The following is a 57671-nucleotide window of genomic DNA, read 5'->3' on the forward strand; positions in this document are numbered from 1 at the left end:
CGACAGCGTCCCCGCCGCCTCGCTCGCCGAGGTCACCGCCGCCGCCCGCAGCGCCTTCGTGCACGCGCTCGGCGACGTCATGGTGTGGTGCGCGGTCTTCGCGGCCGTCGGCGCGGCGATCGGCTTCGTCTTCATCCACCGGCGCGACCTGCACGAGAGCGCCCGCAGCGACGCCGCCGACACGACGGCGCCCGTGGCGGCCTGACCCGGCCGCACCCCACCGGCCCACCCCGGGCCGAACCCCCCGTGACGGCCTGATCGGGCCGTACCCGTGACGGCCTGACCTGGCGTCAGCCGAAACGGCCCGATCGGGCCGTACGTGTTGCGGCCCGACGGGCCGTCGGAAGGAGCGACGATGGAACAGCCGCTGCGACTGGTCGGCATCGGCGGCTCGACCCGGTTCGGCTCCACCGCCGAACGGGCGGTGCGCGCCGTCCTCACCGAGGCCGAACGGCTCGGCGCCCGCACCACCCTGCTGGCCGGCGACGACCTGCTGCTGCCGATGTACGACCCGCGCGGCCCGGTCCGCGGCCCGCGGGCCGAACGGCTGGTCGCCGAAGTCGCCGCCGCCGACGGCCTGGTGGTGGCCAGCCCCGCCTACCACGGCGGCATCTCCGGCCTGGTGAAGAACGCCCTCGACCACGTCGAGGAACTGCGCGGCGACGCCCGCCCCTACTTCACCGGCCGGGCCGTCGGCTGCCTGGCGGTCGGCGCCGGCTGGCCCGGCGCGGTCGCCACCGTGGCCGCACTGCGCGACGTGGTCTGCGCACTGCGCGGCTGGCCGGTCCCGCTCGGCGTGGCCATCAACACCGCCGAGGCCGGCTTCGGCCCCGACGGGCGCTGCACGGACGCCCGGCTCCAATCCCAACTGGAGACCGTCGCCGCACAGGTGGTCGAGTTCGCCGCGCTCCGACGGGCGGGCGCGGCCACGGCCGCGGGCGAGCTGATAGCGGCGGCCGGCGCATGAGCACGCTCCCCGGCGCGGGGCCGGCGACGGGTTCCGGTGCGGCGAGCGGTTCCACTGCGGCGAGCCGGGCCGGGGCCGTTCCCGGTGCGGCGAGCGGAGTAGGGTTGGTTGTTGGGTCGGCGACTGCTTCCGGTGCGGCTTTCGGAGTTGGGGCTGCTTCCGGTGCGGTGAGCGGACTCGGAATGGTTGCCGGGTCGGCGACCGGCTCCGGTTCGGCAAACGGGGCCGGGGCTGTTCCCGGCACGGTGAGCGGAGCCGGGTTGGCTGCCGGGCATGCGGGTGTTCCCGGCGCGGCCTGTGGTGCGGGTGGCGGGTCACGGCCGTTGTTGCGGGGCGCGCTGACGTGCCCCCGGCCGCGGCCGGACGCCACGCTGCGGCTGTTCCTGTTCCACCACGCCGGCGGCTCCCACCTGCTGTACCGGGGCTGGGAACAACTCTTTCCTGCCGACTGGGAGTTGTGCCTGGTCGACGCCCCCGGTCGGGGCCGGCTCTCGGACCGCCCGGCGCTCGCCCGGGCCGACCGGCTCGCCGACTACCTGGCCGGCGAGCTCGCCGACCGGCTCGACCGGCCGTACGCCTTCTTCGGCCACAGCATGGGCGCGCTGGTCGCCTGGGAGGTGGCCGCCCGGCTGACCGCCTCCGCGCACCGCCCGCCGCTCTGGCTCGGCCTGTCCGCCTGCGGGGCGCCGTCCACCGGCCACGGCTCGGGCCCGCCGGCCCGGCACCGGCTGAGCGACGAGGAACTGCGCGGCTGGCTGCGGGAGATGGGCGCCACCCCGCCCGCCGTGCTGGACGACGACCTGCTGTGGAAGGTGTTCGCGCCGACCTTCCGCAGCGACTTCGCGCTCGTCGACACCTGGCGGCCCGACCCGGACGCCGCGCCACTGCCCGTGGCGCTGTCCGCGTTCGGCGGCACCGCGGACCCGCTGGTCGACCGGCGGCGGCTGGCCGGCTGGGAGCAGCACACCCGGGACTTCCGGGGCCTGCACGTCTACAGCGGCGGGCACTTCTACCTGATGGACCACCGCAGGCTGATCAGCCGTCAGATCGTGGCGGCCGTTTCCGCCGTACGGCGTGCGGCGGCGGCCCCCGTCCGGTGACAATGGGCCGAAGCGGAACGACAGATGGGACAGCAATGAAGTTCGTGGCGATCGTCGGAAGCCTGCGTGCGGGCTCGCTCAACCGCGCGGTGGCGCTCAGTGCCGCCGACCTGTGCGACCCCGGCGTCGAACTGACGGTCTTCGAGGGCCTGGCCGGCCTGCCGTTCTTCGAGCACGACGTGGAGGTGGTCGCCCCGCCCGCGCCCGTGCTCGCCTTCCGGGCCCAACTGGCGGCGGCCGACGCGGTGCTGATCACCTGTCCCGAGTACGCGGCGGGCATGTCCGGCGTGCTGAAGAACGGTCTGGAGTGGATCGTCGGCGGCGGCGAGTTGGTCGACAAGCCGGTGGCCGTGGTCACCGCCTCGCCCGCCACCACCGGCGGCGAACGCGCCCGCGCCTGGACCACCGAGACGCTCCGGATGATGGGCGCGGACGTGCTCCCCGAGTCGATGTCCATCCCGGTCGCCGGCAGCAAGATCAAGGGCGGCCGGGTGGCGGACGAGGGCCTGCGCGCCCAACTCCGCGGCGTGCTCGCGGCGATGGCCCGCTCGGCGAAGGAGAAGGCCGAACTGGCCGCGGCCGAAGGCTGATCGGGCCGCGACTGAAGCGGACTGCGGCGGTGCACGAGGAGCCCCCGGGAGACATCCCCCGGGGGCTCCCGGCGCGTGGCGCTTCGCGCGTCTCGCTGTGGCGTGGCGCTTCGCGCGTCTCGCTGTGGCGTGGCGCTTCGCGCGTCTCGCTGTGGCGTGGCGCTTCGCGCGTCTCGCTGTGGCGTGGCGCTTCGCGCGTGTCGTTATCGTTTGCCGATCTGCGCCAGTGGCATGCCGTTCCGGGCCAGCAGGGTCCGGGACAGGGCTCCGGTCAGTTCGGTCAGCCGGCGGGTGCCCTCGGTGCCCAGGTGTCGGTAGGGGGCGGCGTCGAGGCGGTCCGTCTCGGCCTCCAGGGTGCGGCGCAACTGCTGGCCGTCGGGCGTCAGTTCGCCGTCCTGGTCGAGCAGGCCGCGCTCGCGCAGGCGGTCCTGGGCGGCGGCCCAGTCGCGTACCGACCAGCCGCGCTGCGGCTGAAGGAAGGACGGCTTCCAGTGCGCGCCGGTCGCACTGTGCGTCACCAGTGCCTCCAGGCCGTCGAGTTCGGCCTGCACCAGCAGGCCCACGTGGCCGTCGCCCCGGTACTCGCGCAGCAGCGTGAGGGCGTGCCACAGTCGCAGGTGCGGCGGCGCGGGGAGCGTCAGTTCGGCGTTCGCGGCGAACATCGGCCGCCCCGCCGGGGCGCAGCCCTCGGTGGCCCGCAACGCCAGCTCCGCTGCCTCCGCCAGTTCTGGCGAGGCCACCCCGTCCGCGCCCAGCAGGCGGGTCAGGCAGGCGTCCACGATCCGCCACCGGGTCTCCAGCACCCGCTCCGGCGACGCCGCGTCCCAGGCCCGCGGCAGGCAGCCCGCAATCAGTCGGGGGGAGAAGTTGTAGAACACCGCCCCCACCACGCCTGCCCCCACCCGGCCGAGCGGGGCGGCCCGTCCGGCCAGGTATGCCGTCGGCCCGCGGTCCAGCCCCAACAGCCCGTACCAGTCGTCGTGTTCGGGTGCGAAGTAGTACGCGGCATGCACCGGATGGTGGGCCGTGTAGCACCGACGCACGTCACGCGCAGCAATCTGCTCCATGCCCCCAACCTAGGGCCGCCGGCCCGCCCCCGTCCCGGGGAGCCCGAAACAGCCCCGGACACCCCGGACTCGGCCCGTCGGCCCGTCGGCCCGTCGGCCCGTCGGCCCGTCAGTTTCGGCGGCCCGGGCCGGACTTGGTACCGTGGCACCCCTCGCGTGCGCGAGTGTCGGGCCGGTCGGGTGGCGGGAGCGGGCAGTGACAGGGGAACGGGTCAGACCGCAGCTGGTGTTCGTGCACGGGATCGGCAGACCGCGCGACCCGCAGCAGGAACTCGCCGAGTGGACGCGCGCGTTGGCGGACGGCGCCCGCGCCGCCGGCTTCGCCGACGAGATCTCCGCGCTGACCATGGGCTGGTCCGCCGACGCCGCGTTCGCCCACTACGGCGACCTGTTCTACGACGCCGACGCCCAGGGCACGGGCGGACCGGGCGCGGGCGGACCGGGGGAGACCGACGAGGAGGAGGCCGCCGTCATGCTCGGCCTGCTCGCCGAACTCGTCGACGAGCTCCTCGAACGGGCCGAGGACGAGGACAGCCGCGACCTGCGCCGGATCCGTGCCCAACTCGCCCCGGACGACCAGGCGCAGGGCGTCGGGAACCTCGCCCGGACGCTGGCCGCCGGCCTCGCCGCGCTCGCCGCCGTCCCGGGGCTGAACGCGGGTGCGCGCGTCCTCAGCCGGCAGAAGATCCTCAGCATCGTCTCCCAGCCCGGCCGCTACCTCGCCCGGCGGGAACCCGACGCCGCCGGACGGACCTTGGACCGGCGGATCCGCGACCGGGTGCTCGGCTGTCTGGACCCGGCCCGCCCGGCGATCGTGGTCGCGCACTCGCTCGGCACCGTGGTCGCCCTCGAAGCGCTCGCCGAACACCCGGGCCCCGTCCCGCTGTTCGTCACCCTCGGCTCCCCGATCACCACCCGCGGCGTGGTCTGGCCGCTGCTCCGCCCCAGCCCGCCGGCCACCCCCGCGACCGTCGACGCCTGGGCCGACTTCCGGGACGGCGACGACCTGGTGGTCCCCAAGCGCCGCCTCGCCAAGGCCGTCGTCCCGAACGCCCGCGGCGTGCGGCCGCTCTCCGAGCGGATGGAGTCGGCCACCCTGTGGCCGCACGACGCCACCAGCTACCTGCGGCGCGCCGAGGTCGCCGACCCGGTGATGCGCGCCCTGGCGGCCCCGGCCGCCGTCAGGTGAACGCACGTCAGCCGCCGCCCAGGCACCTGCTGCTGATCGCCACCCAGTCGGACGGCGCGGAGAACGAGCTGAACGGTCTGGAGGCGGCGGCCGACGGGCTGCACGCCGTGCTCACCGACCCGGCGATCGGCGGCTGCACCGACAGCCCGGGCCTGGACGCGGCGCAACTGCGCTCCGGGCGGGTGCTGCGCGCCGAGGTCGACAGCGCCGTGCGTTCCGCCGTCGCCGCCGCCGGGCGCGCCCGGGCCACGCTGGTGCTGGCCTTCCTCGGCCACGGCCAGGTCTCCGCCGGCAGCAGGCTCTGGTACCTGGCCGCCGACAGCAAGGACGGGCAGAGCCTGGACTGCGTCGACCTCGCCCAGCTGGTCGCGCTGGCCGCGGGCCATCCGGGCCTGGCCGGGGTCGTGGTGCTGATCGACACCTGCCACGCGGCGGCCGGCATCCCGGACACCGGCAGCCTGATCGGCGGCTTCCGCGTGGGCGCGAGCAAGGTCGCCGTGCTGGCCGCCTGCGCCGCCCACGAACGGGCCTTCGGCCTGTCGCTGAGCCGCCGTCTCGCCGCCCTGCTGGCCGAAGGACTGCCCGGGGAGGGCGAGTTCCTGCCGGTCGGCACACTGGCCCCGCTGGTGCGGGACGCGACGGACCGTCAACTCGCCGCGGACTTCGCCTACAACGGCACCGGCGGCGTGCTCTGGCTGGCCCGCAACCGCCGGCACGACCGGGCCCCCGCCGGCCGGGCGGGCACCCTCGGCGCCGAGACCCTCGCCGCCGCCCTGCGCCGCTGGCCGGCCGCCCCGCCCGGTCCGCCCCCGCACACCCGCGACGGCCTCACCGCGCTCGCCGAACAGGCCGAGAGCGCCCAAGCCTGGGGCGTGCAGGAGGCCGCCGACGGCATCCTCGCCGCCATGGACGCCGCGGCCGTGCTGACCGAGCTGGCCGGAGCCTCCCTGACCACCGCCCAACTCCGCTCCCTGGTAGCCGAGTTCAACCGCCAGTGGCTCGGCCTGCGCCCGGGCCCGGTGCAGCCGCCCGAGGGGCTCGGCGACCGCGCACTGCTCCAGTACCTGCTGGAGGACGCCGTCCTGCGGGTGCCCGTCGGCGCGTCCCGGCACGGCGCCCTCGCCTGGTACCTGGTCGCCGCCGCGCACGCCTGCGGCCGCGACCCGCAGGACCGGCTGATCCGCGACTGGGCGCGCGAGGCCGACGCCGAGATCGCCCTCAACGACGCCGCGAAGCAGTACGCCGCGCACCGCGCCCGGGACACCGAACGGCGGCTGGTGGTCAGCCTCGACGCCGCGCAGGTCGACTGGCCGGACTCGCTGTCGGTGTGCGTCCGCGACGGCGCGGTCTGCGTCGACCACCGGCACTTCCCCTGCCCGCCCGACCAGGCCGGCGTCGAACGCACCCTGCCCGAGGTCCTCGACTGGGCCGAGAGCCTGCCGTCCGCGGCCGGCCCGATCGACGCGGTCGACCTCGTCGTCCACACCCCCGTCCTGCTGGACTGGCACCCCGAGGAGGCCCTCGCCGGCATGCACCTCCTCGGCGTCGAGCACACCGCGGCCCTCCGCTGGGCCGGCCGGCTGGTCGAGCCCCGCCACTTCCGCGGCATGAACCGCAAGGCCCGCCTCCAGCTCGAACAACTGCGGTGCGCCCCCTGGGGGCAGGGCCCGCCGGTGGACCGGGTCGACCCCGCCGAGACCGTCCTCGACACGCTGCCGGCCGACCTGGCCCGCGGCCGCTACCGGCCCGCCGTGCTGCTCACCGGACGGCCCGCCCCGACCGCGCTGCGCGCCCTGGTCGAGGCGTTCCTGCCCTACGCCCCGATCGTGCTCTGGCCGCGCGCCGACACCCCGCCCGAACCCGCCGACTGGGACTGCCTCGCCCACCTCTGGGACGGCCTGCCCGCCGGCTTCGGCGCCGCCTACCGCCGGGTCCTGACGGGCCGTGAGCCGCTCCCGCCGGTCGACCCCGTCACCGACGCCCACCTGATCCGCCTCGCCGACCTGCGCACCGCCTGGCACGACGCCGACTGGCTCGACTTCTGCGCGGGCTACCACCGGCACGGGCCCGCCGTCCCCGCCCCTGCCGTCGCCGTCCCCGCCGCTGCGCCCGCGCCCGCCGGTCCCGCCGCCGTCCCCGCCCCGAGGAGCACCTGATGTCCTGGAACAGCTACTACCGTGGCGACGGCGAACCCCGCGACGTGACCCTCGCACCCCCGCCGCCCTGGCGCCGCCTCGGCGAGAACCGCCCGCACCGCGCCTTCCTGCCGCCCGAGGGCCTCACCGACGCCGTCAACGCCGCCCTGTACCTGCACCGCCCGCTGCTCGTCACCGGCAGCGCCGGGACCGGCAAGTCGACGGTCATCGAACAGGTCGCCGCCGAGCTGCGCCTCGGCCCCGTGCTGAAGTGGCACATCACCTCTCGCAGCACCCTCCCCGACGCGCTGTGCCGTTACGACGCGCTCGGCCACATCCACGCCCTGCGGATCGGCGAAGCCACCGAGGCCGCCGCCGAACCCATCGAGTCCTTCCTCAAACTCGGCCCGCTCGGAACGGCCCTGCTGCCCGCCGACCGCCCCCGGGCGCTGCTCGTCGACGAGATCGACAAGAGCGACATCGACCTGCCCGCCGACCTGCTCGACGTCCTGGAGACCGGCGCCTACGAGATCCCCGAACTGGTCCGCCGGCCCGCCGGCCGACTGACCGTCAGCACCTGGGCCCCCGACCAGCGGGCCGAGATCGAGAACGGCCGGGTGCAGTGCACCACCTTCCCGTTCATCGTCATGACCAGCAACGGCGAACGGGACTTCCCCGCACCGTTCCTGCGCCGCTGCATCCGCTACGACATGCCCCGGCCCACCGCCGACACCCTGCGCCGCGCCGTCCAGGCCCACCTCGGCCTGGACGGCACACCGCTGCCCGCCGACGCCGCCGAACTGATCGCCGCCTTCGCCGAACGGGTCGCCCGCGGCGACCACCTGGCCGTCGACCAACTCCTCAACGCCGTACGGCTGGTGACCGACCCGGAGGCGCCGACCGGCGAACGCCGCAGCAGGCTGCTCGACCTGATGCTGCGGGACCTCTCCGGTGCGTGACCACACCGCCGACCTGGTCGCCGCCCTCGCCGCGCTGCTCCCGCCGGACGCCGACGCCGCCGCGCTGGCCGACGCGCTCTGGCTCGCCGCCGCCGCGCAACCGGCCGACGCACCGTCACCGGCCGTCGCCGCCACCGGAGTCGCCTCGCCCGCGCCACCCGCCACGCCGGCCCCGGCAGCCGCGCCGGCACCGCCCGCCGCGCCGCCCGAGGAACCGCCGCACCGCACCGCCACCCCGCTGTACGAACCGCCGGCCGCCGACCCGACCGGCCCCCGCGTCGAGGTCGCCGCCGCCCGCGCCCTCCCGCACGCGCTGGACGCCGGCCGCGCGCTGCGCCCCTTCAAACGCCGCTACCCGCGCGGCCCCCGACGCACCCTCGACCTCGACGCCACCGTCGACGCCTACACCCGCACGGGCGAACTCCTGCCCGTCCTCCGCCCCACCCCCGAACGCTGGTTCGAGGTCGTCGTCCTCACCGACACCGGCCCCACCATGGAGATCTGGCAGGACACCCTCGCCGAGTTCACCACCCTGCTCACCGGCCTCGGCGCGTTCCGCCGGATCCGCCGGCTCCACCTCCACCTCGACCCGCACCCCGCCGTCACCGACACCCGCGGCCGCCCCGTCCCCCCGGCCCGGCTCCCGCAACGGCGACGCCTCGTCCTCGTCCTCACCGACTGCGCCGGACCGCAGTGGCACCGCCCCGCCATCTGGCAACTCCTGCACACCCTGGGGCGCCCACGGCCCCATCGCCCTGCTCAACCCGCTCCCCGGCCGCCTGCGCCACCGCACCGCCCTCGACCTCCCCGCCGTCCGGGTCCGGCACCGCCGGCCCGACGCCCGCAACACCGAACTCGCCCACCGCCGTACCGGTGCTGCTCACCGCCACCTTCGGCCCCGACGCGGACTGGGTGCCGCTGCCCACCCCCACCCTCACCCCCGCACTCGCTGCGCCGCTGGGCCGACGCCATGATGCGGGGAGCCGCCGCGGGCCACGACGCCGTGCTCGTCCCCGCCGCCGGCACCCTGGTGTCGCCCTTCGCCACACCCGAGGACGACACCGAGGCCGCGGACCCCGCACTCCGGGCCGCCGCCTTCCTGCACACCGCGAGCCCCGCCGCCCGCCGACTCGCCGCCCTGTGCAGCCCGTTCAGCCGCCTCAGCCTCCCGCTGCTGCGCCTGGTCCGCCAGGAGGCCGTTCCCGAGGCCGGCACCGAGGACCTCGCCGAAGTCCTCACCTCCGGCCTGCTCGACACCACCACCCCCCACCGCCCTCACCTTCCACCCCGAGGCCCGCGCCGCCCTCGCCCCACCTCACCCGCCACGACGCCTGGACCGTCCACACCGCGCTCACCCACCACCTCGCCACCCACCACCCCCGCCCCGGCCACACCTTCCCGGCCGTCGCCTCCGCCGACCTCCCCGCCGACCTCCAGCCCTTCGCCACCGCCACCGCCGACCTCCTCACCCTCCTCGCCCCGACCCGCCGCCCCCGCAAGCCGGTCACCCGGCAACAGTCGGCCTTCCCGGACCCGGCGCGGAGCGCGGCCGTCCTGATCGGCATCCTGGAGCCCGACGAGCACGACGCGGTCGAGAACGTCCAGGCCTCGCTGGACGGGCTCGTCGGTGTCCTCACGTCACCGATCAGCTGGAACCTGCCCGTTGAGCGCTGCTACCTCCTCCCGGACACCAACGACCCGGAGCAGGTGCCCCGGCTGCTGACGGAAGCTCACTTCGCGGCGGAGGACGCACTGCTCGTCTACGTGCACGGCGACGAGTTCCCGGGCGGGCTGGACCGGATGCTGAGTTCGTTCCTCCGCACCAGGCACCGGTCCTCCGACCGGACCACGGTGCTCCTGATGGACGGCGAGAAGGTGGTGGAGCTGGTCGGGCCGATCGAAGAGGACTTCGACCAACTCGCGGGCTCCATCGCGGTCCTGGCAGTGGACCGCCGCCCGGCCGCCGACTTCAGCCTGGCCCGGCTCCTGGCGGCCGAGGCCGAGACCGGAATGCCCGGCGGACCGGACACCATCGACCTCGACGTCTTCGTGGAACGGTCGCTCAGGCGAGCGCCCGACTGGAACGCCAGCAGCCTGCGGTTCCACCCGGCCGGCTCCGTGCCCGCCCTCCTGCGCAACCGCCAGGCCCTGCCGTACACCACCCCCGAGGTGCGGACCGACTACCTCGCCATCCGCAGCGACCTCGACGCCCACGGCCGCGGAGTCCCGGACGACGTGGCCCCGATCCTGCTGGCCCTCATCGCGTTCTCGCACAGCTACGCCCGGCAGGAGGCGTACGCGGACACCTGGGAGACCGACACCGCGGAGGCGCTCGCCGACTTCCTGCGGCCGGCCCTGGTCATCGACACCGACGAATCCTCGGACGGCGAGCCGCTGTACTGCCGCCGGCCGGAAGCCCTGCTGGGCCTGCCGGTCGAGATCCAGCCGACTTCCGCCGACGGAGCTCTGGTGGTCCGGCTCGCCCGGCCCATGAGCGAGCCGTTCCGGGTCCTGCTGCACGTCGGCCCCTTCGACCGCCCGCTCGGACACCAGGTCTTCAGCGAGCAGGGCTGCTGCACCGTGGTCCTACGGGTCCGGGCCCCCGGCCCGGCCCGCCGTTGGGCCGTTCTGGCGGCCGACGTCCTCGTGCCGCACGACGAGGGACGACGGCTCCCGGGCGACGCGGCCAATCAACTCGCGGACCTCCGGGCGCAGCTGAGGTCGGCTGCCGGCCGCCTGTTCCAGAGCCCTGCCGTGCACGTCCAGTTCCTGACGTCCCTCGCCGACGACCTGCACCGGGCCAGCAGCAGCCTGACCCGCCGACCACTCGTCCTCGTCATCGGCCGGTCTCCGAGCGCCCCCGAGGGCAACAGCGGGGCGGCGCTGATGTGGCAGGCCGTGGACGAGAAGTGGCGTGCCCTGCGCGGACTGGGCGGCACCCTCGCCGTCCTCCTCACGGACGAGGTCCACCAGGAGATGCAGCTGACCGGCAGCACGGCGACGCAGCAGTACGTACCGCTCTCTCTGAACGGCGAATCCGGCGAGGAGCAGGCCTGGTTCGGCGTGGTCGGGCTCACGGGCGCGGAGGTGATCGCGCTGCAGCGCCCGACCGCGAGCCTCTCCGCCCCGCGCCACGTCGGCTACTCCGACAGCCGACTCGTCCGCCAACTGCGGGACTTGGGCGTCAGGCAGGGCGGCGTGCTGTTCGTGCAGGCGGACGACCGGGTGTTCGCCGCGGCCCGCCCCGACCAGCTGATCGCGGCACTCCTGCAGGTGCTGGGACCGGAGGGCACCGTGGTGATGTCGGCCGCCACCCCGGAGAACTCCCCGCAGTCCGCGTACACCCGGGCCGCGCTCGCCGGCCTGACGCCCGCCGCCCAGGAGGTCTACCGCTCCCACATGCCGCCCTTCGACCGCGCCACCACGCCGGTGTCGGCGTCGGCCGGTTCGCTCGGGGAGTTCCTCCGGAGCCACCCGGGCAGCGTGCGCAGCGACCACCCCCAGCACTCGTTCGTCGCCCTCGGCGGGTGGGCGCAGTACCTGATGGACCGTCACCTGCTCGAGTCGCCCCACGGCGAACACTCACCGCTCCGGAAGCTCTACCAGAGCCGCGCCCAGGTCCTGCTGCTGGGCGTGCCGCTGAACCGGTGCGTGGCGTGGAACCTGGCGGCGGACCGGATCCCGAACCCGCCGACGGTGGTCGAGTCCTGCGTCGTCCACACCCCCGAGGGCATCGGCCAATGGGTCGGGTTCCGCGCGATCGCCGCCCCCGACCTGACCGCGCCGGAGCTTCGCGAACTACTGGAGACACAACTCCCGCTCCAGCGGGGCCTGGTGGCGGACCAGCCCGCCATCCTGGTCCCCGTGGAGGCCGGCGTCGACCTGGTGGCTGCCTGGCTGACGGACACCGCGAGCTGACGACCCGCCGCTGCGCGGTGCCCGAGGTCTCACCACAGGGCGCTCGCGACGGCCGCGCCCGCGAAGGAGAGGGCGGTGCCGAGGAGGACACTGACCGCCAGGTACAGGCCGGAGAGGGCGATCCGGCGGGTGGAGGCGAGGGTGAAGACCTCGTAGGAGAAGGTCGACCAGGTGGAGAGGGCGCCGCAGAAGCCGGTGGCGAGGAACAGTTCGGGGCGGGGGCCGAGATGGCCGCGGAGGACCGCCTCGGAGAGGAAGCCGAGCAGCAGGCAGGCGGCGGCGTTCGCGGTGAGCGTGCCGAACGGGAACGGGCTGTGCACCCGGGACTTGACGGCGACTCCGGTGAGGTAGCGGGCCGGCGCGCCGATCAGGCCGCCGGCCAGGACGAGCAGCCAGTCAGTGAGCACCGGCGGCCTCCTGGTGGGCGGGGACGCCGACGACCGCGCGGGCCGCGAACACGCCGAGGGTGACGCCCGCCAGCGCGGCCAGCACGGTGACCAGCAGGTAGACGACCGCGGTGCCCGGGGCGTCGCCGCGCACCAGCACCCGGATGTTGTCGGTGTAGTGGGAGAAGGTGGTGAACCCGCCGAGGAAGCCGGTGCCGAGCAGGGCGCCGACGAGCCGCTTCGCGGCGGGGAAGCGGTCCGCCAGCACCGTGAGCAGCGCACCCATGGCCAGGCATCCCGTCGCGTTGACGAGCAGGATCGGCCACGGGAACTCCGTGCCGGAGGTCGGCCAGAGCCGCTCGATCCCGTAGCGCGCCGCCGCGCCGAACGCGCCGCCCACCGCGACCGCCAGGACCACCGGGTACTGCCGGCCCGGGGCGTGCTCGGAGTGGGCGTGGCCGGGCGGGCGGACCGGCCGGTCCGCCGTGCCGAAGTACGGGTTGGTCATCGGGAGCGCGCCCTTCCTCGGGATCGGGGGTGTCGGCCGTACAGGCGAACCTCGGTGACCACCGGCTGCTGCGGTGCACGCACAGACAGGTGGCCGGGCTAAACATGACTGCCGGACAGTTCCGGTGCAGAGCACCGTATTCCAGGAATCTCGCCCTTCCGGTGGCATTCAGGAGAAAACGTGACACGAAGTGCCCCCGATGGCCCCCGGCCGGGCCCCGGGCCGACCTGGGACCGGGAGCCGCTGGCCTACCTGGTGGCCTCGCTGCGCGGCGTCGGGCAGGTCGACCTGCAGCCGCAACTGCTCACCGGCGCGCTCATCCTGGCCGGGCTCTGGGCGGCCGGCTGGAAGGTGGGCCTCTTCGCCTCCCTCGGCACCCTGATCTCCACCGCCGCCGCCTACGCCTTCGGTGTCGACCGCGGGTCCATCTCCCAGGGCCTGCAAGGGTATTCGGGCTGCCTGACCGGCATCGCGCTGGTGACGTTCCTCGGCCACCACCCCGCCACCTACATCCTCACCGTGGTCGGGTGCGTGGTCTGCACCGTCCTCACCGCCGCCCTCGCCGTGCTGGCCCGGCCGTACGGGCTGACGCCGCTCACCGCGCCGTTCTGCCTCGTCTCCGGAGTGATGGTGCTCGGCGCGCCGTCCTTCGCCCGGATCTGGCACGGCGCGCCCCCGCCGGCGACCGATCCGACCGTGGGCGACACCGGCATCACGTTCTCCGACCTGTGGCACGCCTTCTTCACCAACGTCTCGCAGGTCTTCCTGGTGAACAGCTGGTACGTCGGCCTGATCATGCTGGCCGGCCTGGCCTGCGCGGGCGTGCGGGTGCTGCTCGCCGCGGCGCTCGGAAGCATCGCCGGGATCGTCGCCGCCTGGGCGCTCGGCGCGCCCACCGAGCAGATCGCCAACGGCATCTACGGCTACAACGCGGTCCTCGTCGCCATCGCGGTCGGCGCGGTCTTCCTCGCCAACACCCCCTGGAACGCGGGCTACGCGCTGTTCGGCGCCGCCCTGTCCACCGGCCTGACCGCCGCGATCACCTCGCTCTTCAAACCCTTCCACGGCCACACCTTCACCTGGCCGTTCATCCTCAGCACCTGGGCGCTGATGGCAGCCGTGCCCCTGCTGCCCAGACTCCGCCCCGCCCCGGCGGGCTGACGCCCCGTCACCGTCCGCCCCCGGTGCTGGGAGAGCGCGGCACCCGCAGCCGGCTCCCGGCACCTCCGCGCCGCGCCCGTCCCCCCAGCCCACCACCCCCGTCCCGAGGAAGGCGCCCCCGATGAACCTCGCCCCCGTGAGCTCGACAAGCTCGTCGTCTACGTGGTCGCGGACCTGGCCCGCAAGCGCCAGGGCCGCGGTCTCAAGCTGAACTACAGCGAAGCGGTCGCCCTGATCACCGAGGCGATCCTGGAGGCCGCCCGGGACGGCAGGTCGGTCGCCGACTGCATGGAACTCGGCCGGCACGTCCTCGGCCCGGACGCCTGCATGGACGGGGTGCGGCAGATGCTGCCGCTGCTCCAGGTCGAGGCCTCCTTCGTGGACGGCACCAAGCTGGTCTCGGTGCACGACCCCATCGGGGGCTGACCCGTGCCCGACCGCATCCGGGTGCTCGCCGTCTGCGGCCACGAAGCCGCCGGCGGCACCGCCCTCCAGCACCTCGCCGGCCCCGGCACCGCGGTGGTCGGCGCCGGCCGCGAACTGTACCGGGCACTCGCCTCCGGGCCGGCCCGGCAGGGCGTCGCCGTCGTCCCGATGACGCTGGGCCGCGACCCCGAACTCGTCGCGGACACCGCCCGGACCGTCCGCGCCCTGCCACCCGAGCTGCGCGACGGCGTCGCCGTCGCCGCGCCCTTCGGCACCCCCGACCACCTGGTCGGCTGGCTGCGGGCCGCCGCCACCACCGTGCCCGCCGACGCCGCACTGCTGCTCGCCGCGCCCGGCGCCGACCCGTACCAGGACGCCGAACTGTTCCGGGTCGCCCACCTGGTGCAGCGCCACGGCCGGCACCGGCTGGTGGAGACCGCGCTGCTCGCCGGCGATCTCGACCCCGCCGAGGGCGTGCGGCGCTGCGCGCTGCTCGGGGCGCGCCGGGTCGCGGTGCTGTCCGCATCCTTCGTGCGACCCGCGCGGCCCACGGCTCCTGACGGCGTGTCGGTCACGGACGCCGGGCCGCTGCTCGGCCCCGCCGCGCTGGCCGCCGTGCTGTCCGCCCGGGCCGCCGCCGCCGTGCAGCGGCTGCGCGAGCACCGGGACGACGGGGTCGGACGCGCGCTGGCCGCCGCCGAAGGACACGGCCGACCCACACCCACGGGCCCGGCGAGCACGGCCACGCGCACGACCACGGCGAGCACGGCCACGCGCACGACCACGGCGAGCACGGCCACGCGCACGGGCCCGGCGTGGGCTCCCACGACCACTCCCCGCAGGCGCAGCAGCACACCCCCTCGTCCCCGGATGCCCGTCCCCTCGCGGCGACGGGCGCAAGGAGCCACCAGTGACATTCGGCAAGTACCTGTACGGCGATGGACAGATCGAGATCAACGCGGGCCGACGGACCGTCAAGGTCGAGGTGGTGAACACCGGCGACCGGGCGGTGCAGGTCGGGTCGCACTACCACTTCTTCGAGGTCAACCCGGCGCTGCGGTTCGACCGCGACAAGACCCTCGGCATGCACCTGAACATCCCGGCCGGCACCTCGGTGCGGATCGAGCCGGGCGGCACCCGCGAGGTCGAGCTGTGCGAGTACGGCGGCACCGGCCGGCTGGTCGGCTTCAGCGGCCTGCTGAACGGCTCCACCGTCTCGCACCCCGCCCGGCTGGAGGCGTTCCACCGCGCGCTCGAACTGGGCTTCCAGGGCGCCCAGGAGCAGCAGGGCACACCGAAGAACCCCGCGAAGCCGAAGAACCCCGCGGGCCCGAAGAACCCTGCGAAGCCGAAGAACCCCGAGAAGAAGAAGGGCGCCCGCTGATGCCGATCCTGTCCCGCCAGCAGTACACCGACATGTTCGGGCCGACGGTCGGCGACCGCTTCCAACTCGCCGACACCAACCTGGTCGTGGAGGTGGAGAAGGACTTCAGCGAGGGCCTGTACGGCGACGAGGTGGTGTACGGCGGCGGCAAGTCGATGCGCGACGGCATGGGCTCGGATCCGCAGGCCACCGCCGCCCAGGGCGCGCTGGACACCGTGATCACCAACGTGGTGGTGATCGACCCGATCCTCGGCATCGTCAAGTGCGACATCGGCATCAAGGACGGCTTCATCGCGGCGATCGGCAAGTCCGGCAACCCGCAGACCCAGAACAACGTGCACCCGAACCTGGTGGTGGGGCCCGGCACCGAGGCGATCTCGGGGGAGCACCTGATCGCCACCGCGGGGGCGATCGACACCCACGTCCACCTGATCTCGCCGCAGCAGGCGCAGCAGGCGCTGACCAACGGCATCACCACCCTGATCGGCGGCGGCACCGGCCCGGCGGACGGCACGAACGGCACCACCTGCACCCCGGGCCCGTTCAACATCGCGCGGTTCCTTCAGGCCTGCGAGGAGGTGCCGGTCAACATCGGCATCATGGGCAAGGGCAACGGCAGCCTGCCCGGCGCGCTCGACGAGCAACTCGCTGCCGGAGCCTGCGCGTTGAAGGTCCACGAGGACTGGGGCGCGACCCCGGCGGTGATCGACAACGCGTTGAGCGTCGCGGACCGGCACGACGTGCAGGTGGCGATCCACACCGACAGCCTGAACGAGTCCGGCTTCTTCGAGGACACCCGTTCGGCCATCGACGGGCGCACCATCCACACCTTCCACTCCGAGGGCGCGGGCGGCGGGCACGCCCCCGACATCCTGCGGGTCACCGGCGAGCCCAACATCCTGCCGTCCTCCACCAACCCGACGCTGCCGTACACCAAGAACTCGGTGGACGAACTGCTCGACATGGTGATGGTCTGTCACCACCTGAACCACGACATCCCGGAGGACGTGTCCTTCGCCGACAGCCGGGTCCGGGCCGAGACCATCGCCGCCGAGTCGGTGCTGCACGACCTCGGCGTGATCAGCATGTTCTCCTCCGACTCGCAGGCGATGGGCCGGGTCGGCGAGTCCGTCACCCGCTGCTTCCAGACCGCGCACCACTGCAAGGACAAGCGCGGACCGCTCGACGGCGACAGCGCCCGCAACGACAACCAGCGGGTGCTGCGCTACCTGGCCAAGGTCACCATCAACCCGGCCATCGCGACCGGCATCTCGGACTACGTGGGCTCGCTGGAGCCGGGCAAGCTGGCCGACATCGTGCTCTGGCCGATCCACTCCTTCGCCGCCAAGCCCAAGATGATCATCAAGGGCGGGATCATCTCCTGGGCGCAGATGGGCGACCCGAACGCCTCCCTGCCCACCCCGCAGCCGGTGATCTACCGTCCGATGTTCGGCCAGTTCGGCCGGGCCCAGCAGGCCACCCACGTCACCTTCATGTCGCAGGCCGGGATCGCCGCCGGCGTCCCCGAGGAACTCGGCCTGCACCGCAGGGTGCTGCCGGTGCGCGGCACCCGCGTCATCGGCAAGCACAACATGGTCCGCAACAACGCCCTGCCGGAGGTCGCCGTCGACCCGGAGACCTTCAAGGTCACCCTGGACGGCGAGGCCGCCACCATCGAACCTGCCGCCTCGCTGCCGCTCAACCACCTGTACTTCGTGGTGTAGCGGATGATCCCCGCCCCGGACCGGAACCCGGACGGCACCGAGCAGTTCCCCGAGCAGCCGCTCGGGGGACTGCCCGCGCTGCTGGCCGGCCTGCAACTCGCCGACTCCGCCTTCCCGAGCGGCTTCTACACCCTCTCGCACAGCCTGGAGGGCTACGCGCAGGCCCGCGCCGTCACCCCCGACACGCTCGCCGCGCTGCTCGCCGACCTGCTCCGGCACGCCGTCGGACCGGGCGACGCCACCGCGCTGGCACTCGCCCACCGGGCGGCGGCCGCAGGCGAGTTGACGGTCGCCGCCCGGGTCGACCGGCGACTGCACGCGGGCAAGCTGAGCCGCGAGATGCGGCAGGCGGCCACCCGCACCGGCCGCCAACTGCTGGACCTGGCCGCCGAGGTCTTCCGGGAACCCGGGATCGCCGACTACCTGCGGCTGGTGAAGGACCGTCAGGCCCCGGGCTGCCAGGCCGTCGCCGCCGGGGTGGTGTACGCCGCCGCCGGCGTCCCCGCCGCCCACGCGGTGGCCGCCGACCTGTTCGCGTTCAGCGCCAGCTTCGCCGGCGCCGCCCTGCGCCTGCGGCTCACCGACCACCGCCGGGCCCAGGTGCTGCTGCACGGCGCCGCCCCCGTCATCGAGGAGACCGTACGGGCCGCGCTGCGCCGCGAGACGGCCGACCTCGGCTCCACCGCCTTCGCGTCGGACATCATGTCCGGCCGTCACGAGCGGGCCGAGGCCCGCCTGTTCGCCAGCTGATCGAACGTCACCCGAGGGAGCGCACTGTGGACGACAACGTACTGCGGATCGGCATCGGCGGCCCGGTCGGCTCCGGCAAGACCGCGCTGATCGAGGCGCTGGTGCCGGTGCTGATCGCCCGGGGCCACCGGCCCGCCGTGATCACCAACGACATCTACACCCAGGAGGACGCCGAACACGTCCGCCGCACCCTGGCCGGCGTCCTCGCCCCCGAGCTGGTGGTCGGCGTGGAGACCGGGGCCTGCCCGCACACCGCCGTCCGCGACGACCCGACGATGAACCTGGCGGCCGGCGCCGAACTGCTGGAGCGCTTCCCCGAGGTCGACACCCTGCTCTACGAATCCGGCGGCGACAACCTCACCCTGACCTTCAGCCCCGCCCTGGTCGACGTCTTCGTGTTCGTCCTCGACACCGCGGAGGGGGAGAAGATGCCCCGCAAGCGCGGCCCCGGCATCACCGAGTCCGACCTGCTGGTCATCAACAAGATCGACATCGCGCAGTACGTCCGCACCGACATCGGCGTGATGGAGTCCGACGCGCACAAGGTCCGCGACGGCAAGCCCGTCATCCTCACCAACTCGCTGGACGGCACCGGCATCGAGGACCTCGCCGCGTTCCTGGGCGGCCGCCGCAAGGCGCTGATCTGACATGACCTCCGCCCCGCCGCGGCCGACCGTGACCACCGACCCGCCCGACCCGTCCGACCGGGAGCCGGGCCGCGCGTTCCCCGACCCGTCCTCCGAGCACCGCCGGCCCGCGGCCGACCGCCTCGACCCGGCGCACTGGCGGCCCGGCCGCCTCCCCGCCGAGGTGTCGGGCTGGCCGCGCGCCCCGACACCCTGCCCCCGGGCTCGCCCGCCAAGGTCGGCATCCTCGACCTGGCCTTCGAACTGCGCGGCGGCCGCACCGAACTCGTCGAGCGCTACCAGAAGACCCCGCTGCAGATCATGCGCCCGCTGCGGCTCGACCCCGACCGTCCCGGCGACGCCTACGTCTTCCTGATGGCCACCGGCGGCGGCGTCACCCAGGCCGACCGCTACCGGATCGACGCGCGCTGCGGCCCCGACACCCGGGTCCACCTCACCACCCAGGCCGCCACCAAGGTCTTCCGGATGGAACAGGACTACGCGAGCCAACGCGTCCACCTGACCGCCGAACGCGGCGCGTACCTCGAGTACCTGCCCGACCCGCTGATCCCGTTCCGCGACGCCCGCTACTACCAGCACACCACCGTCACCGTCGCCTCCGGCGGCACCGTCGTCCTCGGCGAGACCCTCACCGCCGGGCGGCTCGCCCGCGGCGAGCGGCACGACTACCGGGTGGTCGCCACCGACCTGGAGATCACCCGCCCCGACGGCGCCCTGCTCGCCGTCGACACCCAGCGGCTGGTCACCGGCGGCGACCGACGCACCGTCACCGGCCCGCCGTGTTCGCCGGACACGACCACGTCGCCACGCTGTTCGTGGTCAGCGACCTCCGCCCCGCCGGCGAGATCGCCGACACCCTGCACCGCGCCCTCGACGGGCTGGGCCCCGACTACGGCGTCTCCACCCTCCCCGAGGAGTCCGGCGCCTGGCTGCGCCTGCTGGAGGACAGCCCGACCCGCACCGCGGCCGCCCTCGACACCGCCTGGCGGGCCGTCCGCCTGCTGCTCACCGGCACGCCCGCGCCGGCTCTGCGCAAGACCTGACCGCCCCGCCGCACCGGGCCGGCCGCGCGCGGGGAGACCCAACAGCAACTCCCCGCCCGGCCCCGGGTCCGTCCCGTACCCCCAGGAAGTGCCGAGGAAATGCCCATGCTCTCCGCGCCCCGCCGATGCCCCGGCCTACAACGCCGGCGACACGGCCTGGCTGCTCGCCTCCACCGCCATGGTCCTGCTGATGACGCCCGGGCTGGCGTTCTTCTACGGAGGCATGGTCCGGCTCAAGCACATCCTGATGATGCTGAAGATGAGCTTCGCCGCGCTCGCCTTCGGCAGCCTCGTCTGGTGGGCGCTCGGCTACACCCTCGCCTTCGGGCCGGACGTCGGCGGGGCCGGCCTGATCGGCAACGTCGACCGGGCGTTCTTCCGCGGCATCCAGCTCAACACCCTCACCGGTGCCATCCCCACCTACATCTTCGCCACCTTCCAGATGGGCTTCGCGATCGTCACCGTCGCCCTGATCAGCGGCTCCGTCGCCGACCGGGCCCGGATGCGCGGCTGGCTGGTGTTCGTCCCGCTCTGGCTGCTGCTGGTCTACGCGCCCGCCGCGCACTGGGTGTTCGCGCCGGACGGCTGGATCCACGACAAGCTCGGTGCGCTCGACTTCGCCGGCGGCCTGCCCGTCGAACTCAACTCCGGCGCCGCCGGACTGGCCGTCGCCGTCGCCCTGCGCGGCCCCCGCGACTGGGCCCGGCGGGAGGAACGGCCCAACAACATCCCGCTGGTGGTGATCGGCGTCGGGCTGCTCTGGTTCGGCTGGTTCGGCTTCAACTCCGGCTCGGCGCTCAACGACCAGGGCACCGCCGCCGCGGCCTTCCTCAACACCCAGCTCGGGGGCGCCGCCGCGATGGTCACCTGGCCGCTGGTCGAGAAGTGGCGCACCGGGCGGGTCAGCACCACCGGCGTGGTCTCCGCGGGCGTGGCCGGCATGGTCGCCATCACCCCCGCCTGCGGCGAGATCAACCCGCTCGGCGCGGTGATCACGGGCCTGGTGGCCGGACTCGTCTGCGCCTTCGCCGTCACCCTCAAGTACCGCTTCGGCGTGGACGACACCCTCGACGTGGTCGGCGTGCACGGCGTCGGCGGCATCACCGGCCTGATCATGGTCGGCCTGTTCGCCACCGCCCGGATCAGCGGCCGCGAGGGCCTGTTCTACGGCGGCGGCTGGAGCCTGCTCGGCAAGCAGGTGCTCGCCGTGCTCGCCATGGCCGCGTTCTCCTTCCTGGTCACCTGGCTGCTCGCCAAGCTCGTCCACGCGGCCGTGGGCTTCCGGGCCGAGGCCGCGTACGCGCACGTCCCCGGCGGCGAGGCCGAGACCGCCTACGACACCCTCACCGCCGAACGCCTCACCACCCTCGCCGCCGAGGGCGCCGCCCGCAGCGACACCGAACTCGTCCACCGCATCGCCGAGCTGCTCCGCGCCCGCCGCCAGGACTGACCGCCCGTCAGAACCCTTCCGCCGACTGCGCCCTGCGTTCCGTGTTGTTGAATTGATATGAACGCGTCACTGTGCGTTCATGATCGATGGTGAGTGTACGCAGCGAAGACAAGCGTCCACTTTCCGGGAAAGAGGAACGATGCGCAGGATCCTCTCGGCACTGGCGGCCGGGGCGACCGCGGCGGCACTGGGCCTGGTCACGGCACCCGCCCACGCCACCACGACCGACGTCACCATGTCCTTCGGCATGTCCTACGGCAACAGCACCACCTCGGGAACGATCCACTTCACCGACGGCTACACCGCCACCGTCTCCGGCGCGGTCCACGCCGCCAGCGGCCAGCGGAGGATCTGCAGCGAAGCGACGAACGGCGACTACTACCTGAGCGGCCCGTGCAGCGCGTGGGCATCCGCCGGCGGCGCGAACCAGCCGTTCACCTTCGACCTGCGCATCGCCGTACCGGGCGGCGTCCAGCGCGTCTACCTCACCATGTACGACGAGGGCGGCTCCGGAGTGGCCCGCGAATACTGCACCCGCAGCGGCTGCACGCGGGTGTACTGACCACTGACCACGGGCCCCGCTCGCGAAGGCCGCGCGTGATCCGGCTCACCGCCGGCCCCTGACCCGCCGTCACCACCGGCCCTCGCCCGGCCGGATCGCCCGCGGCGGACGGGAACCGGCACGGCGGGGGTACCGCCGACGGGGCGTCGTGTGGCAGTCTCGGCAGCCATGATCAACGACTCCACCGACCCCGCCGGCCCCGACGCCTACCTCGCCCGCCTGCCGATCGGCGAGCGCCCGACCATACCGGCGGACGCCGCCCCGTCCTGGGACATCTTCCCGTACGAGGGCGACCTGACCGTCCGGGTGCTGCAGCCGCCGCTGCTGCCGGAGCCGGCCCGGCACGGCGAAGCAGGACCGGAGAGCTGCGGGCAGTGCGCCCGCCCGGACTCCGACTTCCTCTGGACCGACGAGCACTGGCGACTGAGTGCCACCGACGCGCCGAACGGCCTGCCCGCCGCCCTGCTGCTCCAGCCCCGCGCCCACCACGATCTGCTGGACCTGCCCGCCGAACTCTCCACGGGGCTCGGCCCGATGCTCCAGCGCGTCGAGCGGGCCGTCCTGTCGCTCGGCGGCATCGGCCGGGTGCACGTGAACCGGTGGGGCGACGGCGCCGCGCACCTGCACCTCTGGCTGATCGCCCGACCCGAGGGTATGACCCAACTGCGCGGCTCCACCCTGCCGTTGTGGATGGACCTGCTGCCGCCCCTGCCCGCCGGCGTCCGAGCCGAGCGGGCCCGCCGCATCGCCGCCGCCATGGCCACCGAGGGCGGCACCGCACACGCGCTCTGAGCCCGACGCCCGCCGTCGACGGGAGGCGCGCTCGCCCGGGAACGCGAGCACCCGGAGGCACCCGACGCCGAAGCGTCCTCCCGCTCAGGGGCGTGAGAGGCCGGCCTCGGCCCCTGAGCGGCGGAATGGAGCGACCGGCCGACCCCGGCCGGCGCGCTCTGGTTCTTGCGAGCGGTGGTTGTGCCGTGGCCATGCGATGCGGCGATCCGGTGGGGGCCGGCCTTCCGGCGGCGGGTTCGAATTGGGTCCTCGCGGGGGTATGTTTCCGGTCGGCGAGCGGATCGTTGGCTCGGTCAACTCCGGTGGAAGTCACCATACTTGGCCGTCGTGGTCGGGTCGGTCTGCGGCAGTGGGCGGGGCAGGTCCGAGGCGTCGGTGGGCCGCTCGGATCGGGACAACCAGCTGTGGGGGGTAGGAGAGATGGACAGGGCAGCACACGAGGTCAGGCTCGACCTCAGTGACCCGAGAGGCGCCGAAGCCGCCGACTGGGCAATGGAGTTCCTGGTGGAGGAGGTCCGCCAGTTGAGGGTTCTGCGCCTTGCCCACGCTCCGGGAGGGGCGGCGCCGGCGGGCAGCAGGGCCGGTGACGCGGTGGTCTACAGCTCCCTGCTGCTCAGCCTGGCCGGAACGCCCGCGCTGCGAGCGCTCATCCTGCTGGCGCAGGACTGGCTGGCACGCCGCAACAGCGGCACGATCCGCATCAAGGTCGGCGACAACGAACTCGAGATCGCCGCCGGAAGGCCGCGGCAGACGGAGGCCGCCATCGAAGCGTTCACCAGCCTCGTGGCAGCGGCAGAGGCAGCGGCCGCGCAGGAGCAGGACGATGAGTAAGCGCGCCCTGATCATCGCCAACCAGTCCCACGACGACCGCAACTTCGCCGAACTCCCGGGCGCGGCCGCCGATGCGAGGGAACTCAGCGCGGTGCTCCGGGACTCCGGCATCGGGGGGTTCTCCGTCACCGTGCTGCGGGACGCGACCGCCACCGAGTGGAAGCGGTCGATCCAGAAGTTCTTCCAACAGGCGGAGCACGACGACGTCCTGCTCCTCCACCTGTCCTGCCACGGGCAGAAGGACAGCCGGAACCGCCTCCACTTCATCGCCCGCGACAGCGACGCGGACCTGGTCGAGGCGACGTCGGTCAGCGCCGAGTTCGTTGCCGACTGCATGGAGAGCAGTTCCAGCCGCAGCATCGTCCTCTTCCTGGACTGCTGCTACAGCGGTGCGTTCAACCGGGCCATGCGCGCACGCGGCGAGGCGATGGACGTCAATGTGGGCGAGACCTTCGAGGGCAGCGGTCGCGTGGTCATCACCTCCTCCACCGCGCTCCAGTACGCCTTCGAACGGGACTTGATGGGGAGCCGGCAGGTGGGCGACCCCTCCCTCTTCACGGCCGCCATCGTCCACGGCCTGCGGACCGGCGAAGCCGACCTGGACCAGGACGGCCACGTGACGGTCGACGACCTGTACGGGTTCATCAACAACCGGGTGCGCGAGCAGGAAGCCCGGCAGACGCCGACGCTCAGCGTCATCTCGGTCGACGGCCCCATCCGCCTGGCGCGCAACCCGAACCGGGTCGACATGATCGCCCGCGGCGGCTCCGAAGGACGGCCGGTGGCCAACGAGTTGGCGACCGAGCTCGCTCAGCGGCTCAAGGCGCGGGAGAAGGAGGTCAACCACTACCGGAAGGCCCACCGCGGCGCGATCCGGGAACTCGCCAGGATCACCCTGTGGTTGCTGTTCGTCAGTGCTTCGGCCGTGGGGCTGTGGACGGCCACGTGGTGGGCCGACGACTTCGTCCTGCCCGCGCAGCCGGGGCAGAAGATCCTGGCCCTGCTGCTGCTCGGCGCGGTCCACGGGTTCGTCGGAACCCTCCTCACGGTCCTCGGCTTCCTGCCGATCGTGGGTCTGGGCATCTGGGTGATCAGCTGGCTGAACGCCAAGGAGCCGTTCGACAACTACTCCGGTGCCGGGCGGGTGGCCGCCGGTGCGATCGTCGGACTCGCCGTCCTCCTGGGGATCGCCGGGACGGCGATCGACTTCATCTGGGTACCCTCGCGCGGCCTGCTCGCCGCCGTGTGGGTGGTCCACAAGGTCGGCCTGCACGTGACCGCACCCTCCGGCTGGCATGCGGTGCTCACCTCGCTGTCCGCGATCGCGGGACCGCTCGTCGTCGGGGCCCTCGGATTCGGCAGCGCGATGGCCTCCGACGAGGACGAGAACCGGCAGCGGAACGAAAGCCTCACCGTCAACGGCTTCTGAGCCCACGGGTGGCCGTCCATCCTCGGCGGCCACCCGTCCCCACCTCCGGCGGCCACCGGCCGGACCTACCCGCCCGGACAGACCCGGCCGGGCCGGCTCCGGAAGGGGTCAGTCCAGGGCGCGGCTCAGCACCCAGACGCCGTAGGCGTCGTTCGCGGGGTGCAGCTGGTAGGTGCCGGCCCGCAGGTCGACGCGCAGTCCGGCGGCGGTCAGGTCCGCCTCGAACTCCGAAGCGGCGTAGGTACGGGCATGCGGCGGCGGGTCCTGGAGGTGGAAGCCGACCAGGATCCGGCCGTTCTCGCCGAGCACGGCGCGCATCGCGCGCAGCGCCTCGCGTTCGGTGCCCTCGGCCAGGTAGACCATGACGTTGCCGACGCAGACGACCAGGTCGAACGGGCCGTCGTCGGGGGTGAGGTCGAGGATGTCGCGTTCCTGGATCGGCAGTCCGGGGTAGGTCGCCCGGGCCTGCCGGACCAGCGACTCGTCGGGCTCGATCGCGAGCACGTCGTGCCCCCGGTGCAGAAGCGCCGCGGTCACCCGGCCCATGCCCGCGCCGGCGTCGAGCACCCGGGCACCGCGCGGCAGGAGCGTGTCGGCGAGGCGGGCTTCACCGTCGATGTCCTCGCCGGCGGAGACGAGCTCGGCGAACCGCTTGCCGAAGTTCCCGCTGTTTCCCGCCTCCTGCCAGCGGGTTCGCCGCGTCGCCATCGTGATGGGGTCTCCGTGTGCCGGCGTGGTCCTGTGCATGCTCCGCATCCTAGGCTCGATGGCGACGCGGCCGGCCATGGCCACGGGAGCGACGAGCCGCAGGCATGCGCCAGAGGTCCGACCGGTCGAGTGCGGGGGGTTCTGATACGTCCGCCGGCCCGGGTCGATCCCGGCCGTTCGGTGACCTGCGCCCACCTCTTGACAGGCCCTGCCGATGCTGGATTACTTGGCCGAAATCGAGACAGTAACCGAATGTTCGGTCGGCCGACAAGAGTGGTGAATACACATGAATCGACCATCCGACGGTGCGGTCGCGGCGGGGCCCGCCCAGCTGATGTTCGCCGCGGACACGGCGTCCCGGAGCCTGGGGATCCAACTCCTGGCCGCCGGCGACGGAACGGCCTCGGCGACCATGACGGTGACCTCGCAGATGGTCAACGGCCACGGCATCGCGCACGGCGGCTACCTGTTCCTGCTGGCCGACACCACCTTCGCCTGCGCCTGCAACAGCTACGGTCCGGTCACCGTCGCGGCGGGCGCCGACGTCACCTTCGTCGCCCCGGCACGCGAAGGCGACGTCCTCGTCGCGACGGCACACGAGCGCACCAGGTTCGGCCGCAGCGGCATCTACGACGTCACCGTCCTGCGCGGCGACGAGGTGATCGCCGAGTTCCGCGGCCGCAGCCGCAGCCTCAAGGACGTGAGGGAGACCCGATGAGCACGACCACCGGCACGGCGCGTTCCGCCGGCGGGCCCCGGCGACTGGGCGACGCACTCCCGAACGGTCTGCGGGACGAGGGCGAGCGCCTCGACCCCGAGGAGCTGAAGGCGCTCCAGCTCACCCGGCTCCGGAGCACCCTGGAACACGCCTACCGGAACGTCGAGTTCTACCGCCGCAAGTTCGACGAGGCCGGCGTCCGGCCCGAGGACTGCCGCACCCTTGCCGACCTCGTCCGCTTCCCGTTCACCACCAAGGCCGACCTGCGCGACAACTACCCCTTCGGCATGTTCGCCGTCCCGAGGGAGGAGGTCCGCCGGATCCACGCCTCCAGCGGCACCACCGGCCGTCCCACCGTCGTCGGCTACACCGCGAACGACCTGTCGATGTGGGCGGACATGGTGGCCCGGTGCATCCGCGGCGCGGGCGGCCGCCCCGGCGACCTCCTGCACAACTCCTACGGCTACGGGCTGTTCACCGGTGGCCTCGGCGCCCACTACGGCGCCGAACGCGCGGGCTGCACCGTCGTACCGGCTTCCGGCGGCATGACCGCCCGTCAGGTCCAGATCATCCAGGACTTCCGGCCCAGGATCATCATGGTCACCCCCTCGTACATGCTGACCCTCCTCGACGAGTTCGAGCGCCAGGGCATCGACCCGCGCACCAGCTCCCTGGAGATCGGCATCTTCGGCGCCGAGCCGTGGACCGAGGAGATGCGCCGCGAGATCGAGGAGCGCCTGGACATCCACGCCGTCGACATCTACGGCCTGTCCGAGGTGATCGGCCCGGGGGTGGCCGGCGAGTGCGTCGAGACCAAGGACGGTCTCCACATCTGGGAGGACCACTTCTACCCCGAGGTCGTCGACCCCCTCTCCGACGAGGCGCTGCCCGAAGGCGACAGCGGCGAACTGGTCTTCACCTCCCTCACCAAGGAGGCCCTGCCGATCATCCGCTACCGCACCCGCGACCTCACCCGGCTGCTGCCCGGCACCGCGCGGCCCGCCTTCCGCCGCATGGAGAAGGTCACCGGCCGCTGCGACGACATGATCATCCTGCGCGGCGTCAACGTCTTCCCCACCCAGATCGAGGAGATCGTCCTGCGCATCCCCGCCCTCGCCCCGCACTTCCAACTGGAACTGACCCGGCGCGGACGCATGGACCACCTGACCGTGCGGGTCGAGGCGCGGCCGGACGCGACCACCGACGAGCGCGAGGCCGCCGCCGCAGCCCTCGCCAAGGACGTCAAGGACGGCGTCGGCATGACCGTCGGCGTCGAGGTCGTCGACCAGGACACCCTGGAACGCTCGCTCGGCAAGCTGCGCCGGGTCGTCGACTCGCGGAAGTCGTGACCACACGTCAGGGACCCTGACCGCACGACCCGTCCGCCGCCCAACGGCGTCCCCCGGCCCGGCGGGGGACGCCGGTTCGCTCGGCGGAGGACGCCGGGTCGCTCGGCGGAGCTGCCGGATGCGTCCTGCCGCCTCCGTCAGGCTCCGCCGAGCCGCCGGGTTCAGCTGGTCTGGATCGCGGTGTCGTCGACCACGAAGGACGTCTGGAGCGACGAGTCCTCGACGGCGTTGAACTTCACCGTCACCGACTGGCCGGCGTAGGCCGACAGGTCGATGGTCTTCTGGGCGTAGCCGGTGTTCTTGTCGAGGTTCGAGTACGTGGCGACCGAGGTGCCGTTCGCCGTGACGGTGAGCTTGTCGTACGCGGTGGAGGTGGTGGTCTCGGCGGTGTCGATGTGCAGCCAGAAGCTCAGCGACGCCTTGCAGCCGGTCGGGATGGTGACGGTCTGCGAGATGCTGTCGGTGTGGGCGGAGCCGTAGCCGTCCATCCACGCCTTCCACGAACCGCTGTGCGCGGCCTGCGAGGTGGAGTTGTCGACCACGCCGCTGGTGGTGGTCCAGGGGCTGGCGGTGCCGGTCTCGAAGCCGGGGTTGCCGAGCAACTGCGCCGGGGTGCAGGTGCCCTGGGACGTGGTGACCGTCCAGGAGAACGTGGTGGAGGCGGTCTTGTTGGCCGCGTCCTTGACGGTGACGGTCACCGAGGAGCCGCCCGCAGTGGTGGGGGTCCCGCTGATCACGCCGGTGGAGGCGTTGATCGACAGGCCGGCGGGCAGGCCGGTGGCCGAGTAGCTCAGCGGCGCGGTGCCGCCGGAGGCCTGGATCTGCAGGTTGACCGAACCGTTGACCGCGGTGGACTGGTTGCCCGGGTTGGTCACCGACACGGCCGCGCCGGCCGGCTTGGTCAGCAGGCAGCCGCTGACGTTCAGGTCGATGACCCGGCCGGTGCCCAGGCAGGTGGTGAACCAGTACGTCTCCTCACCGTAGCTCTGGCCCTTGGTGACGGTCGTGGTGCCGTCCGCGGCCACCTCGCACGGGTTGTTCATGGTGCACATCGCACCGTCGTCGTTGCCGGTGTTGTTGATGCCGACGACCTTCCTGCTCGCGGCGTCGACGATCGGCGAACCGGACGTGCCGTGCGTGGTGTTGCAGCCCGTGCTGTAGCGCAGCGAGTCGTGCCAGGTCCACTGGTCCTCGCGCAGGGTTCCGACGAACCCGTTGATCGAGCAGTTCCACACCTGCTTCCAGTACGAGGACGGTATGTACATCGAGGACCCGTCGACCGGGTGGGTGTCGCTGATCGTCAGCGCGGTCGCCGAGTACTTGGAGGTGATGGCGGCGAAGGTGTCGGTGAGCTGGTACAGCGCGACGTCGGTGCCGGTCATCGTCGCGTACAGCACCTTGTCCGCCTGGACGGTGCCGAGCGAGGTGCCGGAGGCGTTGAGCAGCGTGCCGCTGCGGCTGGCGCTCACGTTCTGGATCACCTGACCGGCCGTCGGCATGGTGGGCAGGCAGTGGCCGTTGGTCAGCATCATCGCGCGGTCGGTGTCCACCGAGCTCGGGTAACGGACCAGCGAGGCGGAGCAGTTGCTCAGCGCGATGGTGGAGGTCAGGTCGCCCGCCTGAACGGCCTGCGCGGGAGCGGCACCGAAGGTCAGGGCGCCCGCAACGACCGCACCCGCGCCGAGCGCGGCGGCGAATCTCTTGAACATGGCTCTCCTTGTGGGGGATGGCGGACGTGTGACCGGTTGTTGCACGTCCGCGCCGCACGAAAATGCCATGGCCACTTCAATGCGGTCAACCATGCCGACGGAACTCGCAATTCTTGACGCACCGTCAAATCGCGGGGAGCCGAAACCCGTTTGGCGCCGATGGGCAGGACGCCTTGGTGCCCGCTCCGGGAGTGCGAGGAGAAGTGGGCAGCCGTCCAGGCCGTGATGGACGAGCGGTCGGTGACCGGGGAGCGCGCGAACGGCGTCGACGGATCCCCGGACGGTCGCGGCTCGGGCAACGCCGGTTGGCCCCGCCAGTGCGGAGTGGGCTGGCTGCCCGGCCGGCGGTGTCAGGGGGCGGCGGCTGTGGCGGCGAAGGGTCCGTCCAATGCGGCCCATTGCAGCAGCATGATGGTCTTGCCGTCGGTGATGCGCCCGTCGCGGACCATGGCGAGGGCTTCGGCGAAGGGTACTTCGAGCACTTCGATGTCCTCACCGTCCTCCTCGAGTCCGCCGCCCTCCGCGGTGCGGTCGGCCGGGGTGTAGGGGCCGGCGTAGAAGTGCAGGCGTTCGGTGACGGAGCCGGGGCTCATGTAGGCGTCGAGGATGTGGGTGAGCGGCCCGAGTGCGACGCCGAGTTCCTCGGCGCTCTCACGTCTGATGGCGGCGAGCGGGTCGTCGCCGTCGAGCAGTCCGGCCGCGGCCTCGATGAGCATGCCGTCCGGATGGTCGTTGACGTAGGCCGGGTAACGGAACTGACGGGTGAGCAGCACGCGGCCGCGTTCGGCGTCGTAGGGCAGGACGACCGCGCCGTTGCCGCGGTCGTAGGTCTCGCGCTGCTGGGTGGTCCAGCGTCCGTCCCGGCGTCGGTAGTCGAAGGTGGTGCGGCGCAGGACGTGCCAGCCCTGCGAGGTGAGCTCCACGTCGCGGACCACGACGTCGGGGTTGCGGTTCAGGTCCCGGCCGGTCCGATCCAGGCCGGTGCGGCCGCGGTGGTCGGGCGTGTCGGTACCGGGGCCGGGGGTCACACTGCCTCCTGCGGGACGCGGTGCGGGATCTCGTCCACGTGGTGGTAGACGGGCAGGCCGCGGCGGCGGGCGATGGCGACGTCCTGGTCGGCTCCGGTGGAGTCGCCGGGGAGCCGGAGTACAGCGTCGCAGTGGGCGAGCAGGCGCTCCGCGGTCGGATAGAGGACCTGGTCGGCGAGCGGGTCGGCGAGGCCGGCGCCCGCGGAGCGCAGCACGGGCAGGGCGATCCATTCCCCGATCACCGGGACGTGGCCGGCGGCGAAGACCGGCCAGGCCGCCTCTTCGAGGCGGGCGAGGTTCGCGGCCATGGCCCGGGGGTCGCCGTCGGTTCCGGAGCGGTACGGGCCGGCGATGAGGATGAGCATCGGCTTCTCGGTCATGGCGCGATACGATACACGCATAAACGTGCAAGAACAGGAGAGAATACGGATGCTGGCTGCCGAGAGACGCGACCACCTGCTGGACCTGCTCGCCCGCGAGGGCAAGATCGTCGCCAAGGACGTCGCCGCCGAACTGCGCATCTCCGAGGACAGCGTGCGCCGCGACCTGCGCGACCTCGCCGCCGAAGGACTGTGCCAGCGCGTCTACGGCGGAGCCCTGCCCGTCTCCCCGGCCGTCGCGGACCTCGCCGCGCGGCAGACCCTCTCCCCGGGCGGAAAGCGGCAGATCGCCGCAGCCGCGGCCGCACTCGTCCAGCCCGGCAGCGCCGTGATCCTGGACGGCGGCACCACCGCGCAGGCCGTCGCCCACGCTCTCCCCCCGGGACTGGACTGCACGGTGATCACCCACAGTCCGACCATCGCGGCCGCACTGCTCGACCACCCCCGGGCCGAGGTCTTCCTCCTCGGCGGCCGCCTCTTCAAGCACTCGGCGGTGACCTGCGGCGCTGCGGCGGTCGAGGCCGCCCAGAACGTCTCGGCCGAGCTCTGCCTCCTCGGCGTCACCGGCGTCCACCCCGAAGCCGGGCTGACCACGGGCGACGCGGAGGAGGCGGCGATGAAGCGCGCCCTGGCCGCACGCGCCGCGGACACCTACATCCTGGCCTCGGCCGAGAAGATCGGCACCGCCTCCCGGTTCCGCGTCCTGCCGTGGGAAGACGTCAGCGGACTGATCACCGACGCCGACCCCCACCACCCGGTCCTCGAACAACTCGCGGCGCGCGGCGTGGAGATCCTGGCCGCCCAGTGACAGCCGCGGCGCCCGCGCGCACCCACCGCCGGCCAGCTGGCCCCCGGCTCGCGGGTGGAGGACTAGTCGTCCAGGTGGGCGAGGAAGTCCAGCAGGGCCGCGTTCACCTCGGCGGGGCGTTCCTGCTGGGTCCAGTGGCCGGTCTCCGGGAGGCGGAGGTGGCCGTGCAGGCGGGGCAGTCGGCCCAGTAGATGGGCCAGTGCCTCCGGCGGGACCAACGCGTTGACCAGGTCCTGCTCGCCCGCAGCGTACAGCGCCGGGACATCGATCGTCAGATCGGCGAAAGGAGCCAGGAGTTCGGCGTTCCGGTCCAGGTTGCGGTACCAGTTGAGCCCGCCGGTGAACGCGTGCCGGCCGTGCGGGGCGTAGTCGGCGGTGAAGGCGTCGAGGTCGGCCTCGGTGAGCCAGTGCGGCAGCCGCTCGGGCTCGGGGAGGGTGTCCAGGAGCCTGCCGCCCCGGGGAACGACCCACGGCCGCGGCACCCCGTCGGGCTGCACGCCGCACAGGATGCGTCGCAGGCTCGTCCGGACGTCCGCGGCCAACTCGGCGTCGGCCCGGCCCGGTTCCTGGAAGTAGACCTGGTAGAAGCCTTCTCCGTACGCCTCTTGCAGCGACCGCAGCGGCGGCGGTCCGCTCATCGGCAGCGGCGGCACGCTCAGCCCGACCACCCCGCGCACGAGATCCGGCCGCAGTGCCGCCGTGGCCCAGGCGACCAGAGCGCCCCAGTCGTGCCCGACCACCACCGCCCGTCGCGCGCCCAGCTCCCCGATCAGCGCCGTCACGTCACCCACCAGGTGCAGCAGGGTGTACGCGTCGACCGCCTCCGGCCGTGAGCTGCGGGCATACCCGCGCTGGTCCGGCGCGACCACCCGGTATCCGGCTGCGGCCAGCGGGCCGAACTGGTGCCGCCACGAGTACCAGCTCTCCGGGAACCCGTGCAGCAGCAGGACCAGCGGCCCCTCGCCCTGCTCCGCCAGGTGCAGCCGCACCCCGTTCACCTCGACCTGGCCGTGCTCGATGCTGTCGCTCAACTCCAGCTCCTCGTCCGGGCAGCGGGCCTCCAGCCCCTCTCTGCGGCAACGCCCGCGCCGGGCCAGGGAGTTCCCTTCGCGCCCGGTGGGGCGCCAGGTCCACGCCGCGCTTCTCCGCCGGCGCCGGGACGAAGGCGTGCTCGCCGGAACGCAAGTTGGCGTACCAGGGCGACGCCCCCTCGACGGTGATGACCAGCTCTGCCTGCGCCTGCCAGCGCCCGCCCACACCAGCGCAGTTGGGGCAGCTGCCCTCCGGCGAGTGGCGGTCGAAGTGCGCGGTCGATAGGTGCTCGGCCCCAGGATCCGGTCCACCCTCGGCCGGTTGCGCTGCGTGATGTACTGCCGCACGAACGGCGGCTGGCGCGGGGGCCGCCCGGTGCATGCCGGCCGGCCCCCCCGCGCAGGTGGGTCAGGCGCGCGGGTCCGGGCGGCCTGCTGCGTGGTCGTCGGAGGGCCGCGACCAGGTGTGGGACGGCTCGGGGGTCGGGCACGGCGTGGGTGTGGGCGACGGGGGGGGGTCGGCGTGGGGGTCGGTGTGGGGAGGGGAACGGGGAGGGTGACGCAGAGCACGACGTTGGTGATGTGGGCCGTCAGGTGGCGGTCCGTCAACTGTGCGGTGTGGGGCAGGCGAAGGGCGGTGCGGGAGCCGTCGAGGGTGGTGATCAGAGCGAAGGCGAGGGCGCAGCGCCGGTCCGCGATGCCGGTGGTCTCGTCGATGGTGACGGCTTCGCCCACCTGGTAGCCGGGCCGCGGGACGCCCCAGGGCTGCGGGGTGGCGGGGGCGGTGCCGGGGCCGGTGAGCGTGAGGTCGGCGGTGAAGCCGTCGGGCTGGCTGCCTTCCGCGTACTCGACTCCGTTGATGCGCCAGCTCTTGGTGACCGTGACGTCCGCGGTGTCGGTGGCGGCGGGCCTGTTGTAGAGGACGCAGCTGACGGCGTCCGTGCTGGACAGGTTCACCGTGAAGCCGGGTGCGGCGGCGGTGCCGGTGTTGACGGCGTCGACGGGCTGCCCGGTGTCCAGGTCGGTGCAGGTGGCGTTGCGTCCGCCCGGGGTGACGAGTTCGTATCCGCCGTGCTGTTGTTCCTGGACGGTGATCTGCCCGCTGGTGGTGCCGGTGAAGGAAGGCTGGAAGGTCACGGAGCCGGTGCCGTCGTCGGTGGTGGTCTCGGTGGCGGGCAGTCCCGTGATGCCGCCGGTGGCGGTGCTCGCGTCGAAGGTCCAGCCCGCGCCCGCGGGTACGGCGCCGGTGGTGTCCTCGCCGGAGGTGGTGGCGGGGACGAGCTGCTTGACCACCGAGATGCTGCCCCGGCAGCGGGTGAGGACGAGGTCGTGGAGCTGTTCGCCGGCGGTCTGGAAGTCGGTGGTCTGGAAGTAGTCGGCGGTGGTGAGGTTGGTGCCGTCGTAGGCGGTGGGGCCGGAGACGGCGCGCAGGTTGAGGCCGGAGAGGCCCTCGACGCCCTTGCCGACGCCGAGGGCGATCACGCGGGAGCCTTCGGCCTTGACGGCGTTGGCGGAGAAGATCCCGTTCTCGACGTCGCGGAAGTGGGTGTTGGAGCCGTCGCCCTGGGCGTTGTCGGCGAAGCGCGTCGGGTTGCCGTCCGTGATGACGAAGACGGCCTGGTAGTGCTCGGCGGCCTGGGCGACCGCCCACAGGCCCTGGTCCCAGTTGGTGCCCTTGCCGAGGGTCCAGTCGGCGTAGAGCTGTTTGAACGCGTCCGCTCCGGCCGGGGTGGACACCGGGTGCAGCTCGGGGTGGTTCGCGGGCACGCTGGTGGACGGCGAGGCCTGGTCGAAGGAGAACAGCGCCAGCCGGGAGGGGGTGCCGGTCAGGGCGTTCACGAGGGTGTCGGTCGCCGCTTTGAGCTGGGGGAGCGCGGAGCCCACGGAGGCGGAGAGGTCGAGGACGACCGCCGCGTCCATGCCGCAGCCCGCCGGCGGGGCCGGGTTGGCACGCGAGTTCTGCCACACGCCGCCGGAGGCCGGGTAGTTGGTGCCGTAGGTGCTGCTGAGCATGAACCCGTTGGGGCCGCTGTCGGTGGAGGAGTACGTCTGGCCGGCCGTCAGCGCGGGCGTCGGGAACGCGTACGCCTGGGCGATGGATCCGCTGCCGCTGCCGGGGCCGGTGCGCAGGACCGGGTTGGCGTACCAGCCGGCGGGGGCGGTGCCGGGAAGCTGCTTGACCCAGAAGCTCCGGCCTTCGTTCGTGCCTCCTGCGGCGGTGTCGGGGACGGTGAAGCTGCAGTCGCCGGCGGCGTCGGACACGCACTCGGCCCAGGTGGTGTTCACCGGCGCGGTGTCGGTCTCGGCGGCGAACAGGCCCAGCTCCACGCCGGCGAGCGGGCCGACGGTGCGGGCGCCGGTACGGTCGCCCCCGACCCGCACGGTGACCACCGAGGTGTCTGCCGTGGGAGCCGGCACGGCCCGTGCGGCGGCCGCGCGGCCGGTCGGCATGCTGTCGGGGTGGGCCACCGCGGGAAGGGTGAGGCCCGCGGCGGCGGCCAGCGCCGCGGCCAGGGCAGCGGTTGTTCTCATCATGGTTCAAGCTGGCCACCCCGCCGCACCGCCCCGGCCGCGGCTCACCGGTAGGACATGGATCAGCCACTCGTTCGAACCAGGCGGCACCCCGGGCCGCAGCTTCCCGCCGCCCAGAGCCCCGCCCCGCGCACGAGCGTCATCGAGGCCGCCCACGAGCAGGCCGGTCAGGCCCGGAGCCGCAGCTCCGGCGGGGGAGGTCACCGCCGAACCGCGCCGGTCGGCGCGGTGTCGGGAGCGTCCACCTCCGGCGTCCTTCCGCCGGTGCGGGGCCGTTGGCAGCCGCTCCCTCGGCCCCCGGCCGGCGCAGCATCGGCCCTCAGCAGCGCGGGCACCAGCCCGTGGACGGCGGCGGGAACCAGAATCCCCGGTTGGCACCAGCGTGCGCAGGGGGACGGGCAGGGAGCGTGCACCGGCGATCAAGGCCCGCCGGTGCACGGACGGGGGATACCTGGCCGCTCCTCGAAGACCAGGTAAGCCCGGTCGGGCAGTTCGGGGCCCCTGCGTCAGTGACGATGCGGGCAACCGGCCTAGGCTCGCTGCTGTGGGCCGACGGGGGCGACAGCAGCGAGCCGTGGTCACGTGACGGGGCCTCAGGGGAGCCTGGTCACGCGGGTTCCACGCAGTACACGGCGGTGCGGGCGGCGTCGGCGTCGGTGCCGGCCGCTCCGGTGACCCGGATCCGGGCCTGTTCGCCTGCGAGCAGGGTCAGCAGGCCGCTGTCGGCGACCGCGTCGGCGGCCAGCCGGTCCGCCTGGACCAGCAGGTCGCGGACCAGGGTGCGGGCGGTGACCACGATGTCGATGGCCGTGTCGTCGCCGGTCACCGGCTCCACGGTCAGGTCGAACGTGGGCTGCTCGTAGTCGAACTCCTTGTCGGTCACCGGGAAGTACACCGCGCGCAGCCCGTCGGCGTCGGCGGCCAGGAACTCCTTGGTCGAACCCACGGCCGGAGCCAGCGCCTTCGGCACGGGCAGGCGCAGGACCGACCGGGCCTCGACGGTCAGGGGAATCTCGGTCGTGGTGGTCGCGGTGCCGTCGGCGGCGACCTTGCGCAACGTGACGACGGTGTTCCAGGGCCGGGCGGCCTGGTTGGCCAGGGCAAGGGTGGGGGTGGCGTCGCTGCCGTCGCCCGGCTGGACCGTGACGAGCCGGTCGGCGTAGACGCGGCGCAGCTCGTACCAGAGCGGCTTGAGCCGGCCGTCGCCGTCGATCGCGGCCCAGGAGGAGACCGGCCAGCAGTCGTTGAGCTGCCAGACGACGGTGCCGGCGCAGCGGGGCCAGTGGGAGCGCCAGTGCTCGATGCCGGTGGCGACGGCGCGGGCCTGGACGACCTGGGTCAGGTAGTGCCAGCGGTCGAAGTCGGCCGGGAGGCCGAAGTGGTGTTCGACGCCGCGGTCGAGTTTGGCGTTGCCGTTCTCGGCCTTCTGGTGGTGCAGCATGCCGGGCGAGTCGGGGGCGAGTGTTTCGTCGGGGAGGGTGCGGCGGAGGGTGGCGTGGGCGGGCGGGGCCTGCCAGCCGAACTCGGCGACGAAGCGCGGGACGGTGGCGCGGTACTCGGCGTAGTCCTGACGGTTCCACACCTCCCAGGAGTGGTGGGTGCCGTGGTCGACGTCGTTGGGGTGGTGGTCCCAACTGCCGGACCAGGGACTGCCGGCGGTGTAGGGGCGGGTGGGGTCGAGTTCGGCGACGATGCGGGGCAGCAGGCCGAGGTAGTAGCCCTCGCCCCAGGAGTCGGTGGCGAGTTCCTCCTCCCAGCCCCAGTCGCGGAAGCCCCACAGGTTCTCGTTGTTGCCGTTCCACAGCACCAGCGAGGGGTGCGGCATCAGCCGCACCACGTTGTCGCGGGCCTCGGCCTCGATCTCGCCGCGCAGCGGCTGCTCCTCGGGGTAGGCGGAGCAGGCGAAGAGGAAGTCCTGCCAGACCATCAGGCCGAGCTCGTCGCAGGCGTCGTAGAACGCGTCCTGCTCGTAGATGCCACCGCCCCAGACCCGGATCAGGTCGATGTTCGCCTCGGCCGCGCGGGCGAGGCGCTCGCGGTAGCGGGCGGGAGTGACGCGGGTGATCAGGGTGTCGTCGGGGATCCAGTTGGCGCCGCGGACGAAGAGGCGGACGCCGTTGACGACCAGGGTGAAGCCGCTGCCGTGTTCGTCGGCGGAGGTGTCGAGTTCGACGGTGCGGAAGCCGATGCGGCGGTGCCAGGTGTCGAGCGGGCCCTGCTCGTCGGCGAGCTCCACGTCGAGGTCGTACAGGGCCTGGACGCCGTGGCCGCGGGGCCACCACAGGGCGGCGTCGGCGACGTGCAGGACGAGAACGGCGGTGTCCTGCCCGGCCGGGACGGTGACCGTGGCGGTGTGGTCGCCGATGGCTGCGGTGGCCGTGAGCTCACGGTCGGCGCCGGTGGCGGTGCGCTCGAGGTCGAGGTGGAGTTCGACGGTGCCGGTGGTGCCGTCGACCGTGGTGCGGGGGCGCACGCCGGCCAGCCGGGCGGTGGACCAGCGCTCGATGCGGGCGGGCCGCCAGATGCCGGCGGTGGGCAGGGTCGGGCCCCAGTCCCAGCCGAAGCTGCTGGCCATCTTGCGGATGTACTGGAACGGCTCGGGGTAGACATTGGGCCGGTCGCCGACGAGGGCGCGCACCCTCTCGGCCTCGCGGTAGGCGCTGGTGAAGTGCACCGCGAGCTCGCCGGACAGGCCGGTGGCGTCGAAACGGTAGCTGCGGTGCATGTTGCGGGTGGAGCCCAGCTCCGTGCCGCCGAGGGTGAGGGTGGCGGCGGTGTCGAGGCCGTCGAACACCAGGTCGGTGCGCTCGTGGCGGCTGCTGCTGTCGGGCAGGTCGAGCGTGTAGGTCCAGTCCTGGCGGCCGACCCAGGCGACTGCGGTCTCGTTCGCCTCCAGGAACGGGTCGGGGATCAGCCCGGCCTCCAGCAGGTCGGTGTGGACGCAGCCGGGCACGGCGGCGGGGAGCCGGTTGCCCGCGTGGTGCAGGGTCCAGCCCTGGTCGAGGTGTGTGACGTCCTTCATGGTGCGGCTCCGTTCGCAGCGGGGTGGTTCTGGAGGCTGGCGGGAGCAACCGTAGCCCGTCCGATCAACGCTGTCCATAAACCGGTTAGGCAGCGGCTTCTCGCTCGATCGATGACGAATATCCTCTGTCAATCCAGGGGATGCTGCCGCGCGAGCCGGGTGGAGATCCAACGGTGACAGCGGATTGTCTTTACCGGTTCGTCGAGAACGGTGATCGTTGCACCGCGGGCTGTCCCCAGGTCCGCAGGCGGTGTCGGCCGCCCGGGCGGCGCCAAGTGTCGCGGTGCTCGATCCCGGGGCGGCGAGAGGGTCTCAAAGGAGGGGCTCAGGTCGAATTGACCGGTAAAGCCGTGCGAGCGGTACGGTGGCCGGGCTGCACTGCCAACAAGCAGTTAACCGGTTGTCCACGATGGGCAGGGTTGGCTACTGCGGGCGGCCGCGCCCGTAGTAGCTTGGGGGCGGAAGGTCTGCCTCGTCGGTTCGGAAGGGTCCTTGTGGATCAGGTGTCTCCGCAGCGGAAGCGGGCCGGGAGGCGGCCCACGATCGCCGACATCGCCAAGATCGTCGGCGTGTCGAAGGTCTCCGTCTCGAATGCGCTGAACGGCCAGCCGGGCGTCTCGGAGGCGACCAGGGCCCGGATCGCGGAGGTCGCGGAGGAGATCGGGTTCGTGCGCAACAGCGCCGCCCGGGCGCTGAGCGGGGCGAAGTCCTCGGCGGTCGGCCTGGCCCTGGCGCGGCCGGCCCGGATGCTGGGGACCGAGCCGTTCTTCATGGAGCTGATCGGCGGGATCGAGAACGTCCTGTCCGACGCGTCCTACTCGCTGGCGCTCCAGGTGGTCTCGGACCACGAACGCGGGCTGGAGGCGTACCGGCGCTGGTGGGGCGAGCGGCAGATCGACGGCGCGATCCTGGTGGACCTGCGGGAGGACGACGCGCGGGTGCCGGCCCTGGAGGAGATCGGCCTCCCGACCGTCGTCATCGGCCACCCGTCCGGATCCGGCAGCCTGACGCCGGTGTGGTCCGACGACGCCGCCGCGATCCGCGAGACGCTGGAGTACCTCGCGGCGCTGGGCCACCGCAGGGTCGGCCGGGTCGCCGGGCTCACCGGCCTGGTGCACACCTCACAGCGTGACGCCGCCTTCGCCGCGGTGTGCCGGGAACTGGGACTGGAGGCCGCGCCGGTCATCCACACCGACTACACCGGCATGGAGGGCGCGCGGGCGACCCGGCGCCTGCTGCTCTCACCGGCCCGGCCCACCGCGATCCTCTACGACAACGACATGACGGCTGTCGCCGGCCTTTCGGTGGCGCAGGAGATGGGGCTCCGGGTCCCCGAGGACCTGTCGATCGTCGCCTGGGACGACTCCCCCCTCGTCCAGGTGGTACGGCCTCCGCTCACCGCGCTGACCCGGGACATCCACGCCTACGGCGCCCACGCCGCCCGGATCCTGCTGGCACTGATCTCGGGCGAGAAGAGCGAGGGCTACGAGGACGCCGCTCCGCAGCTGACCCCCCGGGGGAGCACCGCCGCGCCTCCCGCGTGAGCTGTGCCGCCCCCGGAGCGGGCGGGGCTCAGGGCCGGCGCGGCGGCCCGGTGGTGCCGCGCGGGACCAGGACGGGGGTACCGGAGACCCGGGACTCGGCCCGTCCGGTGGCCAGCAGTTCGAGCAGGCACCGCGCGACCTCGGAGCCGAACGCGAACGGGTCGTGGCTGAGGGCCGACAGGCCGGGCCGGGTGATCTGACACAGGTCCGAATCGTCGCAGGCGACGATCGACAGGTCCTCGGGGACCCGGAGCCCCGTCTCCTGGGCGGCGGCCAGGCCGGCCACGGCCATGAGGTCGTTGTCGTAGACGATCGCGGTGGGCCGGTCCGCGGCGCCGAGCAACTCCCGGGTGGCCCGGGCGCCCTGATGGGCCGACAGGTCGGTGGGCAGGTTGCGGTGGCCGTCGAGGGACAGCTCGGCGGCCACCGCCTCGAACGCCCGCGAGCGGACCAGGGCGCTGCCCAGCCTGGCCGGGCCCGCGACGTGGGCGATCCTCCGGTGCCCGAGGACGGCGAGGTAGCGCACCGCCTCCGTGATCGCCGCCGCCTCGTCGTTCCAGACCGCCGGGAAGGGACCGCTGAGGTCGGGGTGGGTGACGGCGACCACCGGCATGCCCAGCCGGTGGGTCGGCTCGATCCGGGGGTCGTCCGCCGTCACCCCGGTCAGCACCGCGCCGTTGACCTGGCCGGACTGCCACCACTTCTTGAAGAGGGCGACCTCCATCTCCCGGCTGGTGGTGAGGTGCAGCAGCAGGGAGCAGGACTGCTCCGAGAGGACGTGCTCGATGCCGCCGATGAGGGCCATGTGGAGCGCGTCGAGGCCTTCGTCCACGGCTTCGCGGCTGATCGCCATGCCGATGGTGTGCACCTGGGGTCCGCGGGCCAGCGAACGGGCGGCGAGGTTGGGGGACCAGCCGAGCTCGCGGGCGGCCTCCGTGATGCGACGGCGGGTCTCCTGCGAGACGCCGGGCCGGTTGTTGAGGGCGAGCGAGACGGCACCGGCGGAGACCCCGGCGCGCGCGGCGACGTCTCGGATCGTCACCCGGTGCTGCATGCTGTTCCCCTCCGACGGCTGATCGGCCCGCGACACGCGTCACGCTCTCGGGGGTCATCCTGTCAGGTCGGGCCGCTGCCGAACCCGCCGACCGCTTTCGGGTCACCCGCGGGCGGCGGGTCCTGCTCCGCGCATCCCGGCGGTCAGGCGGGTGGGGAGCTCGACGCGCGGGCCGAGCCGGCGCCGCCGTGCAGACGGCCGGACACCACCCCGGCGGCGGTGCGGGCGAGGAGCGCGAGGTCCCGGGGGAGGACGGTCGGGCCGGGTGCACGGAGCCCGACGGGTTCGAGGTCGTCGAACCCCAGCAGGGCCGGCCGCAGGTCCGGGGCCGCGAGTGTGACCAGGCCTCAGCGGTGAGCCGGTTGTCGGAGGCGAGCAGGGCCGGGACGGGTTCGGGCCCCTCCAGCAGGCGGGCGACGGCTCGCCCGACCCGGGACGGCGGGTGGGCCGGGGCCGATCCGTCGCGCGGTCACCGGCAGGTGCGCCAGGGCCGTCGCCTCCCGGTGACCGTGCAGGCGCTCGGCGCAGGTGTGGAGGTCCGGCGGGCCACCGACGGATCCCACCGGAGGGGACGATCACCAGGCCGTCGACCCGGCGGGGGCAGAAGGCCGTCGCCGGCTCGCGCTTCCGCTCGCCGCTCTCCGCGCAGGATCCGGTGACGAGCAGGCAGCCCGGCTCGGCCACGTCCGCGACGGCGCGGGCCGGCTGGGGTCGCCGATGTTCGCCAGGGGCAGGGCGATGCTCGCGGTCCGGCCGGTGCGCAGCAGGCAGGCCCTGTCGTGCGGCGGAATCCAACTCGGCGATGACGGCCCGGTCCTGTCCGGCCAGGGCTGAGGCCGCTCTCGCCGTTGACGACCCCGGAGACGGTCTTGAGGCCGACACTGGCCCGGGCAGCGACGTCGTTCTTGGCGGGGCCGGGGCTGGGGCCGGGTCTGCTGGTGGTCATCGGCGGTAGGAGGCGCGGGGTGCCGTTCGGGCCCGGTTCCCCGTCCCCTCTCGAAACGGTGCGGGCTCTTCCGGGGCCGGCGGCGGCAGGACCGTCCGGTGGAGCCCCAGTCAGCGGTGGGCGGGCAGTGCGGGGCGGGCGAGGGCGGCGGCGCCGACCAGGCCCGCGTCCGTGCCGAGCCGTGCGGGCACCACGCTCAGGCCGCGGGTGAAGGAGAGGGTGGCGTACGAGGCGAGGTGGCGGCCGAGGGGTTCGAAGAGGACCGGGCCGGCCTTGGCGACGCCGCCGCCGATCACTGCGGCCTCCAGTTCGACGAGGGCGGCGGTGGCGGCGATCCCGGTGGCGAGGGCCCGGGCGGCGAGGTCGTAGGCGGCCAGGGCGAGCGGGTCGCCGGCTCCGGCGGCGGTGGCGACCGCACCGGCGGTGGCGTCGCCGTCCGGGCCGGGCCGCCAGCCCAGTTCGGCGGCGGTGCGGGCGATGGCGGTGCCGGAGGCGAGTCCTTCCAGGCAGCCGCGGGAGCCGCAGGGGCAGGGGCGGCCATCGAGGTCGACGGAGATGTGGCCGAGGTGTCCGGCGTTTCCGGTCGGGCCGCTGTGCAGGCGGCCGTCGAGGACGAGGCCGGCGCCGACGCCGGTGGAGACCACCAGGCACAGGGCGTTGCGGTAGGGGCGGGCGGCGCCGCGCCAGTGCTCGGCGGCGGTCATCGCGACGGCGTCCCCGCCGAGGACGACGGGCAGGTCGCGGACGGCGGGGTGCTCGGCGGCTTCGGAGCGCAGCGGGAAGCCGCGCCAGCCGGGGAGGTTGACGGGGCTGACGGTGCCGGCGGCGATGTCGACGGGGCCCGCGCTTCCGATGCCGAGGGCCCGTACGTGCTGCCAGGCGGGCAGGCGGGCCAGGTTGTCGAGGACGTGGTCGACGGCGGCCATCAGCGCGTGCCGGTCGCCGTCGGCGGGAGTGAGGACCTGGAGCCGGTGCAGCAGGGTGCCGTCGGCGTCGACCAGGCCGCCCGCGATCTTGGTCCCGCCGATGTCGAGGGCCGCGATCAGCGGTCCTGCGGGTGGGCCGCTCGGTGCTGACCCAGCGGGTCCGGCTGCGAGGGCAGTACCGGCCATGTCGTAACTCATTGTGACGTCTCCGGGCGTGTGACTGGGGAGCGCCGCAGTGCTGGACGGGGCGCCGCCGGGGGTTCCCGGCGATTCTGACCCGCTCTGACAACGTTGTCCAGCGCCCGCCGATCGCAGTCGGATAACGGGCCGAGCGAGGCGATAAGTTAGGCAAACGTTTAGTAAAACGGACCTTGTTGTGTAACAAATCTCGTGGATATCAATGTTGACCGCTCTATGGACATGGCGGCAAAGTGACGTCTACGTTAAGCGTCCAGCAGCCAGGGGGGCCGGCCAGGTCCGCTGGGTGTCGCTTCCCCCGTGTCCGTAGACGATCAGCGCGAAGGATGAGCGAAATGCGAAGAGGATGGGTGGCCGTCGCGGCCGCGACCCTGGTGGTGCTCACGGCGTGTAGCAGCAACGGCGGCGGCGCTACCTCGGCCCCGACAGTCAACGCGGACCCGACCAAGGTGTCCGGCTCCATCACGGTCCTGACGAACCGCACGGACCAGCTGGGCGACGGCACCTTGGACAAGTACGCCGCCGAGTTCAAGAAGGTCTACCCGAACGTCAAGGTGAAGTTCGAGGGGATGAAGGACTACGAGGGCGAAGTCAAGATCCGCATGAACACCGAGAACTACGGTGACGTGCTGCCGATCCCCTCGGATCTGTCGATCGCCCAGTTCCCGAACTTCTTCTCGTCGCTGGGCGATGCCGCCGAGCTCTCCAAGCAGTACCAGTGGACCGACTACTCGACGGTCGGCAACAAGGTCTACGGCATCGCCAACTACGGCACCGTGACCGGCTTCGTCTACAACAAGAAGGTCTGGGCGGAGGCCGGGGTCGCCGAGTGGCCCAAGACCCCCGAGGAGTTCCTCACCGCGCTGAAGGCCATCAAGGCGAAGGGCGCCGCGACTCCGTACTACACCAACTACCACGACGGCTGGCCGCTGCGGCAGTGGACCGACGCCATCAGCTCCCCGAGCTGCGACCCCAGGGCCAAGGACGCGATGGCCGGCACCCCGCTGCCGTGGACCAGCGGCAACGACATCTTCACCATCGACAGCCTGCTGTACTCGGTGGTCAACGAGAAGCTCTCCGAGGCCGACCCGACCACCACCAACTGGGACAACTCGAAGGTCCTGCTGGCCACCGGCAAGATCGGCTCGATGTACCTCGGCTCCTGGTCCGTCTCACAGGTGCGCGACGCCGCCACCAAGGCCGGCGCGAACCCGGACGACATCGGCTACATGCCGTTCCCGTCCACCAGCGGCAAGTTCTGCACCGTCCTGCAGCCGGACTACAAGTACGCGATCAACAAGCACTCCAAGAACCAGGAGGCGGCCCGCGCCTGGATCGACTGGTTCATCAACAAGTCCGGCGCGGCCCAGGCCGAGCAGGGCATCTCCTCGGTCAAGGGAACCGAACTGCCCAGCGCGCTCAAGCCGTTCGCCGAGAAGGGCGTGCAGATGATCGGCCAGAACCAGGAGAAGCTGGCGACGGTCAAGAAGATCGACAAGGGGGCGGAGATCAACCTGGACGCCCCGGACTACCGGCAGAAGCTCGTCGACATCGCCCGCGGCGCCGCTCCCGGCGACCAGAAGTCCTACTTCGCCGAGCTCAACAAGAAGTGGTCCGAGTCGCAGAAGACGGTCGGCTGACCCACCGGAGACCGAGCGGCCCGGCCCGCGCCCACCCGCCCTGACATCGGGCCGGGCCGCGCCGCTCACCGGACGCCAGGACCTACGAAGGAACGAAGATGACTGCACTGCAGAGGGACCGGGGCACCGCGAAGCCCCCGCGCGGCCCGGGCCGGCCGCCGACGCGGCACGGGCCGGCCGCGGCTCCCGGCACCAGGGTGTCCGCAGGCACCGGTGGTTCACCCCGTGGCTCTACCTGCTGGTACCGCTCGGACTGCTGGTGACCTTCACCTACCTGCCGATCGCCGACATGATCGGCTACAGCTTCACCGACTGGGACGGAATCAGTCCGGAGAAGAACAACGTCGGACTGAAGAACTACACCGACCTGTTCACCCGCCCCGAGCTGTTCAAGGTCTTCCTGGTCAGCGGCGTCTACCTGATCGCCGCCGCGGTGCAGATCTGCCTGGCGCTGTACTTCGCCACCGTCCTCAGCTTCAACACGAAGTGCCGGAACCTCTTCAAGGGCATCCTCTTCTTCCCGTACCTGATCAACGGCGTCGCGATCGGCTTCGTCTTCCTCTACTTCTTCCGACCCCACGGGACCCTGGACTCCCTGCTCGCACTGGTGGGCATCCACGGCGACCACCTCTGGATGGGCGACCCGGACCTGGTCAACAAGTCGCTGGCGGGCGTCTCGGTGTGGCGCTACACCGGTCTGAACCTGGTGCTCTTCCTCGGCGCCATCCAGTCGATCCCGCCGCACCTCTACGAGGCCGCGGCCCTGGACGGCGCCAACCGCTGGCAGCAGTTCCGCCACATCATCGCGCCCAGCATCAAGCCCGTCATCAGCCTCAGCGCGATCCTCGCCGTCTCCGGCTCACTGGCCGTCTTCGAGATCCCCTACATCATGACCGGCGGCGCCAACGGCTCCCAGACCTTCGTCATCCAGAGCATCAACATGGCCTTCAAGTTCGACAAGTTCGGCCTCGCCTCGGCCAGCGCCGTCGTCCTGATCATCCTGATCCTGTTCGTCACCTGGATCCAGCGCCGCCTGGTGCCGGAGGAGAGGGTGGAACTCTCGTGACCGCCGACCCCGTCACCCCCGCCCGGCGCCCCCGCGCCGCGCGCAAGATCCACGCCCGGAGCGCCGTCGCCGGCGGTGCCAAGTACCTCTCGCTGGTCCTGGCCAGCGGCGTCGTCCTCGTCCCGCTGCTGGTGATCCTCCTCACGGCGCTGAAGACCCGTCAGGAAGCCCTCGGCACCGGCCCGCTGGACCTGCCGGGCGACTGGTTCAACCTCGAGAACTTCCGCATCGCCTTCACCCAGGGCAAGATGCTGCCCGCCTTCCTCAACACCGCCTTCATCCTGCTGATATCGGTGACCGGCACGGTCGTCATCGGCTCGATGACCGCCTACGCCATCGACCGGTTCGAGTTCCGGCTCAAGAAGCTCGTGATGGCGCTGTTCCTGCTGGCCAGCCTGGTGCCCAGCGTCACCACCCAGGTCGCCACCTTCCAGATCGTCGACGACCTGGGCGCGTTCAACACCCGCTGGGCGCCGATCCTGCTCTACCTCGGCACCGACATCATCTCGATCTACGTCTTCCTGCAGTTCATTCGCTCCATCCCGGTCTCACTCGACGAGGCCGCCCGCCTCGACGGCGCCAACAGCTTCACCATCTACCGGCGGATCATCCTGCCGATGCTCAAGCCGGCCATCGCCACCGTGGTCATCGTCAAGGGCGTCACCGTCTACAACGACTTCTTCATCCCCTTCCTCTACATGCCCTCCGGCGACCTGGGCACCATCTCCACCTCGCTGTTCCGCTTCCAGGGCCCGTTCGGCGTCAACTGGGAGATCATCTCGGCCGGCACCATCCTGGTCATCCTGCCGACCCTGGTGGTCTTCCTCGCCCTTCAGCGCCTGATCTACGCCGGGTTCGCCGCCGGCTCCAGCAAGTGAGCGGCGGCGCTCCGGGGGAGCCGGCCCGGCGGCACCGCACCTGCGCCGCGACGCCGCCGGGTCGCAGCACGCCGCGGAGCGCCGCACGGGCGGCGGGGCGATGAGCGCACGCGTCACCATCCGCGACGTCGCCGCCCGCGCCGGCGTCTCCGCCGGCGCCGTCTCCCTCGCCCTGAACGACCGGCCCGGCGTCTCCGGGCCCACCCGGCAGCGCATCCGGGCCGCCGCCGAAGAGCTCGGGTGGGCGCCCAAACCGGGCCGCCCGCAGCCTCGCCCGGCTCGCCCCCGGCAGCGAGACCATCGGACTGGTCATCGCCCGACCGGCCCAGCAGCTCGGCCTGGAACCCTTCTACACGGGGTTCATCTCCGGGATCGAGAGCGTCCTGGAGGGGCGCTCCGCGACGCTGCTGCTGCGCCTGGTGCGCGACCGCGAGCAGGAGATCGCCGTCCACCGCACCTGGTGGCGTGCCCGCCGGGTCAGCGGCGCCGTCCTGGTCGACCTCACCGAGGCCGACCCGCGGATCCCGGCCGCCGCCGCGCTCGGCATGCCCGCCGTCGCGGCCGGGCACCCGGCGCTGGCCGGGGAGAGGCTGGCCGCCGTGTGGACCGACGACTCCGCCGCGGTCGAGGACGCCGTCCGCTACCTGGCGATGCTGGGCCACCGCCGCATCGCCCGCGTCGGCGGGGACCCGGCCCTGGGGCACACTGCCATCCGCACCAGGACACTCCACGCCGTCACGGAGCAGCTCGGCCTCGAACCGCCCCGTAGCCTGCCCACCGACTTCTCGGGCCGGGCGGGCGCCCGCGCCACCCGGATGCTGCTGGCCTCCGCCGAGCGGCCCACCGCGATCCTCTACGACAACGACATCATGGCCGTGGCCGGCCTCGCGGTCGCCGCCGAACTGGGGTTCCGGGTCCCCGCCGACCTCTCCCTGATCGCCTGGGACGACTCCCAGCTCTGCCGGCTCACCCACCCCCCGCTCTCCGCGATGAGCCACGACGTCCACGGCTACGGCGCCCAGGTCGCCCGCACCCTGTTCGACGTCATCGAGCACCGGCGGCCGCCCGGCAGTGCGGCGGCCACGCCCGTGCTGGTGCCGCGCGGCAGCAGCGGCCCGCCGGCCACCCGACTCCATCCCCACCGACTCCCGGCCCGTCCCCGACTCCTCCTGAGGGTGAGGAAGCCGGGGGCCGGGCCGGGTCCACCGCCCCGGAGCACCGACATGACCGCCGACCTGCTCACCACCGCCATCCGCCCCTACCCGTGGGGCTCCACCACCGCCCTGGCCGAACTGACAGGCCGTCGGCCCACCGGGGACCCCGAGGCCGAACTCTGGATGGGCGCCCACCCCGGCGCGCCCGCCCGGATCGACCGCGGCCGGGGCAGCGAAGCGCTCGACGCCGTCATCACCCGCGACCCGCAGGCCGAGCTCGGAGACCGGGTGGCCGCAGCCTTCGGGCCCCGCCTGCCGTTCCTGCTGAAACTGCTGGCCGCCGAGCACACCCTGTCCGTCCAGGTGCACCCCACGGCCGAACAGGCGAGGGCCGGATACGCGGCCGAGAACGAGGCCGCCATCCCGCTGGACGCTCCCCACCGGATCTACCGGGACCGCAGCCACAAACCCGAACTGATCTGCGCACTCGGCGACTTCGACGCCCTGTGCGGATTCCGCGACCCGCGCGCCACCGCCGAGCTCTGGCAGCGGCTGGCCCTGCCGCTGCTGGACCCCTGGATCCGGGAGCTGCGCACGTCCCCGGCCGAGCGGGCGCTGCGCACCGTGCTGACGGCCGCCCTCGCCTCGGACCGGGACAGGGGCGAGCGGGTCGCCGCCGAACTGCCCTCCGCCCTGGACGTCCTGGCCGCCGGCGGACGATCCGGACACGGCCACCTGGGCCGCCTACCGCGATGCCGCGCTCGACCACCCCGGCGACCCCGGCATCCTCGCCGCGATGCTCCTCAACCACGTCCGGGCTGAGCCCCGGCCAGGCCCTCTACCTCGACGCCGGAGTCCCGCACGCCTACCTGCGCGGCCTCGGCGTCGAGATCATGGCCAACTCCGACAACGTGCTGCGCTGCGGCCTGACCCCCAAACACGTCGACACCACAGCGCTCGCCGCCGTGGTCGACTTCCGTCCCCACCGGCCCCGCAGCACGTCCCCGCCGTCCCCGTCAGTCCGGGAGAGCTCGAATTCCTCACCCCGACGCAGGAGTTCAGGCTCTTCCCGGATCGAGCTCGGCGCGCCCCTGGCGGATCGCCGACGACGGCCCGCAGATCCTGGTCTGCGTTCGCGGCAGCGCCCGGATCGAGGGCGGCCCCACCCTCACCCCCGGCCGGTCCGCTTACCTGCCCGCCAGCGGCGGCCCCGTCCGGCTGGCCGGCGAGGCCACGCTGTTCCGCGCGAAGGTCCCGCGGCCCAGCTGATCGAAGCCCCCACTCACGCACCCAGCCAGCACCCCGCCCACCGCTCGTCCGGAGGAGACCCGTGAACGACCAGCCCCGCACCACCGGCCGCCGCACCCTGCTCGGAGCCGCGGCTCTCGGCCTCGCCGCCACTCCGCTGCTCGGCCGCACCGCCCTCGCCGCCACCGGCGGCGGCGAAGGCCCCGAGCAGCAGGGCGGACCGGCGGTCGCCCGGACAGGCGGACGACGCTCGTTCGTCACCGCCGGAGACGGCGAACTGCGCCTGGACGGGAGCGAAGTTCCGCTTCGGCGGCACCAACTGCTACTACCTCCACCAGCAGTCCCACTACATGATCGACGCGGTGCTCGACGACGCCGCCGCGATGGGCCTGACCGTGATCCGCGCCTGGGCCTTCGCCGACGGCGACGGCCACTCCCACCACGCCCTGCAGCCCCGGCCGTTCCAGTACGACGAAGCGGCCTTCGACAGTCTCGACTACGCGGTCCACAAGGCCCGACTGCTCGGCCTGCGCCTGGTTCTCCCCCTGGTCAACAACTGGCCCGACTACGGCGGCATGCGCCAGTACGTCTCCTGGTTCCTCGGCCTGCCCGACGACTCCTACGGCGAGGGCACCAATCACGACCGCTTCTACACCGACGCCAGCTGCAAGAAGGCCTACCGGGCCTGGGCCAAGCACGTCATCGGACGCCGCAACCGCTACACCGGCCTGCGCTACGACGCCGACCCGACCGTCATGGCCTGGGAACTCGCCAACGAAGCCCCGCTGCCGCAGCGACAAATCCGGCGCCACCCTGCTCGGCTGGGCCCGCGAGATGAGCAGCTACGTCAAGGCCCTCGCCCCCCGGCAGCTCCTCGCCGTCGGCGACGAAGGCTTCTACGGCCGGGCCGGCGACGCCGACTACCCCTACTCGAACTACGAGGGCGCCGACTGGCTCAAGCTCACCGCCCTGCCCGCCGTCGACTACGGCACCGTCCACGTCTACCCCCAGAACTGGGGCGAGACCAGCGGCAGCAAGCCCGGCGCCAACGCCACCGACTGGGGCACCCGGTGGATCACCGACCACCTGGCCGACGGCCGCACGCTCCGCAAGCCGGTCGTCATCGAGGAGTTTGGCCTGCAGATCGACCCGGGCCGGGACATCGCCGACGCCGCCGCCCGCGACGCCGCCTACCGGGCCTGGACCGACGCCGCACTCGCCTCGGGAGCGGCCGGCGACCAGTTCTGGCTGCTCACCTCCCGCATCGACGACGGCTCCTTCTACCCCGACTACGACGGCCACCGCGTCATCTGGAACAGCGACCCGGCCAACCCCACCCGCACCGCCGCGCAACTCTTCGCGGCCCACGCCAAGGCCATGGCCGCAGCGAGCTGACCCACCTGCTGCCCGCTGCCCGGTGACCGTCACCCCGGGCGGCGGGCCCCGTGCGAGGAGTTCCCGCATGCAACCGCCCACCCCACGGTCCTGTTCCAAGGCGACAGCATCACCGACGCCGGCCGCGACCGCACCCGACCCGGCGACCTCGGCCACGGCTACGCCGCCCTGGCCGCAGCCCGGCTGCCCGGCAGCCCCACCGTCCTCAACCGCGGCGTGTCCGGCGACCGCCTCGCCGACCTGCGCGAGCGGTGGGACGCCGACACCCTCGCCCACCGGCCCACGCTTGGTCTCCCTGCTGATCGGCGTCAACGACACCTGGCGTCGCTACGACAGCGATCAGCACAGCCCGGTCGACACCTGGGAGCACGAGTACCACCTGCTGCTCACCCGGCTGCACGCGCACTGCGGGCCCCGCCTGGTGCTGATCGAGCCGTTCCTGGTGCCCGTCACCGCCGCCCAGTGGAACTGGCGCGACGACCTCGACCCCCGCATCCAGGCCGTTCGCCGTCTCGCCGCGGCCCACCGACGCCCAACTCCTGGCCGCCGACGGCCTGCTGAACCAGGCGGCCCGCGCGATGGGTGACCCGGCCCTGATAGCGGCGGACGGCGTCCACCCCACGCCGCTCGGCCACCGCCTGCTGGCCGACGCCTGGCTCGCCCTGCTGGGCGAGATAGCCGGCTGAGGTCCGGTCAGGCCACCTGCCGTGGAAATTGTCTGACGGCCCGTCGGATGACGCCCTCGGGAGTGAAGATGGCCGACCTGCTGCCCGCCCCCGGGCAGGTCGCGAGAACCCCGGCCCCGGGGCGCCGACCGCCCGGCCTGTCCGCGAGAACCGGCACTGCTCCGAAACAGTCCGGGGCGGCCGGCGCCGACCTGACAGTGGATCACCTCTCCTGACCGAGGGCCGAGGGCCGCGGTCCGCCGGCCGCCGGCCAGGCTGCCGAGGTGTGGGCGGCGAGCGAGCGTCGCCTCCGCGCCCCGGGCCGGCCGGTGCCTAACTGGTTTAGCCCGTCCCCGTCGAAGCGGATCGGTATGCCGTCGGCAGCCCAGAGATCCTCGCACCGCAATGGCGTTGATTGGCCTCACCTGCGGCTCTCGGGTGCGCCATTAATCGGTTAAGTCAGAGTCGTTGACCGCCCCCTGACGGTGTGCCAGGATCCCGCTGACAACGATGGCCGAAGTCCCCGCCCCTGGCGGGTCGACCGGTACGACGTTGACGACCGACCCGCCCGTGGTCCCTCCGCCTGTCCGAGCCCCAGCAGGGCGCTCCGGCCGACACGGCGCCGAGCGGCGCCGGCCGTACCCCCACCCCCACGATTCGAGGAGAGCCATGAAAGAGCCGCAGAGCCGCAGAGCGCTCACGACGCTCGGAGCAGCGATTGCAGCCGTCTTCGGGCTGCTGGTCGCGGTGTTCGGCTTCGCGCCGGGCGGCGCCCAGGCCGCCGGCACAGGCATCCACGTCGGCAACGGCCGCATCTACGAGGCCAACGGGAATCAGTTCGTGATGCGCGGGGTCAACCACGCCTACGCCTGGTACCCCTCCCAGGCCACCGCGATCGCCGACATCGCGGCCAGGGGAGCCAACACCGTCCGGGTCGTGCTCAGCAACGGCGACCGATGGACCCGGACCGGCTCCGCGCAGATCACCACCCTGATCGACCAGTGCAAGGCCGCCAAGGTCATCTGCGTGCTGGAGGTCCACGACACCACCGGCTACGGCGAGGACGGCGCCGCCACCACCCTCGACCGGGCCGCGCAGTACTGGATCGACAACAAGAGCGCCCTCGCCGGCCAGGAAGCGTACGTCGTCGTCAACATCGCCAACGAGCCCTGGGGCAACAGCGGTTACACCGGGTGGACCGCCGCCACCAAGAGCGCGATCGCCAAGATCCGCGCCGCAGGCCTCCACCACGCGCTGATGGTCGACGGTCCGAACTGGGGCCAGGACTGGTCGAACACCATGCGCGACAACGCCGCCTCGGTCTTCCAGTCCGACCCCGACCGCAACACCGTCTTCTCGATCCACATGTACGGCGTCTACAACACCGCCGCCAAGGTGCAGTCCTACCTGAACGCCTACACCTCCGCGGGGCTGCCGATCGTGGTCGGCGAGTTCGGCTCCCAGCACAGCGACGGCGACCCGGACGAGGACGCCATCATGGCCACCGCCCAGTCCCAGGGCATCGGCTACCTCGGCTGGTCCTGGAGCGGCAACGGCGGCGGCGTCGAATACCTCGACCTGGTCAACAACTTCGACAAGAACTCGCTGACCGCCTGGGGCAATCGCTTCTTCAACGGTGCCAACGGCATCGCCGCCACCGCCAAGCGCGCCACCGTCTACGAGCGCTCCACGCAGTCGCCCGTCGTCGACCCGCCGCCGAGCAAGGCTCCGAACGGGTACCCGTACTGCGCCTCGGCCTCGTCGGATCCGGACGGGGACGGCTGGGGCTGGGAGAACAGCGCCTCCTGCGTCGTCCGCGGCGGCAAGGCCGACACCGGTGCCACCGCGTCGCCGTCACCCCTGCCGACCAAGGCTCCGAACGGGTACCCGTACTGCGCCTCGGCGTCCTCGGACCCGGACGGGGACGGCTGGGGCTGGGAGAACAGCGCCTCCTGCGTCGTCCGCGGCGGAGCGGCTGATCACTGACCGCCCCGCGGCCACCCGGCTTCGGGCCGTCCCCCGCCGGCGGAACGGCGGGGGAGCGGGTCAGCCGGTGACGGCGACGGGGGCGTCCCAGGCGTTGCGGTCGACGGTCAGGGTGACGCCGCCGTAGGTCTCGCGCTGGTTGACCTGGTACTGGTGGGCGCGGCGGTGGCCGCCGAAGAGGGTGCTGCTGTACGGGAAGCTGCCGGTGGTGTCGGCGGTGCCGTCGTACTTGGCGTACCAGAGGGCCTCGGGCAGGTCGGCGGCGCCTGCTTCGGCGGCCTTGGCGATGCCGGCGGCGCTGGAGGAGGCGAAGCCGTAGAAGCCGGGCCGGTACGAGCGGGCCTTGACGGCGCGGTTGAAGGACTGGGTGTAGGCGAGAACCGCGTCCGCGCAGGCGGTGTCGGCGGCGTTGTAGGCCTCCATGTCGAGGTACAGCATGCTGCCGGAACGCATGCCCAGCGCGGACGCCTTGGCCACTGCGTCCGCGCCGTCCGCGGCCCCCAGCGAGACGGCGGTGTCGGCGGTGATCTTCTCGGGGCTGGCGCCGGTCTGGCACGGCGGCTGCGCGCCCACGTACAGCGGCACCAGCTTCCAGCCCGAGCCGGCGACCGCGCCCACCCAGGACGCGGTGAGCTGGGGCTGCGCGCAGCCGCGGTTCTTGCCGCCGACGTAGACCGCGATCGCCCCGTACGGGGAGGTGCCGCGCCAGGCGTTCATGGTGGCCAGCGGCGGCGCCGTGCAGGTGTCGAACGCCAGACCCGTGAACACGCTCCCGCTGGAGGCCCCCGCCGGCACGCCGCCCGCCGCCGCGGAGGGCTTGGCGGCGGCCGACGCCGAGGCCGCGGCGGACGCGGAGCCGGACGGCGGAGCAGAACGGGAGGCCGAGGCCGAGGCCGAAGCCGACGCGGACCCCGAAGCCGACGGCGATGCCGAGGGGCCGTCACTCGCCGACGGCGAAGCCCCGGGCACCGTTCCGGCCGCCTCGCCGGCTGCTGCGGTGCGCGGATCGTCCGCGGGCTTCGCGCACGAGCTGAGCGCCAGCACGGCGGCAACGGACACGCAGGCGGCGGACAGCATGGCGCTGCGCCCCCTGTGGCGGGGGGTGTTCGACACGGAGGTTCCTCACTGAGAAGTGTCCGCGGGCGCGGGGAGCGATTCCCGTATGAATATCACCTGACACGGCGTCCGTTCCACGCAGCTCCAGCACCGGTGGGCGCGACGCCCGCCGGTTGTGCCCCCGGTGCTGCCGTGAAGTCCCGCAGGAAGTCCTGGGCGGGCGTGCCTGTCGACGGGGCATCCGGTGCCGGTCGGCGCCGCCGCAGGCGGGGGGCGATGGTCGAGGGTGCCCGGCCCGGGAGGTGGCACCCCGTTCGACCTGGGCTTTCCGGGGCGCAGCCGACCGGGCGGGCCGCTCCGGGCCCGCGTGGGACGGCGGTGTCGGCGAGTTCCGGTCGGGCGGGCCGAACGGCGCTCTGCGCAAGTGAGGTGACGGCCCATCACGCTTTGGTCACAAACGGATTGCGCGGGGCATTGCCTTGTCTGCACATGGGAGACCTTGATCCTTTACGCCCACTTTGCACTCCCTTTAGCATCCGTGCACGTCCCATCGGAGTGATGGGTCTGTGACGAGGAGTGGATGTGCACGAGCGCATATCGGGGCGCCGCAGACGGCTGACGCCGCCGGGTGCCCGGGGGGTGAGCGCCGTCCTGGCGCTCGCCGTGTCGGTGTCGCTGCTGGCCGGTGCGGAGAACGCGCTGGCGGCGCCGAAGCCGGAGAAGTCCGGTGCGACGCAAGGCGCGAAGAACCCGCAGTGGGCCACGTCGGCGGCGGACGTGCCGTCGGCCCGGGTCGCGGCGCGGCTGTCCGGACAGCGCGTGGAGGCGCTGTCCGAGCGGACCGAGACCTCGACGACGTGGGTGAACAAGGACGGGTCGCTGACCACGGAGCTGTTCGCCGGACCGGTGCGCTTCCAGCGCGACGGCCAGTGGACCGACGTCGACCTGACGCTGCACCAGCAGCCGGACGGCTCGGTCGCGCCGAAGGCGCATCCCGGCGGGCTGAAGCTGGCCGCGCCGGGCGGCACCCGGGCGAAGTCCTTCGCGGACTCGCAGGCCGGCAAGGGCGAGGACCGCACCCTGGTGACCCTCGGCGAGGGCGACCAGCAGGTCGAACTGCAGTGGAGGGGCGGCCTGCCGGCGCCCGTGCTGGACGGCACGAAGGCGACGTACCAGGACGCGATCAGCGACGGCGCCGCCGACCTGGTCGTCGAGGCCACCCGCACCGGCTTCGAGCAGTACACCGTCCTCAAGCAGCGCCCGGCGGCGGCCGGCTACTCCTACACGATGCCGCTGAAGGCCACGGGCCTGAAGGCCGAGGCACAGGCCGACGGCAGCGTGCTGTTCACCGACCGGAAGACCGGCGAGAAGCGCGCCGTGCTGCCCGCGCCGGTGATGTGGGACTCCACCACCGTGGCGGAGGGATCCCGCGAGCACGCGAGGCGGGCGAAGGTCGACCTGAAGGTCGTCCGGCGCGGCGAGAACCTCGACCTGGTGTTCACCCCCGACGCCGCGTTCCTCGCCGACCCGAAGACGCAGTACCCGGTCACCGTCGACCCGTCGACGATCGCGCTGGGCAACGTGTTCGACACCCGGGTGCAGAAGGGGGAGACGGTCGACTGGTCCGCGGACACCGAGATCTACTGGGGCAACCCAGGCACCAAGAACGCCGACGGCTCGTCCCGCGAGGCCCGCGCCTTCATCAACTGGAACACCGCCCCGATCGCGGACGCACTCGTCACGAACGCGACGCTGAGCCTGTGGAACTTCCACTCCGGCAACAGCGACTGCGCCGGCTACGCCTGGGACGTGTACGACACCGGCCTCGCCTCCACGGCCTCCCGATGGGCGTCGCAGCCGGCCTGGAACTCCAAGCAGGCCTCGTCGAACGAGACCGCGGGCCGCACCGGCTGCCAGAACGACGGCTGGATCAACGCCGACGTCACCAACCTGGTGCAGAGCTGGACTTCGGCGAAGAAGCCGACCGCCGGCATGGGCCTGCGCGCGCCGGACGAGACCAGCACCAAGTACTGGAAGGAGGTCAACTCCTCCGAAGCCGGCACCAACGTCCCGAAGCTGACGGTCACTTACAACTACCGTCCGCGCACCGGCACCGACCAGCAGGCCGGCTCCCCGTTCCACAAGGACGCGAACGGCACCTGGTGGGTCAACTCCACCACCCCGACGCTGCGCGACACCTTCGTCGACCCGAACAACGACAAGGTCGACGGCACGTTCCAGATCTTCGACAACGACACCAACGCGCAGGTCGGCAACGTCCTGGTCTCCCCGTACGTCGCGTCGGGCCAGCCCGCCTCGGTGACCGTCCCGGCCGGACTGCTGACCAACGGCAGGACGTACCGGTTCCGCACCTCGCCCTACGACGGCATGCACTACAACAACACCTGGTCGCCGTGGGCGTACTTCACGGTCGACACCTCCGCGCCGTCCGCGCCGGGCGCCGTCACCTCGACCGACTACCCGTCCGGGCAGTGGGTCAAGGGCGCCGGCCAGGCCGGGGTGTTCACCGTGACCCCGCCGTCCGGTGACCAGAGCGCCCTGGAGTGGACGCTCGACGGCACCAACTGGACGAAGGTCCCCACCGGCGGCTCCACCGCGCCGGTCAACCTGACGGTCACTCCGGACAAGGCCGGCACCCAGACCCTCCAGGTCCGCGCGACGGACAAGGCCGAGAACAAGTCCGAGGCGGTGTCGTACACCTTCCAGGTCGGCGCCGGCGGCGTCATCTCACCCAACGACGGCACCCGCACCGCCGCCCGCCTCCCGCTGATCGCCGAAGCCGACGCCGCGAAGTACAACGCCGTCAGCTTCTCCTGGCGCCGCTCGGACGCCGATGCGTGGACCACCGTCCCGGCGGCCGACGTCACCAACGGCGGCAGCGCCGTGACCTGGCCCGTCGCACTGAACGGCGGCAAGAGCCCGGCGCTGACCTGGAACGCGACGTCCACCGTCAACCCCGACGGCACCGTCCAGATCCGCGCCGACTTCACCGGCCCGAACAACGCCGCCGTCTCCTCCGAAGGCGTCAAGGCCGTCATCGACCGCAAGGCCAGCGGCGCCGCGACCCAGCAGATCGGACCCGGCACCGTCAACCTGCTGACCGGTGACTTCACGGTCTCCGCCACCGACGCCTCGTTCTTCGGCCTGACGGTCGGCCGCACCAACTCCTCCCGCGACCCGAAGGCCGCGGCGAGCAAGGACGGCCAGGCCCCGATCTTCGGCCCGAACTGGACCTCCGGCGTGGCCTCGGAGGTCTCCCAGTCCGGGTACACCGAGATCCGCAAGACCTCGAACACCTCGCTGGACGTCGTCCTCGCCGAGGGCGAGACGATCGGCTTCACCGCCAACACGGCCGGCAACGGCTGGGTGCCGGAACCCGGCAGCGAGGCGCTGACCCTGCGCGGCTCGTTCGCCTCGGGCGACTTCACCCTCTCCGACACCGACGGCACCGTCACCACCTTCGCCAAGGTCGACCCGGCCGCCGCCACCTGGACCGTGACGTCCACGCTGCTCGACGGCCTGGCCAACTCCACCACCACCGTCATCTCCGAGAAGACCGTGCTGGGCGGCAAGACCCTGGCCCGGCCGAAG

42 protein-coding genes and 8 pseudogenes (1 of these 50 only partly in view) are annotated in these 57671 nt (G+C 72.9%); 37 read left to right on the top strand and 13 right to left on the bottom strand.

From position 1 onward, the window contains the following. From KCH_RS42985 to KCH_RS33305, 4 genes and pseudogenes are all read left to right on the top strand, one after another. Window positions 1-205 (top strand): annotated as a pseudogene (locus KCH_RS42985) (hypothetical protein); the annotation flags it as partial. Window positions 206-355: 150 nt separating this feature from the next. Continuing rightward, window positions 356-967, top strand: coding sequence for an NADPH-dependent FMN reductase (locus KCH_RS33295; RefSeq protein WP_035869388.1), 612 nt, complete (start codon window positions 356-358; stop codon window positions 965-967). 326 nt (window positions 968-1293) lie between these two features. Next, window positions 1294-2067, top strand: a complete 774-nt coding sequence (locus KCH_RS33300) for a thioesterase II family protein (protein WP_244305543.1) — start codon at window positions 1294-1296, stop codon at window positions 2065-2067. A gap of 35 nt (window positions 2068-2102) precedes the next feature. Then, window positions 2103-2657, top strand: a complete 555-nt coding sequence (locus tag KCH_RS33305; RefSeq protein WP_035869392.1) for an NADPH-dependent FMN reductase — start codon at window positions 2103-2105, stop codon at window positions 2655-2657. A gap of 203 nt (window positions 2658-2860) precedes the next feature. On the opposite strand, the gene KCH_RS33310 is transcribed toward KCH_RS33305, so the two are convergent. Further along, entirely contained in the window at window positions 2861-3724 is an 864-nt protein-coding gene (locus tag KCH_RS33310; protein ID WP_035869395.1) for an SCO6745 family protein, read from the bottom strand. Window positions 3725-3920: 196 nt separating this feature from the next. On the opposite strand from KCH_RS33310, the gene KCH_RS33315 reads away from it, so the two are divergent. The 5 genes from KCH_RS33315 (at window position 3921) to KCH_RS38205 (ending at window position 11925) form a co-directional block, all read left to right on the top strand. Continuing rightward, on the top strand, window positions 3921-4913 hold the full coding sequence (locus tag KCH_RS33315) for a lipase family protein (RefSeq protein ID WP_035869398.1): 993 nt from the start codon (window positions 3921-3923) through the stop codon (window positions 4911-4913). Next, window positions 4910-7069, top strand: a complete 2160-nt coding sequence (locus tag KCH_RS33320; RefSeq protein ID WP_035869401.1) for a vWA-MoxR associated conflict system protein — start codon at window positions 4910-4912, stop codon at window positions 7067-7069. The genes KCH_RS33315 and KCH_RS33320 overlap by 4 nt, the downstream gene beginning before the upstream one ends. Further along, the gene (locus tag KCH_RS33325) at window positions 7069-8007 is read left to right on the top strand and encodes an AAA family ATPase (protein WP_035869404.1); all 939 of its coding nucleotides are present in this window, start codon (window positions 7069-7071) and stop codon (window positions 8005-8007) included. The genes KCH_RS33320 and KCH_RS33325 overlap by 1 nt, the downstream gene beginning before the upstream one ends. Next, window positions 8000-9565 (top strand): SAV_2336 N-terminal domain-related protein, encoded by a 1566-nt coding sequence (locus KCH_RS33330; RefSeq protein ID WP_035869417.1) that lies wholly within the window; start codon window positions 8000-8002, stop codon window positions 9563-9565. Before KCH_RS33325 ends, KCH_RS33330 begins: the two co-directional genes overlap by 8 nt. 149 nt (window positions 9566-9714) lie before the next feature. Then, window positions 9715-11925 (top strand): AAC(3) family N-acetyltransferase, encoded by a 2211-nt coding sequence (locus KCH_RS38205; protein WP_051653725.1) that lies wholly within the window; start codon window positions 9715-9717, stop codon window positions 11923-11925. Window positions 11926-11954: 29 nt separating this feature from the next. On the opposite strand, the gene KCH_RS33340 is transcribed toward KCH_RS38205, so the two are convergent. Continuing rightward, window positions 11955-12332 carry a fluoride efflux transporter FluC gene (locus KCH_RS33340; protein WP_035869420.1) on the bottom strand — a complete coding sequence of 126 codons (378 nt, stop codon included), beginning with the start codon at window positions 12330-12332 and terminating at the stop codon, window positions 11955-11957. Beyond that, the gene (locus KCH_RS33345; protein WP_035869423.1) at window positions 12322-12819 is read right to left on the bottom strand and encodes a fluoride efflux transporter FluC; all 498 of its coding nucleotides are present in this window, start codon (window positions 12817-12819) and stop codon (window positions 12322-12324) included. Before KCH_RS33345 ends, KCH_RS33340 begins: the two co-directional genes overlap by 11 nt. A gap of 180 nt (window positions 12820-12999) precedes the next feature. Here KCH_RS33345 and KCH_RS33350 point away from each other — a divergent pair, with 180 nt between their 5' ends. The 12 genes and pseudogenes from KCH_RS33350 (at window position 13000) to KCH_RS38210 (ending at window position 25018) form a co-directional block, all read left to right on the top strand. Further along, window positions 13000-13980 carry an urea transporter gene (locus KCH_RS33350; protein ID WP_051653726.1) on the top strand — a complete coding sequence of 327 codons (981 nt, stop codon included), beginning with the start codon at window positions 13000-13002 and terminating at the stop codon, window positions 13978-13980. 132 nt (window positions 13981-14112) lie between these two features. Further along, window positions 14113-14406: pseudogene (locus KCH_RS33355) on the top strand (urease subunit gamma); the annotation flags it as partial. A 910-nt stretch (window positions 14407-15316) separates the two neighbouring features. Next, window positions 15317-15790, top strand: coding sequence for an urease subunit beta (locus KCH_RS33360; protein ID WP_035869429.1), 474 nt, complete (start codon window positions 15317-15319; stop codon window positions 15788-15790). Then, on the top strand, window positions 15790-17514 hold the full coding sequence (gene ureC / locus KCH_RS33365; protein ID WP_035869432.1) for an urease subunit alpha: 1725 nt from the start codon (window positions 15790-15792) through the stop codon (window positions 17512-17514). Before KCH_RS33360 ends, ureC begins: the two co-directional genes overlap by 1 nt. A 3-nt stretch (window positions 17515-17517) precedes the next feature. Continuing rightward, complete coding sequence (locus KCH_RS33370) at window positions 17518-18264, top strand: urease accessory protein UreF (RefSeq protein ID WP_084224075.1); 747 nt, start codon at window positions 17518-17520, stop codon at window positions 18262-18264. A 26-nt stretch (window positions 18265-18290) separates the two neighbouring features. Beyond that, window positions 18291-18911 (top strand): urease accessory protein UreG, encoded by a 621-nt coding sequence (gene ureG, locus KCH_RS33375; RefSeq protein ID WP_035869435.1) that lies wholly within the window; start codon window positions 18291-18293, stop codon window positions 18909-18911. A 163-nt stretch (window positions 18912-19074) separates the two neighbouring features. Further along, window positions 19075-19954 (top strand): annotated as a pseudogene (locus tag KCH_RS33380) (urease accessory protein UreD). Window positions 19955-20132: 178 nt separating this feature from the next. Next, window positions 20133-21404: an ammonium transporter gene (locus KCH_RS33385; RefSeq protein ID WP_157032472.1), complete on the top strand. Its 1272-nt coding sequence runs from the start codon at window positions 20133-20135 to the stop codon at window positions 21402-21404. 139 nt (window positions 21405-21543) lie between these two features. Further along, window positions 21544-21966, top strand: coding sequence for a hypothetical protein (locus KCH_RS33390; protein ID WP_035869441.1), 423 nt, complete (start codon window positions 21544-21546; stop codon window positions 21964-21966). Window positions 21967-22134: 168 nt separating this feature from the next. Continuing rightward, window positions 22135-22758 carry an HIT family protein gene (locus KCH_RS33395; RefSeq protein WP_051653727.1) on the top strand — a complete coding sequence of 208 codons (624 nt, stop codon included), beginning with the start codon at window positions 22135-22137 and terminating at the stop codon, window positions 22756-22758. A gap of 420 nt (window positions 22759-23178) precedes the next feature. Next, the gene (locus tag KCH_RS33400; protein WP_157032299.1) at window positions 23179-23589 is read left to right on the top strand and encodes a hypothetical protein; all 411 of its coding nucleotides are present in this window, start codon (window positions 23179-23181) and stop codon (window positions 23587-23589) included. Then, entirely contained in the window at window positions 23582-25018 is a 1437-nt protein-coding gene (locus KCH_RS38210) for a caspase family protein (RefSeq protein ID WP_051653728.1), read from the top strand. Before KCH_RS33400 ends, KCH_RS38210 begins: the two co-directional genes overlap by 8 nt. A 108-nt stretch (window positions 25019-25126) precedes the next feature. Here KCH_RS38210 and KCH_RS33410 read toward each other — a convergent pair whose 3' ends face one another. Continuing rightward, window positions 25127-25726 carry a class I SAM-dependent methyltransferase gene (locus KCH_RS33410; protein WP_035869445.1) on the bottom strand — a complete coding sequence of 200 codons (600 nt, stop codon included), beginning with the start codon at window positions 25724-25726 and terminating at the stop codon, window positions 25127-25129. 286 nt (window positions 25727-26012) lie between these two features. On the opposite strand from KCH_RS33410, the gene paaI reads away from it, so the two are divergent. Together paaI and paaK are read left to right on the top strand one after the other, a co-directional pair. Beyond that, a complete protein-coding gene (gene paaI / locus KCH_RS33415; RefSeq protein ID WP_035869448.1) occupies window positions 26013-26444 on the top strand; it encodes a hydroxyphenylacetyl-CoA thioesterase PaaI in 432 nt (143 codons plus the stop codon). Next, the gene (gene paaK / locus KCH_RS33420) at window positions 26441-27793 is read left to right on the top strand and encodes a phenylacetate--CoA ligase PaaK (RefSeq protein ID WP_035869451.1); all 1353 of its coding nucleotides are present in this window, start codon (window positions 26441-26443) and stop codon (window positions 27791-27793) included. Before paaI ends, paaK begins: the two co-directional genes overlap by 4 nt. A gap of 161 nt (window positions 27794-27954) precedes the next feature. Here paaK and KCH_RS47515 read toward each other — a convergent pair. The 4 genes and pseudogenes from KCH_RS47515 to KCH_RS33435 all read right to left on the bottom strand — a co-directional run. Next, window positions 27955-28683: pseudogene (locus KCH_RS47515) on the bottom strand (Ig domain-containing protein); the annotation flags it as partial. A gap of 201 nt (window positions 28684-28884) precedes the next feature. Next, window positions 28885-29901: pseudogene (locus KCH_RS47520) on the bottom strand (S1 family peptidase); the annotation flags it as partial. Beyond that, window positions 29853-30530: an NUDIX domain-containing protein gene (locus tag KCH_RS33430; RefSeq protein WP_035869456.1), complete on the bottom strand. Its 678-nt coding sequence runs from the start codon at window positions 30528-30530 to the stop codon at window positions 29853-29855. The pseudogene KCH_RS47520 and the gene KCH_RS33430, both read right to left, overlap by 49 nt. After that, entirely contained in the window at window positions 30527-30910 is a 384-nt protein-coding gene (locus KCH_RS33435; RefSeq protein WP_035869459.1) for an NUDIX hydrolase, read from the bottom strand. Before KCH_RS33435 ends, KCH_RS33430 begins: the two co-directional genes overlap by 4 nt. A 49-nt stretch (window positions 30911-30959) precedes the next feature. Between KCH_RS33435 and KCH_RS33440 the strand changes: the two genes are divergently transcribed. Next, window positions 30960-31718 (top strand): DeoR/GlpR family DNA-binding transcription regulator, encoded by a 759-nt coding sequence (locus KCH_RS33440; RefSeq protein ID WP_035869462.1) that lies wholly within the window; start codon window positions 30960-30962, stop codon window positions 31716-31718. Between the two features lie 62 nt (window positions 31719-31780). On the opposite strand, the gene KCH_RS46850 is transcribed toward KCH_RS33440, so the two are convergent. Both KCH_RS46850 and KCH_RS33455 read right to left on the bottom strand, forming a co-directional pair. Beyond that, complete coding sequence (locus KCH_RS46850; RefSeq protein ID WP_341865448.1) at window positions 31781-35284, bottom strand: alpha/beta fold hydrolase; 3504 nt, start codon at window positions 35282-35284, stop codon at window positions 31781-31783. Between the two features lie 604 nt (window positions 35285-35888). Further along, on the bottom strand, window positions 35889-38303 hold the full coding sequence (locus KCH_RS33455) for a glycoside hydrolase family 2 protein (protein WP_035869464.1): 2415 nt from the start codon (window positions 38301-38303) through the stop codon (window positions 35889-35891). Window positions 38304-38806: 503 nt separating this feature from the next. On the opposite strand from KCH_RS33455, the gene KCH_RS33460 reads away from it, so the two are divergent. Further along, window positions 38807-39847 carry a LacI family DNA-binding transcriptional regulator gene (locus KCH_RS33460; protein WP_035874959.1) on the top strand — a complete coding sequence of 347 codons (1041 nt, stop codon included), beginning with the start codon at window positions 38807-38809 and terminating at the stop codon, window positions 39845-39847. A 28-nt stretch (window positions 39848-39875) separates the two neighbouring features. On the opposite strand, the gene KCH_RS33465 is transcribed toward KCH_RS33460, so the two are convergent. Beyond that, window positions 39876-40901 (bottom strand): LacI family DNA-binding transcriptional regulator, encoded by a 1026-nt coding sequence (locus KCH_RS33465; protein ID WP_035869467.1) that lies wholly within the window; start codon window positions 40899-40901, stop codon window positions 39876-39878. 1056 nt (window positions 40902-41957) lie between these two features. Then, window positions 41958-42959 (bottom strand): ROK family protein, encoded by a 1002-nt coding sequence (locus KCH_RS33475; protein WP_084224305.1) that lies wholly within the window; start codon window positions 42957-42959, stop codon window positions 41958-41960. 347 nt (window positions 42960-43306) lie between these two features. Here KCH_RS33475 and KCH_RS33480 point away from each other — a divergent pair, with 347 nt between their 5' ends. The 10 genes and pseudogenes from KCH_RS33480 (at window position 43307) to KCH_RS33515 (ending at window position 53003) form a co-directional block, all read left to right on the top strand. Continuing rightward, the gene (locus KCH_RS33480) at window positions 43307-44611 is read left to right on the top strand and encodes an ABC transporter substrate-binding protein (RefSeq protein WP_035869473.1); all 1305 of its coding nucleotides are present in this window, start codon (window positions 43307-43309) and stop codon (window positions 44609-44611) included. A gap of 40 nt (window positions 44612-44651) precedes the next feature. Further along, window positions 44652-45677, top strand: a complete 1026-nt coding sequence (locus KCH_RS33485; protein ID WP_425268924.1) for a carbohydrate ABC transporter permease — start codon at window positions 44652-44654, stop codon at window positions 45675-45677. Then, a complete protein-coding gene (locus tag KCH_RS33490; protein ID WP_035869479.1) occupies window positions 45674-46555 on the top strand; it encodes a carbohydrate ABC transporter permease in 882 nt (293 codons plus the stop codon). The genes KCH_RS33485 and KCH_RS33490 overlap by 4 nt, the downstream gene beginning before the upstream one ends. A 100-nt stretch (window positions 46556-46655) precedes the next feature. Next, window positions 46656-47676: pseudogene (locus KCH_RS40450) on the top strand (LacI family DNA-binding transcriptional regulator); the annotation flags it as partial. A gap of 102 nt (window positions 47677-47778) precedes the next feature. Further along, complete coding sequence (gene manA, locus KCH_RS46855) at window positions 47779-48531, top strand: mannose-6-phosphate isomerase, class I (protein ID WP_341865495.1); 753 nt, start codon at window positions 47779-47781, stop codon at window positions 48529-48531. An 809-nt stretch (window positions 48532-49340) separates the two neighbouring features. Beyond that, window positions 49341-49673: pseudogene (locus tag KCH_RS47695) on the top strand (hypothetical protein); the annotation flags it as partial. Between the two features lie 118 nt (window positions 49674-49791). After that, window positions 49792-50352 carry a glycoside hydrolase 5 family protein gene (locus tag KCH_RS38215; RefSeq protein WP_051653729.1) on the top strand — a complete coding sequence of 187 codons (561 nt, stop codon included), beginning with the start codon at window positions 49792-49794 and terminating at the stop codon, window positions 50350-50352. 108 nt (window positions 50353-50460) lie between these two features. Further along, window positions 50461-50577, top strand: a pseudogene (locus KCH_RS47700) (GDSL family lipase); the annotation flags it as partial. Window positions 50578-50638: 61 nt separating this feature from the next. Beyond that, on the top strand, window positions 50639-50938 hold the full coding sequence (locus KCH_RS46860) for an SGNH/GDSL hydrolase family protein (RefSeq protein WP_341865449.1): 300 nt from the start codon (window positions 50639-50641) through the stop codon (window positions 50936-50938). Window positions 50939-51686: 748 nt separating this feature from the next. After that, the gene (locus KCH_RS33515; RefSeq protein ID WP_035869484.1) at window positions 51687-53003 is read left to right on the top strand and encodes a cellulase family glycosylhydrolase; all 1317 of its coding nucleotides are present in this window, start codon (window positions 51687-51689) and stop codon (window positions 53001-53003) included. Between the two features lie 60 nt (window positions 53004-53063). On the opposite strand, the gene KCH_RS41930 is transcribed toward KCH_RS33515, so the two are convergent. After that, window positions 53064-53771 (bottom strand): glycoside hydrolase domain-containing protein, encoded by a 708-nt coding sequence (locus KCH_RS41930; protein ID WP_425268859.1) that lies wholly within the window; start codon window positions 53769-53771, stop codon window positions 53064-53066. Between KCH_RS41930 and KCH_RS41935 the strand changes: the two genes are divergently transcribed. Together KCH_RS41935 and KCH_RS33530 are read left to right on the top strand one after the other, a co-directional pair. Then, window positions 53764-54132, top strand: coding sequence for a hypothetical protein (locus KCH_RS41935; protein ID WP_051653730.1), 369 nt, complete (start codon window positions 53764-53766; stop codon window positions 54130-54132). The genes KCH_RS41930 and KCH_RS41935 overlap by 8 nt on opposite strands. Before the next feature lie 566 nt (window positions 54133-54698). Beyond that, a protein-coding gene (locus KCH_RS33530) for a DNRLRE domain-containing protein (RefSeq protein WP_051653731.1) crosses the window boundary here: on the top strand, window positions 54699-57671 show its start. 3246 nt of this gene lie beyond the right edge of the window; the window shows 2973 of its 6219 coding nt (coding positions 1-2973); it begins with the start codon at window positions 54699-54701; the stop codon falls past the right edge of the window.

This window comes from Kitasatospora cheerisanensis KCTC 2395 (genome assembly GCF_000696185.1).
GTDB lineage: Bacteria > Actinomycetota > Actinomycetes > Streptomycetales > Streptomycetaceae > Kitasatospora > Kitasatospora cheerisanensis.

Bases quoted from the DNA above. Each gene is read 5' to 3' on its own strand.
- KCH_RS33435 (WP_035869459.1), bottom strand. From the start codon at position 30,910: ATGACCGAGAAGCCGATGCTCATCCTCATCGCCGGCCCGTACCGCTCC.
- paaI (WP_035869448.1), top strand. From the start codon at position 26,013: ATGAATCGACCATCCGACGGTGCGGTCGCGGCGGGGCCCGCCCAGCTG.
- KCH_RS33345 (WP_035869423.1), bottom strand. From the start codon at position 12,819: ATGACCAACCCGTACTTCGGCACGGCGGACCGGCCGGTCCGCCCGCCC.
- KCH_RS33410 (WP_035869445.1), bottom strand. From the start codon at position 25,726: ATGGCGACGCGGCGAACCCGCTGGCAGGAGGCGGGAAACAGCGGGAAC.
- KCH_RS33400 (WP_157032299.1), top strand. From the start codon at position 23,179: ATGGACAGGGCAGCACACGAGGTCAGGCTCGACCTCAGTGACCCGAGA.
- paaK (WP_035869451.1), top strand. From the start codon at position 26,441: ATGAGCACGACCACCGGCACGGCGCGTTCCGCCGGCGGGCCCCGGCGA.
- KCH_RS33475 (WP_084224305.1), bottom strand. From the start codon at position 42,959: ATGGCCGGTACTGCCCTCGCAGCCGGACCCGCTGGGTCAGCACCGAGC.
- KCH_RS38210 (WP_051653728.1), top strand. From the start codon at position 23,582: ATGAGTAAGCGCGCCCTGATCATCGCCAACCAGTCCCACGACGACCGC.
- KCH_RS33465 (WP_035869467.1), bottom strand. From the start codon at position 40,901: ATGCAGCACCGGGTGACGATCCGAGACGTCGCCGCGCGCGCCGGGGTC.
- manA (WP_341865495.1), top strand. From the start codon at position 47,779: ATGACCGCCGACCTGCTCACCACCGCCATCCGCCCCTACCCGTGGGGC.
- KCH_RS33390 (WP_035869441.1), top strand. From the start codon at position 21,544: ATGCGCAGGATCCTCTCGGCACTGGCGGCCGGGGCGACCGCGGCGGCA.
- KCH_RS33480 (WP_035869473.1), top strand. From the start codon at position 43,307: ATGCGAAGAGGATGGGTGGCCGTCGCGGCCGCGACCCTGGTGGTGCTC.
- KCH_RS33455 (WP_035869464.1), bottom strand. From the start codon at position 38,303: ATGAAGGACGTCACACACCTCGACCAGGGCTGGACCCTGCACCACGCG.
- KCH_RS46850 (WP_341865448.1), bottom strand. From the start codon at position 35,284: ATGATGAGAACAACCGCTGCCCTGGCCGCGGCGCTGGCCGCCGCCGCG.
- ureC (WP_035869432.1), top strand. From the start codon at position 15,790: ATGCCGATCCTGTCCCGCCAGCAGTACACCGACATGTTCGGGCCGACG.
- KCH_RS33515 (WP_035869484.1), top strand. From the start codon at position 51,687: ATGAAAGAGCCGCAGAGCCGCAGAGCGCTCACGACGCTCGGAGCAGCG.
- KCH_RS38215 (WP_051653729.1), top strand. From the start codon at position 49,792: ATGAGCAGCTACGTCAAGGCCCTCGCCCCCCGGCAGCTCCTCGCCGTC.
- KCH_RS33310 (WP_035869395.1), bottom strand. From the start codon at position 3,724: ATGGAGCAGATTGCTGCGCGTGACGTGCGTCGGTGCTACACGGCCCAC.
- KCH_RS33440 (WP_035869462.1), top strand. From the start codon at position 30,960: ATGCTGGCTGCCGAGAGACGCGACCACCTGCTGGACCTGCTCGCCCGC.
- KCH_RS33295 (WP_035869388.1), top strand. From the start codon at position 356: ATGGAACAGCCGCTGCGACTGGTCGGCATCGGCGGCTCGACCCGGTTC.
- KCH_RS33305 (WP_035869392.1), top strand. From the start codon at position 2,103: ATGAAGTTCGTGGCGATCGTCGGAAGCCTGCGTGCGGGCTCGCTCAAC.
- KCH_RS33385 (WP_157032472.1), top strand. From the start codon at position 20,133: ATGGTCCTGCTGATGACGCCCGGGCTGGCGTTCTTCTACGGAGGCATG.
- KCH_RS33395 (WP_051653727.1), top strand. From the start codon at position 22,135: ATGATCAACGACTCCACCGACCCCGCCGGCCCCGACGCCTACCTCGCC.
- KCH_RS33325 (WP_035869404.1), top strand. From the start codon at position 7,069: ATGTCCTGGAACAGCTACTACCGTGGCGACGGCGAACCCCGCGACGTG.
- KCH_RS33370 (WP_084224075.1), top strand. From the start codon at position 17,518: ATGATCCCCGCCCCGGACCGGAACCCGGACGGCACCGAGCAGTTCCCC.